53 protein-coding genes (1 of these 53 running past the window's edge) are annotated in these 57,671 nt (G+C 52.8%); 21 read left to right on the top strand and 32 right to left on the bottom strand.

The window, feature by feature from the left end:
• The 16 genes from IEW65_RS16440 to IEW65_RS16365 form a co-directional block, all read right to left on the bottom strand.
• On the bottom strand, positions 1–430 hold the beginning of the coding sequence (locus tag IEW65_RS16440; RefSeq protein WP_188640538.1) for an NAD-dependent malic enzyme. The gene continues 1,250 nt to the left of window position 1, outside the view; only the first 430 of its 1,680 coding nucleotides appear in the window; the start codon lies at positions 428–430; the stop codon falls past the left edge of the window.
• A 178-nt stretch (positions 431–608) separates the two neighbouring features.
• Positions 609–1,820, bottom strand: coding sequence for a YeeE/YedE family protein (locus tag IEW65_RS16435; protein WP_188640537.1), 1,212 nt, complete (start codon positions 1,818–1,820; stop codon positions 609–611).
• 193 nt (positions 1,821–2,013) lie between these two features.
• Positions 2,014–3,036, bottom strand: coding sequence for a tryptophan--tRNA ligase (locus IEW65_RS16430; RefSeq protein WP_188640536.1), 1,023 nt, complete (start codon positions 3,034–3,036; stop codon positions 2,014–2,016).
• Positions 3,037–3,085: 49 nt separating this feature from the next.
• Positions 3,086–3,583 (bottom strand): pilus assembly PilX family protein, encoded by a 498-nt coding sequence (locus IEW65_RS16425; RefSeq protein ID WP_188640535.1) that lies wholly within the window; start codon positions 3,581–3,583, stop codon positions 3,086–3,088.
• 71 nt (positions 3,584–3,654) lie between these two features.
• Positions 3,655–4,119 (bottom strand): PilW family protein, encoded by a 465-nt coding sequence (locus IEW65_RS16420; protein WP_229755602.1) that lies wholly within the window; start codon positions 4,117–4,119, stop codon positions 3,655–3,657.
• A gap of 20 nt (positions 4,120–4,139) precedes the next feature.
• Positions 4,140–4,547, bottom strand: coding sequence for a type IV pilus modification protein PilV (gene pilV / locus IEW65_RS16415; RefSeq protein WP_188640534.1), 408 nt, complete (start codon positions 4,545–4,547; stop codon positions 4,140–4,142).
• Positions 4,547–4,948: a type IV pilin protein gene (locus tag IEW65_RS16410; RefSeq protein WP_268234739.1), complete on the bottom strand. Its 402-nt coding sequence runs from the start codon at positions 4,946–4,948 to the stop codon at positions 4,547–4,549. The genes pilV and IEW65_RS16410 overlap by 1 nt, the downstream gene beginning before the upstream one ends.
• A gap of 138 nt (positions 4,949–5,086) precedes the next feature.
• Positions 5,087–6,067 carry a 4-hydroxy-3-methylbut-2-enyl diphosphate reductase gene (ispH, locus tag IEW65_RS16405; RefSeq protein ID WP_188640533.1) on the bottom strand — a complete coding sequence of 327 codons (981 nt, stop codon included), beginning with the start codon at positions 6,065–6,067 and terminating at the stop codon, positions 5,087–5,089.
• A gap of 36 nt (positions 6,068–6,103) precedes the next feature.
• A complete protein-coding gene (fkpB, locus tag IEW65_RS16400; protein WP_188640532.1) occupies positions 6,104–6,547 on the bottom strand; it encodes an FKBP-type peptidyl-prolyl cis-trans isomerase in 444 nt (147 codons plus the stop codon).
• Positions 6,548–6,568: 21 nt separating this feature from the next.
• A complete protein-coding gene (gene lspA / locus IEW65_RS16395) occupies positions 6,569–7,114 on the bottom strand; it encodes a signal peptidase II (protein ID WP_188640531.1) in 546 nt (181 codons plus the stop codon).
• Positions 7,107–9,938 carry an isoleucine--tRNA ligase gene (gene ileS, locus IEW65_RS16390; RefSeq protein ID WP_188640530.1) on the bottom strand — a complete coding sequence of 944 codons (2,832 nt, stop codon included), beginning with the start codon at positions 9,936–9,938 and terminating at the stop codon, positions 7,107–7,109. The genes lspA and ileS overlap by 8 nt, the downstream gene beginning before the upstream one ends.
• 7 nt (positions 9,939–9,945) lie before the next feature.
• On the bottom strand, positions 9,946–10,983 hold the full coding sequence (gene ribF, locus IEW65_RS16385; protein ID WP_188640529.1) for a bifunctional riboflavin kinase/FAD synthetase: 1,038 nt from the start codon (positions 10,981–10,983) through the stop codon (positions 9,946–9,948).
• Between the two features lie 138 nt (positions 10,984–11,121).
• The gene (gene murJ, locus IEW65_RS16380; protein WP_188640528.1) at positions 11,122–12,699 is read right to left on the bottom strand and encodes a murein biosynthesis integral membrane protein MurJ; all 1,578 of its coding nucleotides are present in this window, start codon (positions 12,697–12,699) and stop codon (positions 11,122–11,124) included.
• Between the two features lie 104 nt (positions 12,700–12,803).
• Positions 12,804–13,070, bottom strand: coding sequence for a 30S ribosomal protein S20 (rpsT, locus tag IEW65_RS16375; RefSeq protein ID WP_009097974.1), 267 nt, complete (start codon positions 13,068–13,070; stop codon positions 12,804–12,806).
• Between the two features lie 283 nt (positions 13,071–13,353).
• Positions 13,354–14,730 (bottom strand): flagellin N-terminal helical domain-containing protein, encoded by a 1,377-nt coding sequence (locus IEW65_RS16370; protein WP_188640527.1) that lies wholly within the window; start codon positions 14,728–14,730, stop codon positions 13,354–13,356.
• Positions 14,731–14,922: 192 nt separating this feature from the next.
• On the bottom strand, positions 14,923–15,606 hold the full coding sequence (locus tag IEW65_RS16365; RefSeq protein ID WP_188640526.1) for a P-loop NTPase family protein: 684 nt from the start codon (positions 15,604–15,606) through the stop codon (positions 14,923–14,925).
• A 232-nt stretch (positions 15,607–15,838) separates the two neighbouring features.
• On the opposite strand from IEW65_RS16365, the gene rfbB reads away from it, so the two are divergent.
• The 8 genes from rfbB to IEW65_RS16325 are packed head-to-tail and all read left to right on the top strand — an operon-like array spanning position 15,839 to position 24,228.
• On the top strand, positions 15,839–16,846 hold the full coding sequence (rfbB, locus tag IEW65_RS16360; protein WP_188640554.1) for a dTDP-glucose 4,6-dehydratase: 1,008 nt from the start codon (positions 15,839–15,841) through the stop codon (positions 16,844–16,846).
• A gap of 56 nt (positions 16,847–16,902) precedes the next feature.
• Complete coding sequence (gene rfbA / locus IEW65_RS16355) at positions 16,903–17,772, top strand: glucose-1-phosphate thymidylyltransferase RfbA (protein ID WP_188640525.1); 870 nt, start codon at positions 16,903–16,905, stop codon at positions 17,770–17,772.
• A gap of 3 nt (positions 17,773–17,775) precedes the next feature.
• On the top strand, positions 17,776–18,204 hold the full coding sequence (locus tag IEW65_RS16350; RefSeq protein ID WP_188640524.1) for a sugar 3,4-ketoisomerase: 429 nt from the start codon (positions 17,776–17,778) through the stop codon (positions 18,202–18,204).
• Positions 18,179–18,643 carry an acyltransferase gene (locus tag IEW65_RS16345; RefSeq protein ID WP_188640523.1) on the top strand — a complete coding sequence of 155 codons (465 nt, stop codon included), beginning with the start codon at positions 18,179–18,181 and terminating at the stop codon, positions 18,641–18,643. Before IEW65_RS16350 ends, IEW65_RS16345 begins: the two co-directional genes overlap by 26 nt.
• Positions 18,640–19,770: a DegT/DnrJ/EryC1/StrS family aminotransferase gene (locus tag IEW65_RS16340; protein ID WP_188640522.1), complete on the top strand. Its 1,131-nt coding sequence runs from the start codon at positions 18,640–18,642 to the stop codon at positions 19,768–19,770. The genes IEW65_RS16345 and IEW65_RS16340 overlap by 4 nt, the downstream gene beginning before the upstream one ends.
• Before the next feature lie 29 nt (positions 19,771–19,799).
• The gene (locus IEW65_RS16335) at positions 19,800–22,850 is read left to right on the top strand and encodes a PEP/pyruvate-binding domain-containing protein (RefSeq protein ID WP_188640521.1); all 3,051 of its coding nucleotides are present in this window, start codon (positions 19,800–19,802) and stop codon (positions 22,848–22,850) included.
• Positions 22,847–23,461, top strand: a complete 615-nt coding sequence (locus IEW65_RS16330; RefSeq protein ID WP_188640520.1) for a gamma-glutamyl-gamma-aminobutyrate hydrolase family protein — start codon at positions 22,847–22,849, stop codon at positions 23,459–23,461. Before IEW65_RS16335 ends, IEW65_RS16330 begins: the two co-directional genes overlap by 4 nt.
• Positions 23,458–24,228 carry a phosphocholine cytidylyltransferase family protein gene (locus IEW65_RS16325; RefSeq protein ID WP_188640519.1) on the top strand — a complete coding sequence of 257 codons (771 nt, stop codon included), beginning with the start codon at positions 23,458–23,460 and terminating at the stop codon, positions 24,226–24,228. The genes IEW65_RS16330 and IEW65_RS16325 overlap by 4 nt, the downstream gene beginning before the upstream one ends.
• Before the next feature lie 39 nt (positions 24,229–24,267).
• Here the strand turns inward: IEW65_RS16325 and IEW65_RS16320 are convergent, their stop codons facing one another.
• From IEW65_RS16320 to fliD (IEW65_RS16300), 5 genes are all read right to left on the bottom strand, one after another.
• Positions 24,268–25,665, bottom strand: coding sequence for a formyl transferase (locus tag IEW65_RS16320; protein WP_188640518.1), 1,398 nt, complete (start codon positions 25,663–25,665; stop codon positions 24,268–24,270).
• Positions 25,666–25,871: 206 nt separating this feature from the next.
• Complete coding sequence (locus tag IEW65_RS16315) at positions 25,872–31,130, bottom strand: O-linked N-acetylglucosamine transferase family protein (RefSeq protein WP_188640517.1); 5,259 nt, start codon at positions 31,128–31,130, stop codon at positions 25,872–25,874.
• A gap of 123 nt (positions 31,131–31,253) precedes the next feature.
• Positions 31,254–32,078: a flagellin N-terminal helical domain-containing protein gene (locus IEW65_RS16310; RefSeq protein WP_188640516.1), complete on the bottom strand. Its 825-nt coding sequence runs from the start codon at positions 32,076–32,078 to the stop codon at positions 31,254–31,256.
• 135 nt (positions 32,079–32,213) lie between these two features.
• Complete coding sequence (fliD, locus tag IEW65_RS16305) at positions 32,214–33,596, bottom strand: flagellar filament capping protein FliD (RefSeq protein WP_188640515.1); 1,383 nt, start codon at positions 33,594–33,596, stop codon at positions 32,214–32,216.
• A gap of 144 nt (positions 33,597–33,740) precedes the next feature.
• Positions 33,741–35,096, bottom strand: a complete 1,356-nt coding sequence (fliD, locus tag IEW65_RS16300) for a flagellar filament capping protein FliD (protein ID WP_188640514.1) — start codon at positions 35,094–35,096, stop codon at positions 33,741–33,743.
• A 420-nt stretch (positions 35,097–35,516) separates the two neighbouring features.
• On the opposite strand from fliD (IEW65_RS16300), the gene IEW65_RS16295 reads away from it, so the two are divergent.
• Together IEW65_RS16295 and IEW65_RS16290 are read left to right on the top strand one after the other, a co-directional pair.
• A complete protein-coding gene (locus IEW65_RS16295) occupies positions 35,517–35,837 on the top strand; it encodes a hypothetical protein (RefSeq protein ID WP_188640513.1) in 321 nt (106 codons plus the stop codon).
• A gap of 364 nt (positions 35,838–36,201) precedes the next feature.
• Positions 36,202–37,224 (top strand): serine hydrolase domain-containing protein, encoded by a 1,023-nt coding sequence (locus IEW65_RS16290; protein ID WP_188640512.1) that lies wholly within the window; start codon positions 36,202–36,204, stop codon positions 37,222–37,224.
• Positions 37,225–37,236: 12 nt separating this feature from the next.
• On the opposite strand, the gene IEW65_RS16285 is transcribed toward IEW65_RS16290, so the two are convergent.
• From IEW65_RS16285 to IEW65_RS16240, 10 genes are all read right to left on the bottom strand, one after another.
• Entirely contained in the window at positions 37,237–37,809 is a 573-nt protein-coding gene (locus IEW65_RS16285) for a YqhA family protein (RefSeq protein WP_188640511.1), read from the bottom strand.
• Between the two features lie 54 nt (positions 37,810–37,863).
• Complete coding sequence (locus IEW65_RS16280) at positions 37,864–38,457, bottom strand: exopolysaccharide biosynthesis protein (protein ID WP_188640510.1); 594 nt, start codon at positions 38,455–38,457, stop codon at positions 37,864–37,866.
• On the bottom strand, positions 38,454–38,954 hold the full coding sequence (locus IEW65_RS16275; protein ID WP_188640509.1) for a tellurite resistance TerB family protein: 501 nt from the start codon (positions 38,952–38,954) through the stop codon (positions 38,454–38,456). Before IEW65_RS16275 ends, IEW65_RS16280 begins: the two co-directional genes overlap by 4 nt.
• Before the next feature lie 83 nt (positions 38,955–39,037).
• A complete protein-coding gene (locus IEW65_RS16270; RefSeq protein WP_188640508.1) occupies positions 39,038–40,051 on the bottom strand; it encodes a nucleoid-associated protein in 1,014 nt (337 codons plus the stop codon).
• Between the two features lie 48 nt (positions 40,052–40,099).
• Positions 40,100–40,861 (bottom strand): ABC transporter permease, encoded by a 762-nt coding sequence (locus IEW65_RS16265; protein WP_188640507.1) that lies wholly within the window; start codon positions 40,859–40,861, stop codon positions 40,100–40,102.
• Positions 40,858–41,793: an ABC transporter ATP-binding protein gene (locus tag IEW65_RS16260; RefSeq protein WP_188640506.1), complete on the bottom strand. Its 936-nt coding sequence runs from the start codon at positions 41,791–41,793 to the stop codon at positions 40,858–40,860. The genes IEW65_RS16265 and IEW65_RS16260 overlap by 4 nt, the downstream gene beginning before the upstream one ends.
• Positions 41,794–41,939: 146 nt before the next feature.
• Positions 41,940–42,218, bottom strand: coding sequence for a peptidylprolyl isomerase (locus IEW65_RS16255; protein ID WP_016915098.1), 279 nt, complete (start codon positions 42,216–42,218; stop codon positions 41,940–41,942).
• Positions 42,219–42,274: 56 nt separating this feature from the next.
• On the bottom strand, positions 42,275–43,390 hold the full coding sequence (locus tag IEW65_RS16250) for a serine hydrolase (protein WP_188640505.1): 1,116 nt from the start codon (positions 43,388–43,390) through the stop codon (positions 42,275–42,277).
• A 29-nt stretch (positions 43,391–43,419) separates the two neighbouring features.
• Positions 43,420–44,526, bottom strand: coding sequence for a heparan-alpha-glucosaminide N-acetyltransferase domain-containing protein (locus IEW65_RS16245; RefSeq protein ID WP_188640504.1), 1,107 nt, complete (start codon positions 44,524–44,526; stop codon positions 43,420–43,422).
• 199 nt (positions 44,527–44,725) lie between these two features.
• Positions 44,726–45,022, bottom strand: a complete 297-nt coding sequence (locus IEW65_RS16240; protein WP_188640503.1) for a hypothetical protein — start codon at positions 45,020–45,022, stop codon at positions 44,726–44,728.
• Positions 45,023–45,453: 431 nt separating this feature from the next.
• Between IEW65_RS16240 and IEW65_RS16235 the strand changes: the two genes are divergently transcribed.
• The 8 genes from IEW65_RS16235 (at position 45,454) to IEW65_RS16200 (ending at position 54,267) form a co-directional block, all read left to right on the top strand.
• Positions 45,454–46,395, top strand: a complete 942-nt coding sequence (locus IEW65_RS16235) for a DHH family phosphoesterase (RefSeq protein ID WP_188640502.1) — start codon at positions 45,454–45,456, stop codon at positions 46,393–46,395.
• A gap of 284 nt (positions 46,396–46,679) precedes the next feature.
• The gene (locus IEW65_RS16230; RefSeq protein WP_188640501.1) at positions 46,680–47,810 is read left to right on the top strand and encodes an ABC transporter ATP-binding protein; all 1,131 of its coding nucleotides are present in this window, start codon (positions 46,680–46,682) and stop codon (positions 47,808–47,810) included.
• 44 nt (positions 47,811–47,854) lie between these two features.
• Positions 47,855–49,135: an ABC transporter substrate-binding protein gene (locus tag IEW65_RS16225; protein ID WP_188640500.1), complete on the top strand. Its 1,281-nt coding sequence runs from the start codon at positions 47,855–47,857 to the stop codon at positions 49,133–49,135.
• A gap of 68 nt (positions 49,136–49,203) precedes the next feature.
• Positions 49,204–50,088: a carbohydrate ABC transporter permease gene (locus IEW65_RS16220; RefSeq protein WP_188640499.1), complete on the top strand. Its 885-nt coding sequence runs from the start codon at positions 49,204–49,206 to the stop codon at positions 50,086–50,088.
• Positions 50,085–50,930, top strand: a complete 846-nt coding sequence (locus IEW65_RS16215) for a carbohydrate ABC transporter permease (RefSeq protein WP_188640498.1) — start codon at positions 50,085–50,087, stop codon at positions 50,928–50,930. Before IEW65_RS16220 ends, IEW65_RS16215 begins: the two co-directional genes overlap by 4 nt.
• 62 nt (positions 50,931–50,992) lie before the next feature.
• The gene (gene recQ / locus IEW65_RS16210) at positions 50,993–53,113 is read left to right on the top strand and encodes a DNA helicase RecQ (RefSeq protein WP_188640497.1); all 2,121 of its coding nucleotides are present in this window, start codon (positions 50,993–50,995) and stop codon (positions 53,111–53,113) included.
• A gap of 75 nt (positions 53,114–53,188) precedes the next feature.
• Complete coding sequence (locus IEW65_RS16205; protein ID WP_054641243.1) at positions 53,189–53,590, top strand: MbcA/ParS/Xre antitoxin family protein; 402 nt, start codon at positions 53,189–53,191, stop codon at positions 53,588–53,590.
• A complete protein-coding gene (locus IEW65_RS16200; protein ID WP_188640496.1) occupies positions 53,587–54,267 on the top strand; it encodes an RES family NAD+ phosphorylase in 681 nt (226 codons plus the stop codon). Before IEW65_RS16205 ends, IEW65_RS16200 begins: the two co-directional genes overlap by 4 nt.
• Before the next feature lie 13 nt (positions 54,268–54,280).
• Here IEW65_RS16200 and mtnA read toward each other — a convergent pair whose 3' ends face one another.
• A complete protein-coding gene (gene mtnA / locus IEW65_RS16195) occupies positions 54,281–55,300 on the bottom strand; it encodes an S-methyl-5-thioribose-1-phosphate isomerase (RefSeq protein WP_188640495.1) in 1,020 nt (339 codons plus the stop codon).
• A gap of 104 nt (positions 55,301–55,404) precedes the next feature.
• Here mtnA and mtnB point away from each other — a divergent pair, with 104 nt between their 5' ends.
• Genes mtnB through IEW65_RS16180 form a run of 3 tightly spaced genes read left to right on the top strand, consistent with a single transcriptional unit; the run spans position 55,405 to position 57,264 of the window.
• Entirely contained in the window at positions 55,405–55,995 is a 591-nt protein-coding gene (mtnB, locus tag IEW65_RS16190; RefSeq protein ID WP_188640494.1) for a methylthioribulose 1-phosphate dehydratase, read from the top strand.
• Positions 55,992–56,678: an acireductone synthase gene (mtnC, locus tag IEW65_RS16185; protein WP_188640493.1), complete on the top strand. Its 687-nt coding sequence runs from the start codon at positions 55,992–55,994 to the stop codon at positions 56,676–56,678. Before mtnB ends, mtnC begins: the two co-directional genes overlap by 4 nt.
• 37 nt (positions 56,679–56,715) lie before the next feature.
• Positions 56,716–57,264 carry a 1,2-dihydroxy-3-keto-5-methylthiopentene dioxygenase gene (locus IEW65_RS16180; protein ID WP_188640492.1) on the top strand — a complete coding sequence of 183 codons (549 nt, stop codon included), beginning with the start codon at positions 56,716–56,718 and terminating at the stop codon, positions 57,262–57,264.
• Positions 57,265–57,671 lie beyond the last annotated feature (407 nt).

Below are 57,671 nucleotides of genomic sequence, written 5' to 3'. Positions count from 1 at the left end.
TATCTTTGGTGGCGCTACGCAGGATGTCGTCCATATGCTCGCGGTCCGGGTAGCTAATGAACAGCCCCCGGTGATTGCGGTAAATATTGGAAAACTCCTGGCACGCCTGGCCGACCGTGGGCGTGTAGATAATCGGCAGCATCTCTTCCAAATGCTCTGACACAAGCCGGAAATAGAGCGTTTCGTTATCGTCTTGAATGGCGCGCAGATGAATATGGCGCTCTAAGTCGCTATGGCACTGCTGGTACTGGCGATAAACCCGTTCCAACTGGTCGTCAATCGTTTCTACCTTTTGCGGCAATAGCCCTATCAGGTTAAACGCTAGCCGCTCCTCCTGAGTAAACGCGCTGCCTTTGTTCAATAGCGGCATTTCAAGTAAAGAAGGACCGGCGTAAGGAATATATAAGGGGCGTTTACTCGTCGTAGACATAGGCACTCTCTTTTTATGTCAATTGCTGTTGCAATGCAGCAACGCTGGGCGTTGGCGGCGTTTGAGCGTAATGTAACATGCTAGTACGACAAAGGTGGAAGAGACATAAATAATGAGCATAAAAAAAGCGTCTCGGCATTCGCCAAGACGCTTTTAAGAAGCGGTTTAGGTCAGCTTTTTAGCAGCTTTTCGCGACTGGTTTGCGCCCTTCTTCACCCTCAAAGAAGAACGGACGCAGCTTAACGCCCACCATATTGCCGCCAAAGGCAGCGACCATCCACACCCAGCCGTGCAGGCTGCCTGATGCAATACCGCTAAAGTAAGCGCCAATATTGCAGCCAAAGGCTAAGCGCGCGCCGTAACCGAGCATGATGCCGCCAATCACCGCCGCTAATACCGATTTCAGCGGGATACGGAAATTAGGTGCAAAACGCCCCGCCAAGCTCGACGCAGCTAACGCACCCAGCATAATGCCAACGTTCATCACCGTGGTGATGTCACTCCACACGCTAGCTTCTAAAGCGGCCGCATTGCCGGGGGCTTGCCAGTAGCCCCACTGGCTTACATCGCCCCCCACCAGCTCAAAGCTTTTAGCACCCCACAGCGCAAACGCCGAGGTAATCCCCCACGGGCGGCCTGCCAATGCCAGGGTGGCAAAGTTCAGCAGCGCCAGCGCTACCGCACCGGCTACCAGCGGCCACGGGCCCGATAACCAGCGTTCCGTGCCCGGCTTATCCACCATTGGGGCCTGCTCTAGGTGGCCATGGCGGCGCTTTTCCATAATCACTGTAAAGGCGGCAATCACCGCAAATAGCACCAAACTAATGCCGATCCCCCCACCCACACCGGCCACATTGACCAGCGATACCGGTTGAAAAGCAGGTAAGCTTTGCCACCACGTAAAATGAGCAGAACCAATCACCGAACCCACAATAAAGAACACCAGCGTAATCAGCATGCGTGCATTGCCGCCGCCCGCGGTAAACAGCGTGCCCGACGCACAGCCGCCGCCTAGCTGCATACCAATACCAAAGATAAAGGCACCAAACAGCACTGAGATACCGATAGGAGACACAAACCCTGTGACCGGTGTACCAAACAAGGTGCCAGCCCCTAAGGCCGGAAAAAACAGCACCACCGCAATCGCCAGCATCACCATTTGCGCCCGCAGCCCACGCCCACGGCGCTCGGTAATAAAGACCCGCCACGCCGCCGTAAAGCCAAATGCCGCATGGTAAAGCACCATGCCCAGCAGCCCACCCACAATCATCAGCAAGCCGATGTTGGCGCTGAACAGCACGCCAATGATGAGCGCGCCCAGCACAATGGCCGCCGTCGCTATAAGGGGCACACGATAGTTGATCGGTGCCGCTGTTGAGGTTGTCGCCATAACTCACCTTTAAGAAACACCAAAAGCGCCTGATAACAGAAGGCGCTTGGCTAAGTTAGACACACGCTCTAGGAAAGAAGCGTTTGGACAAGAGTGCTTATACCGCCACCCTTATACAGTAATTATAAGCCTAACGTTGGTCGTAGAACGCTGGAAATTCTTTATTCAGCGGTTCTTATGCTTTTAACGAATATTACACAAAGCGCCCAAGACCAACAGCGGAGCGAAGACGGTCCATCGTCACGGCCGCCTCTTCACGTGCGCGCTCGGCCCCCTTCTGAAGCACCGCTTCAATGTGAGCGGGGTCTTCCATCAGTGCGTTGTAGCGCTCACGGGGAGCACTCAGATGGGCATTGAGATATTCAAATACGCGATCCTTTGCTTCCCCCCAGCCAATCCCTTCCGCGTATTGCTGACGCATATTTGCCGTTTCAGAGTCACTCGCGAAGGCTGAGAAAATCTGGAACAGCGTACAGGTGTCTGGGTCTTTGGGCTCACCAGGTTCCAACGAGTTAGTTTTGATTTTACGCACCAGCTTCTGCAGCTTTTTATCACTCACAAACAGCGGGATCGTATTGTTGTAGCTCTTGGACATCTTGCGGCCATCCAAGCCTTTCAACACTTCGACCTTTTCGTTGACCACGGCTTCTGGCTGAGTGAAATATTGGCCTTTGAACAAGTGGTTAAAGCGGCCGGCAATGTCGCGCGCCATTTCGATATGTTGAATCTGATCGCGGCCCACCGGTACTTTATTGGCGTTGAACATCAATATATCGGCAGCCATCAGCACCGGGTAACCAAACAGCCCCATGGTGATGCCTTTATCTGGGTCTTGATCACCTGCTTCTTCGTTCTCAGCCACGGCGGCTTTGTAGGCGTGGGCGCGGTTCATCAGCCCTTTAGCGCATACGCAGGAGAGCATCCACATGAGCTCTGGGATCTCGATAATATCCGACTGACGGTAGAAAATGGCGTTGTCGGTATCCAGGCCAAGCGCCAGCCACGTTGCAGCGATCTCCAAACGGGAAGCTTGAACACGCTTAGGGTCTTGGCACTTGATCAGCGCATGATAGTCGGCAAGGAAATAGAACGATTGAACGTTCGGGTCTTGGCTTGCCTCAATAGCGGGCTTAATAGCACCGACATAGTTACCCAGGTGCGGCGTTCCGGTGGTGGTAATCCCGGTCAGCACACGGGTTTTGGCTGTCTGACTCATGATCTGGATCCAACTGAATAAAGGTCAAAAACGATACGCTATTGTACGCTTATTGCCAAACCACTGCTGTTTTAGTTGCTAATTCAGTTTCTGGCTCAGCGCCTAACCCAGTATCTACCTCAGCCACGTCTTCTAGCCTTACAAACAGTGGCCAGCTTTGTGCGATTACCGTCGCATCATTCACAAGTATCGCGCCCAGCGCCATCACCCACGGTTCGCTTTGGTACATAACGGGAAGATAAAAACAGGCATTTTGAGGGCAATGGTGAGCAACTCGCGTTGCCTTGGGATGGTTAGCGTAGTCATTAAAGCTAACCGATTGAGAGGTATCAATCGTGGGTACTCCCTCCCAATTGAGCACGTCGAATTCCGCTAACCCAGCAGAGGCGGCCATTTCCGCGCGCATTTGTGCCTGAGTGGCGGCACGAAAATTACCTGCTAACCGCTCATCCACCAGTGCCGTTTGCATGCCCATCATCGCCATCACTAAAGCGCTGGCTAGCAGCACCATTACAATGACTAATGCCGCGCCCTGCTGCTTTCTCAAGGGCTGTTTTCTCAATGTCTGCTTTCTCAATACCTGCCTTCTCAACGCTTCGCCCTCCGTGGCTAATCATGCTATGGGGAAAACAGCGCTGCCCGATGGGTTACATAAAAGCCAAGATCACGCCCACCGGGGCCTAATGGCAGGGTAACGAGGCTTTCTGCTCCGTCAGATGTGCCACTCCCAATCGGCTCATCGCGCACGCAGGCTGGCGAGTCAGGAATCGAGAAATTGACTAACGGCTGGGCGCGCGACATATCCTGGAGAGTGCATCGGCATGCCTCTTCCACGCTGTCGCAACGCAGGTGATAAAACGCCTCTCCCGCCTCATCATAAGGGCCATGCTGGCGAAGCGTCTGTGTAATCGTAGACACTGCAAAAATCAGTGCTTCCTGCTGTCGGCTTAATGCATCTACATGGCGGGTGGTTTGCAGCGTGCCCAGAAACAGCTGGCCTGCGCCGATCACGATAAGCAGTCCCATCGCCATGGCGACCATCACTTCGGTTAAGGTAAAGCCGTACTGCCTCTCCATTGGCATTGAACGTCCCTCTCACAGCGTTAAAGCGGCAATAAAAACGGATAGTCGATTGAGATACCACTCTCTTCATGGGGTGTATCAAGATGTACCGATACCGAAAACTGACACCCTGAACGAGTCATCACACTCTTTGCAGCATTGCCACTGGGTATGAGCGGACGCTCTGCGCCTGAAAACCAAGCATCACGCCATTCACTCTCAATCGCGCCAAGCGGGATATCCTGACAGCGTTCAACCTGCTGTACCGCTGCCCAAATACGCTCTTGCGCATCCAAGGCAGCGACGCTGACAAGGGATTGCTGGTAACCGCTATGAGCGCTTTGCATCGCTTTCAATTGCATGGCCGCCACGCTAATGACGCCTAACGATAGAATCACGAGCGCCACGAGTGCCTCAACCAGTGAAAAGCCTTGCTGACGGCCTCTCATTACCAGCACGCCACCGGCATGCGCTCACCGCGGGCGTTGAATTGAATACCGCTGTCACATCCATCGGTTTGGGTCGTGGTTGCTGTCAGAATAAAGCCACCGTCATTACTATCCCCCGCCGCTGCAGTGATCGCGTAATTGCCATCAGGCGACGTCGTGGTAATAGCACAGCCGGTATAGTTGTATTGGCGGGAGTAGCAGCGCTCCATTTCGGAAGCGGCTTGTAGCAAGCCCGCGTGCGCATCGGTACGCAGCGAGCGTTCTACATAGCGGGTATAACTGGGGTAGGCGATGCCAGCGACAATGCCAATAATGGCAACGGCAATCAGCATTTCAATCAGCGTAAAGCCTTGCTGGCGAGTCTCCTGCGCGCCAGCAAGGTGTAATGAGTGGTCAGGCACCGAGTCTGCTCCTGTATCGGTTAAACCATACTTCGAGTATGTCGGAAACCGATACGCATTGCATCACTCACTTACATCTATTCACTCACGCTATTTCACTGGTGCCCGTTTCAGCATATCCATGACCGCAATGATGCTTTACTCACTAACAATCACGCGCTCGCGCAGCTCTCTTGGCATCGAGAACGTAATATTTTCTTCACGCCCCTGCAGCTCGATAGGTGCTTCTGCCCCGAGTGCTTGCAGCTGATCAATGACGCCTTTTACCAGCACTTCGGGGGCACTCGCGCCCGCCGTCACGCCGATGCGGCTAACGCCTGTTAACCAGGAGGACTCAATTTGCTCCGCGTTATCAATTAAATACGCAGGTGTGCCCATCCGTTCCGAGAGCTCACGTAGGCGGTTGGAGTTCGAGCTGTTGGGGCTACCGACGACCAGCACTAAGTCGCTATCTGCTGCCAGTTCTCGCACCGCATCCTGGCGGTTTTGGGTAGCGTAGCAAATATCGTCTTTGCGCGGCCCTTGAATCTCAGGGAATTTATCCCGCAGCGCGTCGATTACCTTAGCGGTGTCATCCATGGAAAGCGTGGTCTGGGTCACGAATGCAAGCGCCGAAGGGTCGTTCACCACCAAGTTGGCCACGTCCTGCTCATCTTCCACCAGATAAATCTTGCCGCCATGGGAGGTATCGTAGCGCCCCATGGTGCCTTCTACTTCCGGGTGGCCTTCGTGGCCAATCAGAATGCACTCTTGTCCACGCTTTGCGTAGCGAAGCACTTCCATGTGCACTTTGGTGACCAGTGGGCAGGTGGCATCAAACACTTTCAGGCCACGCTGCTCGGCATCTTGCTGCACCGCACGAGAAACGCCGTGGGCAGAGAAGATGACGATCACATCGTCGGGCACTTCGTGAAGCTCTTCCACGAAGACAGCACCGCGCTCACGCAGGGTTTCCACCACAAAGCGGTTGTGCACCACTTCATGACGAACGTAAATGGGCGGGCCGAAGACATCCAACGCGCGGTTGACGATATCGATCGCGCGGTCAACACCCGCACAAAACCCGCGCGGGTTGGCTAGCTTGATCTGTACGGGCTGAGATGACTCTGATGACTGCATAAAAGCGCCTTGATGCAACCTGCATCGCTCAGGAAATTAGTGTGTGGTAACCGGCGTGACGTTGAGCACTTCAACCTCAAACGTCAATGTACGCCCTGCCAGCGGATGGTTGAAGTCCACTTCCACGCGGTCACCGTCAATGGTTTTGACCATGCCTGGCAATTCCGTTCCAGCTTTGTCGGCAAACGACATGACCATGCCGATTTCAGGCGCTTCATCGCCAAAGTCTGCCCGCTTTAAGGTCTGAATATTCTGCGGGTTGTGCTGGCCAAATGCGTGCTCGGGGGTAACCTGAAATGACCCGCTTTGGCCTGCCGCCATGCCTTTGATGGGGTGCTCGAAACCCGGCGGCAGGTTGCCATCGCCATACTGAAACGTGGCTGGGGCTTTCTCTTTAGTGGAATCAACCACCGTGCCATCTTCCAGCTTCAGCGTGAAGTGCAGGGTAATTTCCATACCGTCGTCAATTAGGTAATCCATGGTGCCTCACTCATTGGCATGTTAAGAAGAGGGTGACTGCGCGGCTTTTTTACGCCGCCGCTCGCCCATAATCGATTCCCAAATTAAGCCCACGGCCCCCAGGGTAATGCCGATATCCGCCACGTTAAAGGCGGGGTAGTACCAGCCTGCCGCATGGAAGGAGAGAAAATCCACCACGTAACCATGAATTAAGCGGTCATATAGGTTACCCAGTGCGCCACCGATAATGAGCGGCAGGGCAATGGCGAGCAGTTTTTCATCTGCACGAATACGGGACAGCCACACGGTGAGGCCAATGCTGGCACCAATAGCAATCGCCGCAAAGAACCAACGTTGCCAGCCGGGGTGATCTGCTAAAAAGCTAAACGCCGCCCCGGTATTGTGCAGTAGCGTGAGGTTGAAGAACGGCAACACTTCAACCGGCTGTGCATAACTTAAATAGTGGCTGGCCACGTATTTTGTCGCGAGATCTAACACAATGACGGCGACGGCTAGCCATAGCCAGCGCAGTGGCCGCCGCATGGGCGGCCACTGAGAGGCATTCGTTGCTGGGGAAGGATTAGGCATAGTAACGAATCTCACCGCTGCCTTCGGGTAAATTGCTTACACAGCGGCAACACAGGTCAGGGTGCTCGGCAACGCTGCCCACATCCGCCCGATGGTGCCAGCAGCGCTCGCACTTGGCATGTTCACTGGCCCTTACCGCTACTTTCAAACCTTCAAGCTCGGTGCTTTCAGCATTGGCGGCGTCGGCCAGCGGAGCCAAGTGTACTTCGCTGGTGAGTATCACAAAGCGCAGCTCGTCGCCTAGTTTCGCCAGCGTCGCGTGCAGCTCATCATTGACGAACAGCGTCACTTCCGCTGCCAGGCTGCCCTTGATCACTTTGGCGTTACGGGCGTCTTCCAGGCATTTGTTCACCGAGTGCTTCACTTCCAGCACCTGTTCCCAGAACGCGCGGCCCATATCGGCACCTTCATCCAGCGTGGAAAGACCAGTGTAGTAGGTCTCCAGCAGCACGCTATCGCCACGCTCGCCGGGGATATGTTCAAAGATCTCCTCGGCGGTGAAGGAGAGAATCGGCGCGACCCAGCGGCTCAGTGCTTCCACCACGTGATAAAGCGCGGTTTGCGCGCTGCGGCGGGCCAGCGAGTCGGTTTGAGTGGTGTACTGACGATCCTTGATCACGTCCAAGTAGAAGCCGCCCAGCTCCCGCGCGCAGAAACCGTGTACTTGCTGGTACACATCCAGGAAGCGGTACTCCTCGTAGGCGGTTTCGATGCGGTCTTGGAGCTGTGCGGCACGATCCACCACCCACTGATCCAGCGCCAGCATATCTCCAAACGCCACTTGGTCCCGCTTGGGATCAAAGCCGTTCAGGTTGGAAAGCAGGAAGCGCGCGGTGTTGCGGATACGGCGGTACACATCGGCAGTGCGTTTGAGGATTTCATCCGAGACGGCCATTTCGCCGGAGTAGTCGGTAGACGCTACCCACAGGCGCAGGATATCGGCGCCCAGCTTATCCATCACGCTTTGCGGTGCGACCACGTTACCGATGGACTTAGACATCTTGCGGCCCTGGGCATCCACCGTGAAGCCGTGGGTCAACAGCTGACGATACGGGGCATGGCCATCAATCGCCGCGCCGGTGAGCAGTGAAGAGTGGAACCAACCACGGTGCTGATCAGAACCTTCCAGGTACAAGTCGGCGCGCGGGCCACTTTCATGGCCGTGGGGGTGCGAGCCGCGCAGCACGTGGCGGTGGGTAGTGCCCGAGTCGAACCACACGTCCAGCGTATCGGTGACTTTTTCGTAGTCTGCGGCCTCTGCGCCAAGCAGCTCGGAGGGTTCGAGCTTGAACCACGCCTCAATGCCCTCTTGCTCCACGCGCTTGGCGGCTTCTTCCATCAGCGACACGGTGTTCGGGTGCAGCTCACCGGTTTGCTTATGCAGGAAGAACGGAATCGGCACGCCCCAGTTACGCTGGCGAGAGATACACCAATCCGGGCGGTTGGCGATCATGCTGTGCAGGCGCGCTTGCCCCCAAGCAGGAGTAAACTCGGTCGCTTCGATACCGGCCAGCGCACGCTCGCGCAGGGTTTTGCCATCTTTACCCTGAATATCCATACCCACAAACCACTGGGCCGTGGCGCGGTAGATCACCGGCGTTTTGTGACGCCAGCAGTGCATGTAGCTGTGCTTAATAGGCGTATGCGCCATCAGCGCGTTTACGTCACGCAGCTTCTCGATGATGTTCGGGTTGGCTTTCCAAATCATCTGGCCGCCGAAGAACGGCAGGTCATCGGCATAAACGCCGTTGCCCTGCACGGGGTTCAGCATGTCGTCAAAGCTCATGCCGTGCTCACGGCAGGTAACAAAGTCATCCATACCGTAAGAAGGGGCAGAGTGAACGATACCGGTACTGCCGACTTCAGACTCCACGTAATCCGCCAGATAAACCGGCGAGAGGCGGTCGTAGAACGGGTGGCGGAAATTGATCAGGTCCAGGTTTTTGCCCTGAGTCGTCGCTACCACCTCGCCTTGTAAACCAAAACGTTCCAGGCAGCTCTCGACCAGCTCTTCGGCCAGCAGCAGCAGGCGCTCGCCGGTATCCACCAGCGCATAGGTAAAGTCGGGGTGAGCGTTTAACGCCTGGTTGGCAGGAATGGTCCACGGCGTGGTGGTCCAGATCACCACGGCGGCGGGCTTTGACAGTTCGCTTAAGCCAAACGCTGCCGCCAGCTTGTCGGCGTCTTCTACGGGGAAAGCAACGTCGATGGCGTCAGATTTTTTATCAGCGTACTCCACTTCCGCCTCGGCCAGCGCCGAGCCACAGTCGAAACACCAGTTGACCGGCTTCAGGCCTTTGAAGACGTAGCCTGCTTCGACCATATCCGCCAGAGCGCGGATCTCGCCCGCTTCGTTGGCGTAATCCATGGAGCGATACGGGTGATCCCAATCACCGATGATGCCCAGGCGCACAAAATCCACCAACTGGGTTTCGATCTGGGCACCGGCGTACTCACGGCACAGCTCGCGGGCTTTATCGGCCGGAAGGTGCTTGCCGTGGGTGGTCTCTACCTTGTGCTCAATGGGTAGGCCGTGGCAGTCCCAACCCGGCACGTAGGGCGCATCAAAGCCCGCCAGGTTTTTGGACTTAACGATAATATCTTTGAGAATTTTATTAACGGCGTGACCGATATGGATACTGCCGTTGGCGTAGGGAGGGCCATCGTGCAGTACAAACAGCGGCGCACCCGCACGGGCTTCGCGCAGGCGCTGGTACAGGTTCATGTCCTGCCACTGGGAAACGCGCCCTGGCTCCTGCTTCGGCAGCATGCCGCGCATAGGAAAGTCGGTTTCTGGCAGGTTTAGCGTTTGCTTATAGTCCATAGTCCGGTCAGCCGTCGTTAGCATCGGCAGCGTCATCCGCCGAAGTGAAATCAGAAGAAGCGGTCTCACGCCCAAGCGGGGCCGAGGCCAGCGGAAGAGAAGGTGTTACGCCAGTGTCAACGTCCGCAAAATAGCGGCGCGCCCTGGCCTGGTCATGGTTAATTTGTGCTTTCAGCGCATCTAGATCCGCAAATTTTGCTTCCCCACGCAGCCTTGCGCAGGGGTAAACCGTCAGCCGCTGACCATACAGGTCGCCAGAAAAATCCAGCAGGTGCACTTCCAGCGTGGGGCGCTTGGCCCCCACCGTGGGCCGAAAGCCAACATTCGCCACGGCGGGGTAGCGTTCGCCATTCGCCAGTTCGGCCATCACTGCAAACACCCCCCGTAGCGTCAGCGGCTGTGGCAATAGCGGCAGGTTCGCGGTCGGCACACTAATAGTGCGCCCCAACTGCTGGTCGCGTACCACGCGGCCATGCAGCGAATAAGGCCTGCCCAGCAGGCGGGCGGCCACGTCAAAGTTACCGCTGGCCAGCAGCGTACGCACTCGGGTGCTCGATACCCGCTCGTCATCGACTTTAAAGGTGCGGGTGTGTTCCACGCCAAAGCCGTAAGTGCGCCCTACTGTTTCTAGCAAGCTGAAGTCGCCACGGCGATCACAGCCGAAGCGGAAGTCGTCGCCCACCACTAAATGCTTAACGCCCAGCCCATCAATCAGCACCTGATCGATAAACTCGCGCCCGGTGAGGCTGCGCAAGGCATCGTTAAACGGCAGGCAAAGCACCTGCTCGGCACCGTGGTCGCGTAATAGACGCACTTTTTCCCGCAGGCGCGTTAAGCGCGGCGGCGCTTGGTCACCGGCAAAAAACTCGCGGGGCTGAGGCTCAAACACCACCACGGTCAGCGGGACGCTCAGGCGCGCAGCGTGCTCGCGGCACTGCTGTAGAATCGCCTGATGGCCGCGATGCACGCCATCGAAATTACCGATGGTTGCCACGCAGCCACGATGGGACGCTGTCAGATTGTGCAGACCTCGAATGACGTGCATGGCACCTCTTTTTTAAAAGCTTGTTTTAAAAGCGTTTTCCGTTTTAAGGCCGCTAGCCGTTTTCAAAGCGTTTGATTATAACGAACGCGCCGGTCTGGTGCAGGAGAAGATCATCGGCGCTCATCCGCCAGCGCCTTTCTAGCCGTTCATTTTAAAGTGGCGAAACCGCAGCCCAAGCGCCGTTAACCATACAAAGTAGAGCCCTCCGCCCAGCACTACCAGTCCAGCCACCCAGCGAATACGCTGCCATAGCCCAAATTCGAGCCATACTTGCCAATCAGGTGAGACGATCATTAGCGCCACACTCATGAGCACGCTGCCGCCTATTAACTGCACGGCATAGCGCCCCCATCCCGGCTGAAACACCAGCACCTGCTGGCGGTAAAGCAGATACCCCAGCAACCCAGCGTTTAAGAACGCAGAGAGCGCAGTGGCCAACGCCAGGCCCGCGTGGGCGAGTGGCCAAATCAGCATTAGGTTCAGCACCATGTTAGCGACCATGGCGATAATGCCGACTTTCACCGGTGTTTTGGTGTCTTGGCGGGCAAAAAAGCCCGGCGCTAGCACCTTGATCAGCATAAAGGCCACCAGCCCGAAGGCATAGGCGCGCAGGCTCATGGCTGCCATTTGAATGTCGTTATCGGTCATCGCCCCGTAGTGGAACAGGGTAATTAAAAACGGTTCAGCCAGTACCGCCAGCGCTAGGGCTGCGGGCACGCCTAACAGCAACACCACACGAATCGCCCAGTCCAGCATGGCGGAAAAGTGCTCGGTGGACTGCTCAACATGACGCTTGGAGAGCGCAGGCAGAATAATGGTGCCAATCGCCACTCCAAACACGCCAAGCGGCAGCTCTACCAAACGGTCAGAGTAGTAAAGCCATGAGACGCTGCCCGCTGCCAACAGCGATGCCAGCACCGTATCCAACAGCAGGTTGATCTGCGACACCGAGACCCCAAACAGCGCTGGCACCATCAGCTTTAAAATACGCTTCACGCCATCGTGGGCGAAGTTAGGCCATGGCGTCGGCAGCAGCCCCAAGCGCATCAAAAACGGCACTTGAAAAGCGAGCTGGGCCGCCCCCGCAATCAGCACGCCCCAGGCCAGCGCCATGGCAGGCTCTTCCATCAGTGGCATTAAGAATAGCGCCGCGCCGATCAGCGACAGGTTCAGCAGCACCGGGGTAAAGGCAGGCACCGCAAAGCGGTTCCATGTATTCAGCACGCTGCCCGAAAAGGCCGTTAACGAGATCAGCAGCAGGTAGGGAAAGGTGAGCCGCAGCATATCCGCCGTCATGGCCAGCTTTTCGGGGTCGCGGCCAAAACCAGGGGCAAACACCCACACCAGCCAGGGCGCTCCCAGCATTGCCAGAGCGGTGATCAGTGCTAGCAGCGCCGTTAGGCTACCCGCCACCGCATTCAGCAGCTCACGGATCTCCTGCCTGGTGCGCTGGGTGGAGTACTCCGAGAGCACTGGCACAAACGCTTGGTTAAACGCCCCTTCAGCAAACAGGCGACGTAGAAAATTGGGGATTTTAAACGCCACAAAAAAAGCATCCGAGCCGTTACCTGCCCCTAACAACGTGGCCACCACGACATCCCGCACCAACCCCATCACGCGGGAAAGCATTGTCATGGCGCTCACGACTAACCCCGAGCGCATCAGCCCTCGGCGCGGCGGTGGCATATTGGCATGCTGTGGCGTATCGGCGCTCATCACTTATTCCATGCAGGCTAACAAGAGGCGAATACATCGCCGTGGGCGACATTTAGGCACAAAAAAACCGGCCGCAGCCGGTTTTTTTTATGGCGCCTGCCGACTTACGCCGCCAGAGCCTTAATGCGCTTGTTCAAGCGGCTTTTCAGACGTGCAGCTTTCTTCTTAGAAAGAACGTCTTTATCAGCGATGCGGTCGACGACCGGCTGCATGACCTTGAACTCTTCCATTGCCTTGCCATGGTCACCAGTGTTGATCGCTTTGATCACACGCTTGATGTAGGTGCGGACCATGCTGCGCTGGCTGGCTTTCAGGACGCGACGAGTCTCGGCCTGGCGGGCGCGCTTGCGTGCTTGCTTGCTGTTCGCCACAGGTATCTCCTTGGAGAATAAGGGCTGCCTATAAACGGCAACGAATTTACTATGTGTTTGTCGGCTGGCATTTGCCAAATCACGACACTTTCGTAATATCTTTCCACAACAACCGATTGATTTGAAAGCGTTAGTTACGCTGACAAATAGTGTAACGAGCAGTAAAAACGCTGCCCGTTCACGGGTCTTGTCTGAGAGGATGGCGTAGTCTATCACGCGTAGAGCGGGCTTGCTAGCCGTTGTCAATGCTTTCCGTGTGCTCACTTCCAGAGTAATGGCGTGATTATTCTATCAAAGACAGCAGCGCCTGCGGTGTAGCATTCGCCTGAGCCAGCATACTCGTACCGGCTTGTTGCAGAATCTGCGAGCGTACGAGGGACGCACTTTCCAGAGCGTAATCAGTATCTAAGATACGTGACTGAGCCGCAGATAAATTTACTGACTGCTCTGATAAATTATTGATGGCGCTCTCAAAGCGATTTACCAGTGCACCATACTGGCTCCGATAGCCATCTACCTGATTCATCGCTTCTTGGAGCTTGGCCATTGCTTCACGGGCTTTTTCGATTGGATCTAGCTCCACATCTTCCAATCCGAGAGATGTAGAGTCTGAAGGAGTGGGATCAATGGTAATGCTATCCACTGCTTCACCGTATTGAGCTGATACTGCGATTTTCACTGGTGCGCTGTCAGGCAGTGGTGGCGGCGGAACAGGAGTTTCCCAGCTCATTTCTGTAAAGCGGAAGGCACCAGAACCCGTTACAAAAATCAGCAGCGGCTCCGTCACCTCATCAATAGAGATACTCTCCTCTAATGCCCCTGCAGCATTAGAATCTCCAGAGTATGTAATCTCCATTCCGCGAAACGTTGTTGTGCTATCAGTGCCAGGATCTGAAGTGCCTGAATTTAGCTGACCTGTACTGTATATGGCACCTTCCTCAAAGCCAGAGTCTGCTGAGAAAAAAGTGCTATCCACATTAGCTTGATCGATATTGCCCCATACACTTGGCACGCTGGAGTCAAAACTCGCAGGAATTGCACTTCCTGCGACATGCGTGCCATCACGCGTAAAAATCTGAATATCATCATTTGCGCCGTTATCATTTATCGATAATCGAAAGCCAGTAACGCCTTCTGGAATATAACGAAAAGCACGTACGCCAGACATTTCCAACTTATCGATTGCAATCGGCAGATCCACAATACTGGGTGTACTCCCAATAGTGGCAGGAGGCGTTTTCAAAGGAGCAAGCGGCGTCTGCCCAAAGGCCTCTGTACCCAGTGCAATTCGATCAACCTCAGCACGCAAAAGTTTATATTCTGTATTGATAGACGCCCTATCTTCATCTGTTAGCGTACCATTTGATGCCTGTACAGCCAGCTCTCTGGCACGCTGCAGAATATCGTTGATACTGTCCAAACCACCCTCGGCAGTTTGAACTAACGAAATACCATCGTTAATGCCACGTGCAACCGTCGAGTTTGCACGCAAATTAGACTCCATTCGGTTAGCAATCGCCTGACCTGCCGCATCATCTTTAGCGCTGTTGACTCGCAGGCCAGAGGACAGGCGCTGCATTGCAGTATTCATTGTGGACTGTGTGCGCTTCAGATTATTTTGGCCACTGAGTGCATTAACATTGGTATTAATAACAGACATCAACAACATTCCCTTATACGTTGGCTATATTTGCTATCGGCAGGAACACAGAAAACTTAACCAGCATAGAGACGGATGCGCACTTAGGCACAATTTGAAGCAGCCTTGCTGTCATTGACCATCAACTGCAGGCGAAGGAACGCGCTAGAGCCCTCGATCGAAACACCCTGCCCTAGCGCGTTTTAGAAGGTCTTACCCTATAAACGCAAACTGCTCATACGCCTTACGCAACCACACCTTCATACGCTGACGTTCAGCAATGTTCATCAAACGGCGGTCGTTGGCCACCGCCCAAAAACTGCTGTTATTGAAGTCGATTTTTTGCGTAAGCTTGGCATGCAAGCGAGGGAGCTCTATGAGAGTAGCCCCTTGCACACGGGCCTGCTGATACGCCTCTGACTGCGCAAAGCGCTCAAAGCTTTCGCCACGCCCAAGGTTCTGAACGACCACGACATCCACCGGCTGCGACGCGTAACGGGTTAATACCTGAGACAGTAGCGTGACGGAATCTGCGCCATCGTCCATCACGTGCCACCACACGACCTGCATACCCAACTCATCGAGCAGGCCAAACACATCGGTTTCCTCAATCCAGCGATTGATGGGCTGAGCGGACTGCGCGGCCAAGTCGATAATTAAATCGCGATCAGGATGCTCTTCCACAGCCGAGAGCATGCCGTCTAGGCTATCGTCATCGCCTACCACCACCGGAGAGGCGTATTCCTGATAAAAGCGTGAAAACGTGCCGTGGGAGGCATCGCAATCAAACCCCAAAAACGGCCGCTCGTGGTCAATGTAATACTGCGCCAATACTCGCGCCGTCATCGACTTGCCTACACCACCCTTCTCACCGCCAATAAAGTGAACCTTACCCATCCTTGTCTCTCCGCCATCGGGCCCGATGCCCTGTTGGAATTTAGCAGGAAAAAGCGTAAAGCGGTGTTAAAGCTAGCGCTTCAAGGCCAGCAAATCTGCTAAAGAAAGCACATAGACGCACACAACTGCGCTTTTCATGCAATTAACAGAAAAGACTTATGGCAAACTCTCATCATTAGGACGGCTTTCATGCCTTTGCAACAACGCTAAAGTAATAGGGCACTTCAACCACATGACCACATTGGTTGTAACAGGCGGCGCGGGATTCATCGGTAGTGCGGTGATACGCTACTTGATGAAACACACCGACTCGCGCGTGATCAACATCGATAAGCTAACCTACGCTGCCAATTTAGACGCTCTGGACGCTGTGCGTGAGAACGAGCGCCACTATCTAGCACAAGCAGATATCTGTGACCCAGTCGCCCTCCAAACGCTGTTTGCAAAGTATCAACCGAACGCGGTGATGCATCTTGCCGCTGAGAGCCATGTGGATCGCTCCATCAGCGGGCCTGCTGATTTTATTGCCACCAATATTGTGGGCACTTACACGCTCTTAGAGGCTAGCCGTCATTACTGGCAGACATTACCGGACAGCCAACGCAAAGCTTTTCGTTTTCATCACGTCTCCACCGACGAGGTGTATGGGGATTTGTTGCCTGAAGCTCCAGCATTCATTGAAACCACGCCTTATGCTCCCAGCTCTCCATATTCAGCCAGCAAGGCAAGTTCTGACCATCTAGTACGGGCTTGGCACCGTACCTATAACCTACCTGTCGTGGTTACCAACTGTTCCAATAACTACGGCCCCTGGCAGCATCAGGAAAAACTCATTCCCCTCATGATCAGCCAGGCGTTGGCTGGAAAGCCATTACCTGTCTATGGAAACGGCCAGCAGCAAAGAGACTGGCTGTACGTGGAAGATCATGCACGTGCGCTTCACTGCGTGCTTACTTCTGGCCGTGTGGGTGAAACCTACAACATTGGCGGAAGTAATGAACATGCGAATATTGATGTCGTCAATGAGATCTGTGTGATGCTGGACGAGTTAGCACCCCGAACCACGGGCTCCTACGCAGAACAGATCGCTTTCGTAACCGACCGCCCAGGGCATGATCTGCGCTATGCGATTGACCACCAGAAAATCACTCATGAGCTTGGATGGCGTCCACGAGAAAGCTTTAGCAGCGGGTTACGTAAAACTGTGGAATGGGCATTATGTAGACATGAGCAGCCATAACGAGATATGAGTAAAAGTATCCATCGTCGTATGATCATTCAAAACAAAGGATAACCATGAAAGGCATCATTCTGGCAGGTGGGAACGGCTCACGGTTATATCCTATTACCATGGGCGTCTCCAAACAGCTTTTACCCATTTACGATAAGCCGATGATTTACTATCCGCTTTCAGTGCTCATGCTAGCGGGTATACAAGACGTCTTAATCATTACCACGCCGGACGATCAAGCAAGTTTTCAGCGGTTGCTAGGAGACGGTAGCCGTTTTGGTATTCGTCTTTGCTATGCGATACAGCCTAAACCAGAAGGGTTAGCCCAGGCATTTTTGATTGGAGAACGATTTATTGGCAACGATGGTGTGTGCCTAGCCTTGGGCGATAATATTTTTTACGGCCAGGGCTTTACGCAAATGCTCCTTCAAGCGTCTGCTATGAGCAATGGTGCCACTGTATTTGGATACCAGGTAAAAGACCCAGAACGCTTTGGGGTCGTTGAATTTAATTCTCTTAAGCGTGCAGTCAGTTTAGAAGAAAAACCTATCAAGCCTCGCTCCAATTATGCAGTAACAGGGCTATATTTTTATGACAATAGTGTTATTGATATTGCTAAAGGGGTGAAGCCCTCTGAGCGTGGCGAACTGGAAATCACTAGCATTAACCAAGAATACCTTGAACATGGCAATTTACGAGTTGAAGTACTTGGCCGTGGGTTTGCTTGGCTAGACACTGGCACTCATGAGAGTTTACTTGAGGCTGCTCAGTTTGTAGAGACCATTGAAAAACGCCAAGGCTATAAAATTGCATGTCTAGAAGAAATTTCTTTCAAACAGGGCTGGCTAAGCGCACGTGATATAGAGAGGCAAGGCAATCATCTGATCAAAAGTAGCTATGGACAGTACCTACTCGCTTTAATAGAAGGCAGATAAGCTATGAGTCTAATACAGTGGATTGACTTTCAAAGTTTAGGAGACCATAGAGGGCAACTGGTTGCACTTGAGATAGGCCATGAACAAGCAGTGCCGTTTGACATCAAGCGTGTTTACTACATATATCATACAGCACCTGACGTCAGCCGAGGATTTCATGCACATAAAAAACTAAAGCAAGTGGCGATTTGTATTTCTGGAAGCTGTCGCATGGTATTAGACGATGGTAAAACTCGAGAGTCAGTGCAAATGAACGCTCCTACAAAGGGACTTTTAATTGACAGTCTGATGTGGCGAGAAATGCACGACTTTAGTGATGACTGTGTACTTATTATCCTGGCCAGTGAGCACTACGATGAAAAAGACTATATCCGCGACTATAAAGAATTCACAAGGATAAGCCAAAATGCCAATCATACACCCACTAGCTGACGTAGCCAGCATAGACATTGGTCCAGGTACTCGTATTTGGCAATTCAGCGTAGTACTTGAAGGTGCAAAAATCGGCCCCGAATGTAATATTTGTGCTCACACCTTCATAGAAGACGATGTTGTTATTGGTGCCAGAGTCACAATAAAATCTGGCGTATATTTATGGAACGGCACACGTATCGAAGATCAAGTTTTTATTGGTCCTAATGCCACATTTACCAACGATCCATTCCCACGTTCAAAAGCCCATCTTGAGACTTTCAAAGGAGTTACGATTAAACAAGGAGCTAGCATTGGGGCTAATGCAACCCTGCTTCCCGGCATCACTATAGGTGCTCACTCTATGATTGGAGCAGGTGCAGTAGTCACACAAGATGTACCTGAAAATGCGGTAGTCGTCGGCAATCCAGCTAAAATAATAAGGCACCTCAAACAATGATTCCATTCCTTGATCTCAAAAGCATAAACGAACACTATCGCAATGAACTTATCACGGCCTGCACTGATGTCATTGACTCTGGATGGTATATTAATGGCCAACAGTTAAGCGCATTTGAGAAAGAGTTTTCTGAATATTGCGGAAGCAAATATTGCATAGGTGTAGCAAACGGTCTAGATGCCTTAACGCTAACTCTCCGAGCTTGGAAAGAGTTGGGAAAAGTTAAAGAAGGTGATGAAGTAATCGTTCCGGCAAACACATATATTGCAACTGTACTAGCAATTACAGAAAACAACCTCACCCCTATACTGGTTGAACCAGACAAAGCCACTTACAATCTATGCCCGAAAAAAACTGAGCAAGCTATTACCACTAAGACACGAGTTATATTACCTGTTCACTTGTACGGCAAGCTGGCTGACATGCCAGCTATTATAGATATTGCTGAGCGCCATCAGCTATTAGTATTGGAAGATGCTGCCCAAGCACACGGAGCAGGCTTAAATGGCCGTAAAGCAGGAAACTGGGGGGATGCTGCAGGCTTTAGCTTCTACCCTGGAAAAAACCTAGGAGCCTTAGGCGATGCCGGCGCTATCACTACTGATGATGAAGATCTAATAAAAATTTTGCGTGCTCTTGGAAACTACGGTTCACATATAAAATACCACAATGTATATCAAGGGGTAAACAGCAGGCTAGATGAAATTCAGGCGGCCATGCTACGAGTAAAATTACGCTATTTAGACGATGAAATCGTGGCCAGGCGAAAAATCGCACATGCATATCTTACGGGCATCAAGAATCCCCTGATACATTTACCAGAAATCAATAGTGAATCAGCTCTTAGCGACAAATCACATGTCTGGCATCTTTTTGTTATTCGAAACACTCAACGTGAAGCACTACAGAGCCATCTACTTGAAAATGACATCCAAACTTTAATACATTACCCCATACCCATTCACGAGCAACAGGCCTACAGACATTGGAGCAAACCTTCATTCCCGATCACTGAAAGTATTCATAAAGAAGTTATTAGCCTTCCAATAAGCCCTGTTACAAAATCTAATGACATAGAAGAGATTATAAAAACTTGCGACTTGTTCAACAAGGAAGCAAATGCCTAACTGCAACATTGAAAAATTGAGTCTTCCTTATGCCTAAACTTATCATTTTAGGGGCAGGAGCTCCTCATCATGGAAAGCTTCCCGCGGCTCTAAATGAAGCCCGCTCAGGAACATCAATACTACAGTGGCAGCTGGATGCCTGTAGTGTAGATATCAAAGATACTTTATTTGTAGCTGGATATAAATCCAACTCTATCAAAACACGACACCCAGATTTACCAATAGTTGTCAATGAGCATTGGGAAAGTACTGGCAGTGCTACATCGCTATTTACTGCGCCATTTGGTTATGATGAACCATTACTAGTCTGCTATAGCGATGTTCTCTTTCGCTCCTCCATTCCCAAGGCGCTCACAAGCTGTGAGGCAGATATTGCTGTTGCATGGGACAGTGCCTGGAAACACCGCTATGTAGGGCGTAATGCCAATGATCTATTGCACCGCGAGCTTGTCATGGCTAACAAGGGATATTTAACTCGCCTTGGAGAGAATCTACCCGTCGACTGGGCGAATGGTGAATTCATTGGGCTTGTTCGCTTTTCACCAGCAGCACTAAAATTCATATCAACATTTAAAGAATATCCACCTGAAAGCCTGCGCAAAAGTCATTTATCCGAATACATTGAGTACCTCCGCGCTAATGGCCTAAGTATTGCCGGCGTTGACGTAGCCGGGGACTGGGCCGAGTACAATGCACCTCAAGATATCGCTCGGTTTATCTTAGGCACTAAAGCCGAAACCCTCAGCCGTTTAAGGGGCATGATGAGCCATGCCGTTATTCAGGATCAGGAAGCTTTCTCTGTACAAGAGTGGCAAGCTAACCCCAACCTGGTGATACACAATATAGTCGATCACTTTGGCGACCAGCCATTAGTTGTACGCTCAAGCGCGCACAGCGAAGATTCCTTTGACGCTTCTAATGCAGGCGGCTATGACAGCGTCCTCAATGTCTTGCCTGGCCCAGCACTTAAAGATGCGATCCAGCAGGTCATTCTCTCCTACGGTAAGTCTGATAACAGCGACCAAGTGTTAGTTCAGCCGATGGTGAGCAATGTTCAAGTCAGTGGCGTGGCCTTCACTCGTACACTCGTGCATGGGGCACCATGGTATGTCATAAACTATGAAACTAATGGCAATACCGAAGCAATTACTAGTGGTGCCAGTACCGATCACCGGACACTACTGCTACGTCGACAAACTGCAGACACAATCACATTACCAGAGCCTAGGTTAGCAGGCCTAATTAAAGGACTGCTCGAGATCGAAACCTTACTCGAGTACGATGCGCTCGATATCGAATTTGCGATTGATGCTGCAGATACAGTGCACATTCTTCAGGTTCGTCCCATTGCAGTAGATCGAACAGCCAGCAACCTTGATGATAAAACCTGCGACCATTTTTTACAGCAAGCTAAGATGCGATGGAAAACTCTTTCAGCTCTCCCTCCCCATCTACCTGGAAAGGCCGCTCCGATCTATGGCGTAATGCCCGACTGGAACCCAGCCGAGATCATAGGCACTACACCTAGCGCGTTGGCTAAAAGCCTGTATCGTTACCTTATACTGGATGAGACCTGGGCCACTCAGCGAGCTGAATACGGCTATCGCGATGTCCGCCCGGCTCCACTGCTTACGGAGTTTGCCGGACACCCCTACATCGATGTGCGAGCCAGTTTTGCATCATTTATACCCGCGAATGTACCGGAAGCACTGGCAGGCCGCTTGCTTGACTTCACCACCAACTGGCTTCGCCACCACCCAGAGCTTCATGATAAAATAGAGTTTGATGTTGTACCCACTTGCTTAGGCCCTAATTTCAATCGCTGGGAGCAACGGCTGCTTCATGAAGGAGGGTTCAAACCGGAGGAGGTAGGCATCTTAAAGCGTGAGCTTAGTTCCATTACAAGCAATGCCTTTTATCGCTGTCAACGAGATCTGGATTTTATAGAGCAGTTGGAGCAGCGCTTCGAAACTCTTAAGGCAAACACAGCTTTAGCACCACTGGAACGTGCTAGGCTGCTGTTAGGTGACTGCCGTCGCTTAGGAACGCTCCCATTCGCACATTTAGCACGAAGCAGCTTCATAGCAGTAACGCTTCTAAAAGAAGCCGAAGCTACTGGAGCTATCAGTCGTGCTGCCCGAGAAAGCTTTCTTTCAACTATACGTACTGTGAGCCACCAATTCACTGATGACGCTCATGCGACGGCCGTTGGTGAGTTATCGTGGGAAACCTTTATTGATCGCTATGGGCACTTGCGCCCTGGCACCTATGATATTACTTCTCCACGCTACGATGCAGATCCAGAGCGTTATTTACGCCCGCTGGTTGAACAGTCTCAATCAATTCATCATACACCGCAACACCGCGATGCCTGGCAACTAGAGCGAAAGAAGTTCTTTCGTGAAATCAAGTGTATTGGGTTACCTAGCGATCCAGAGGTGGTAGAGCGGTTCTTGCGCCAATCGATTGAAGGTCGAGAATACGCCAAGTTTGCTTTCTCACGTAACCTTTCGGCCGCCCTAGAGGCCTTCGCCCACGCAGGAGATGAAATGGGGCTTAAACGTGAGCAACTAGCTAATCTGCCGCTAGATGCTTTACTAAATCTGGATATGGCCTCATTGAGCCTAGAGGACTCAGTTGAGCATCTATGTAAACAAGCCGATCAAGCACTCCGAAACCGGCGCGTCGCTGCAGCCTGTGAAATGCCCCCTCTTCTCAAGAGTATAGCAGAGCTCGATACTTTTATATTAGGTGCTGATCAGCCAAACTTTATCGGATCAAATAGCGTAACGGCAAGCTGTCTTGATTTAAGCCAGGAATGCACGAGGAATTCTACTAATGTCGCAGACTATATCGTATTAATCCCCCAAGCAGACCCTGGCTATGATTGGTTGTTTGGCCAAAATATTGCAGGCTTAATCACTCTTTACGGTGGGGCTAATTCACATATGGCGATTCGTGCGGCAGAGTTTAGCATACCAGCGGCCATTGGTATCGGTGAAAAGCGTTATCGAGAGTTGTTAAAGGCGCGGGTAATCGAGCTGTCACCCGTTAATGGTTTGCTTAGGGTTGTTCAATGAAACGCGTTGCAATTTCACAACGCAGAGATGCAGATCCGAATTACAGAGAAGTTCGTGACTGTTTAGACATACGCTTTGCAAAGCTGCTTTGGGAGTGGGGCTTTTTGCCACTCCCGCTAGCTAGTGGCGTCTCTAACCCTAGCACTTATCTTCATGCCATGAGCCCAGATGCCATCGTGTTCACAGGAGGTAATGATATTGGTAGCGCTCCTGAGCGGGATGCTTTGGAAACTGCAGCACTTGATTACGCGGCCTACTACCAGTTGCCAGTGTTCGGCATTTGCCGAGGCCTGCAAATGCTTAATCACTACCAGGGAGGGCATTTACGTTCTATATCTGGACACGTTGCCATAGAACATACGATTAGCGGGCCACTTACCCAACACTCGCCAAGAACAGTGAATAGCTACCATAAATACGCTGTTTACCCCGATACACTAGGCAACAACCTACGTGCACTCGCTTGGGTAGAGGATGGCAGCATTGAAGCACTCTGCCATACCACCTTACCGTGGCTTGCTATCATGTGGCACCCAGAACGAGACTCTCAAATTAACGCAGCTGACAAAGCGTTTATTACCATGCTTTTAACAGAAGGACGTCTACCGTGATAGCTATTATCCTTGCTGCTGGTCAGGGCACTCGACTACGCCCACTAACAAATAATAAGCCTAAATGCTTGGTGGAGCTTTCAAAAAAACCGCTATTAGAGCACCAGCTCACCACACTAAAGGAGCTTGGCATACATGACATTCACGTCGTAGCAGGCTATTGTGCCGAACAGCTCAATCGAGCAGATATAACCACCCACTTCAATCCAAACTATGCAAACACAAATATGGTTAGCACGTTATTTTCAGCTGAATCTGTAATGAGCGGTGAAGACGACCTAATCATTAGCTATGGCGATATCGTTTATGAGCCCAAAGTACTGCAGACACTACTGCTATGTGATGCACCGATCTGTTTAGCCGTAGATATAGAGTGGAGACGCTACTGGGCTACCCGCATGGATAATCCATTAGCTGATGCTGAAACACTCAAGATAGTGGATGACAACAGAATTATAGAATTAGGCAAACAGCCACACTCTTATAATGACATTGACGGACAATATATCGGTCTGATCAAAGTCAGAGCCGATTATGTAACACAACTAGCAAAAGCCTGGCGTAATATGGATCAAAATGCCCATTACGATGGCAAGGACTTCCTGAATATGTACATGACAAGCTTTCTTCAGCACTTAATTGACAGTGGGTGGGAAGTCCAGGCAGCCTTAATCGAAAATGGTTGGGCAGAAGTAGACTGTAAAGAAGATCTGCAAGTGGCCACGCAGTTTTGGCAACCACGTGGCTCAACGAGAAACGCAGAATGATAAAAGGGCTTACTTCAAAAACCCTCACTCGGAATTAAATTATCCATAAAATGGTGATTTGCTGCGCACCATAAGAATAGAAATCGTTTTAAGAAGCGGGTGGATAACATAATAGGTTTCACCCTCCTTCTGGTCTTGCACTTGGCCACCAGGCAATTGCTTATGAGTATAATAGTGAGTCAGCACTCGAATCATAACATCAGAGCGGATTATACCATCATAATAGTAATCAATCTCCATATCAGTGGGAGGTAAAGGATAAAGCTCACGAAAAAAAATTTCTCCAGCATCAATACTTGGTGACAGTAAAATAGCAGAAACACCAGCGTTGCCAGATATCATGAAACTGTAATATGTGGTAGTACTGCCTCTAAACTCTGGTAACCACCCAGCATGCATATGAAGAAAAGGGCCGGCAGCGGTTAAAACATCCCTATGCACAATTTCTCCGCCAAAGCCGGAAAACACTACAAGCTCATGACTAAATCTATTTAAAGACTCAATGACGGATTGATTGTTAACACTTCCCGTATCAAGAACCTCGATGTTTTCAGAAAGCATCTGGCAAGTATCTTCTAACGGAACCCGCAAGTCAGGGATAAAAACATCACCAAAGGCATCAGATGCAGGTGGTACGAGCCTTTTTTCAGATTGACCCCACTTTTTCTGAGATGACGATGTCATCAATATAATCTTCCCCATCCGAAACCCATATGCCAATAAGGATTGAGCATAAGCACGCGAACGCATTGTATCTGCAAGTAATAAAGTCACATTGCCAAGCAATTTACCAGAACAATTACTTTCTTGGGCACGGGGTAGATCTAAACTACATTGATGAACATTTTCGTTAATCTTACTGCACAGATAAAATACCAATTCTCGTTCAATGTTAGCCACATACGCGACCCGCCGTCTTTGCTCAACAGTCAATTTTTTTTCAACTGAATATAAAGTATCCAGACATTTTATGAGTGCATTAAGAGCTGGCAACTTTTCAAACTCACGATACGCAGCCACCAACACTTCAGAAAACCTGACATATAAAGAAAGATCTCTATACGTTCCAACTGGTTCGATTTTATTTTTATTAATTTTATAACCTAAATGTAATCGCTTAGAAACTTCAAAACGTTGTATCATCCAGTTGAGCCAATTATAAAAACTATCTGCTTGGTGCTTCTTATTTCGAAACAACTGGTAATTGAGACTTTCAAGGAGAGCAGATGTATCCACATTATTATCAGTGGGGTATGGCGTTTGGGTAGAAGCTGGTGAAGGCAACGAGACATAACTGAGATCAACATCACGTATTAGTACATCCCTGGCCGCTTCCCAGGCCACAAGAAACTGCCTTCCATGATAAGGGGCATATGTATAGCTATGGCGACTCTCCAAATTATCACCATCATCATAAGGATAACGTAAGGAATTCAATTAACCCTCCTTCATGAAAAATAAAAAATTATACAAAGTTCTCGATGCAAAATTTCTTTTTTAAAACTGTAAAAAAACCCTAGTAACTAAGCACATAGGCCCTCAGGCCCACAAAAATACCAAAAAAAAAGGCACCTAAATCCTAAGAATTTCATTGAAGTACAAGCGTCAGAGGAAATTGGCTCTGACGCTTTATAATCACGCGATCATGAACTAAATATAGAACTCTTTAAGTCATCAATTATTTTCCTACTTGAAGATTCAAAAAGCTCACTCTTAAAACTATCTGACAAGAACAGTTTTCTTTTTTCATTCCCTAAGCCATCCCCACTTACAATCGAATCAACAAAACTTGTGATATCTTTAGTTGTTGCTCCATGGTGAGATGCATTATATGCACTTATGCCAAATGGAGTCATGAAGCGCTTCAACTCCACATCTTTATCGACAACAAACAAAACAGGCTTATCTAGCACCAGATATTCTGCAAGAAAAGATACTGAATCATGAATTAAAGCATCTGAAGCTTGGAAAAGTTCGCTGTACTCCCCTTGCTCTAACTGCGTATGTTTCGAGCACTCCCAATATGAGTAATAATTATCAGTGATATCCCTCCCCCAATTTTCTGCTCTATATAATTTTTCTTTCAACAACGGATGTGGCTTAAAAGCCCATTGCACCTGGTCTTTGTAGCGCTCGGAAAGCTCTAACATAAAATCAGACATCTTTACAAAATTAGAGAACGGAAGACTCTCATCTGTATCGCTGATGGTATGATGTGGTGCCCAAATAATTTTCTTTTTTGTAGCCTCCTGTTTTTTCCAAACACAGCCATCATTATTAGTAGCAAGCAGGTCTTCTACCAATGGATAACCAGTCACCACAACATTACTTCCCTTATTGTCGGCATGCAGGCGACTAATACTCAAGCTTTCATTATGAGGCGCATAAATCCTCCAGACTGCATTATGAAAAGCTTGATTGTAATCAGATTTATAATCATTTTCATATTTAGCAACCTGATATGTATATGGCACATAACATGAAAGAAATCTAGTAAATCCTCTATCATAATACTCAGGATGGGTAAGGCCATGCGGATTTGTAAAAAATAACAAATCCGGCTTTAAGCTATCCAAGCTTCTCCACTGTCTTTTATTTTTCATCCAAGAGGAAAAAACTTCATACCCTTTATTTTTAAAATAACTGTATGTCTCTTTCATTTCAGAAAAAGTGAGAGTATCGTTTTTCTTGTTAAGATCAGGGCATACCAAAACAATAGGTTCAAACACTGGGTCACGCAACATTCCCTGGAAGACAGCATCGACCTTCCAAACACTTCTATGAATTGCAAGAAAAACAACGCGAATTTTTTTCTTATTTTTTAATTTCAAAATCTCTCGTTTATGCATCAGACTTATTGGATTTAATTCACGCTCACTTACGGCTTCTTGGTCATTCTCTTTTTTCAGATCTTGGCACGGAACTTTATCACTAGCATTAGAGCGATCTTTGAGTATATCGTATGCTTGTGCAATACAGCTCTCCCACTCTTCTTCTACTTTTTCATTACTATACATATTATTTATGTGCTCACTTTGCCCCCTTGCATAATCTTTATTTTTTCCTTCTATAAACTCCCCCGATGCAACAAAATCACACCCGAAATAGACAAGCTCTTTATTTAATTTCTCATAATAGGGCGTATAGTCTGATATACACAGTGAATTAGACCCCATCATATCAATGGCTCGCCCTGTCAAAGTATCGGAATAGCTAGGTGTCAGGTTTATGTTGTATTTTGACTTATGTAAAAATTCAACTGCATTTTTATAGTTGGTCTTTGGCCAAAAAACACAATACTCTTTACCTTCGAAGGCCCACGCACTTTTATCTCCGCCGATGACATGGACAGGGATATTATGCTTTTTAAAAGCATTCACGATTTTTTTTAGTTCTTTTTCGCGATACAAGTTTCTAAAAAATTTGTCTGTCAAATCGTAGTAAAGCAGAACCAAATCACTCACTGCAAGCTCATGGACCTCAGGAGAGTAGAAGGCATTCTCCTGTCTGCCCTCAACCATTTTTAAGATCTTTCTTTTTTCATCACTAGATAGGCGCGTATCTTTATCTATCTTACTTTTAAGTATCGCTAAATTAGCCGGTATATTATCGTATAGCTTTCCTAGAAATACAGCTCGATTCTCTTTCTCTTCAAACGGAATTACATCTTTCTCGGCTACCTTAGGTGGCACTTTTATTTTATACACTTTTTTAGAAACTGAAACGGCTTCATACTCATCTAATAATTGCATGGACGTTGAACCCATAATAATTTCTTCCGGGGCTCCCTTGCACCGTGACAGCATAAAATCTGCATACGCATGGTCATCAACAATAGAAAATGGCACGATACCAAAAAGATCGAAGAGGTTCCTGTTTTCATTGATATAAGGAGCACTTTTAACGCTCAAATTATAAAAAGAGTGACCTGTAAAAACCAAGTCAGAACTAGTCGCCCTACATATCTCTCTTACTATCTCCTCTTCCCCAGCTAAAGAAGAATATTCTAAAGACAAGCTTTTAGCTGAGTTTCTTACATTTTCGTCAAATAGAGATATCCCATAAATCAAAGGATACCGTATATGAACAAATTTCTTGCCAACTAGCTCCTCTTTTAAAAGTGAAACACTTTTTTTGTCACTCAACATAACTTCTGAGTGACAACCATCTATTTGGCTTGACATTTTTTCTTCACAGGCAAACAGATGCCAGCAATAAGACAGTTTATATTTTAACCCTTTTGGCAAAAGTGCTTCTTTCTCAGCACTTTGAAATATGAAAAACGTTTCCGTTTGATCATTATCCCTATATGGAAAGGAGTTTTCAGATCGATAACATCTAAAACCATTCTCTTTTATCCAATTTTCTATTTCAAATTTATTTGCTTGTTTTTTATGTGTTGCTTTATTAGAGACTTTCACTATCACTAAAATAATGTTTTCTAAATAACGATGCCCATTGTTTAAAATTGTCATCGCATCATTTAGATCATCCAGAACTAGAACATCTATTCCGGGAAGACCTTCTATTGAATCTAGCGCAATTGTGCTAATAGGAAGTGTAGAGAGTACACGGAGGGGGTCATTCTGTTCCATCGTTTGCCGTTCAGCTAATGGCTCTAATGAACCTGTTAGCTCTGGGTCGAGAGTAGCGTACAAGGTTCCATCAGCTCCATCGCCCAGCGTAGCATGTGGATAATGGTGCCATTCTCCAAACTGTTTTAGTTCATCAGCCTGCTTAGTTAATAAACTTCCTGGATCAAAAGTAATGACACTAAAATTGCCTGTCTGCATCCACTCGGTGAATTTTGGATGGCGGGCAAACAATGCGCCATTATCAATTACAGTAATGGGACTTTCCATGTTCCACTCAAACTCAGCTTCCTGCGGTTCTGGCTCGGCTTCTACCTCCACTAACTCAATTACCTGATCTTCATCAGCAAACCAAGCATCTCCCTCTTTATCAAAAGTAAGTGCTTCTGGCGCTTTGCCCTCGCAGTGGCGTTGCCAAATACCGCGCATGGCCTTGGTAAAATGCTTAGCAAATCGTTTGCCATCGCAAATTGGCGATTCTGTTAAGATAGTGCGCAGCGCGGCACGAATAACAGCTAGGTTAGGTAAGTCAGACGCTAGCTCTTTTGCACGCTTGCGGAAATCATCCCAGTTATCCGTTACTAACTCGGGCAAACCGGCATTAGCAAGGTGAGTAGCACTATGGCGACCTGCGAATGTCGGCCCCACACATGTGACTACAGGTACACCCATTGCAAGAGCTTCGCAGGTCGTCAGGCCACCAGAGTATGGCCACGTATCCAGCGCGATATCGATGCGTTGATACGTCGTAAGAAACTGCTCATGCCTAGCAGGTCCCTCCAATATTAGACGACTCTCGTCTATTCCTTGCTCGCTAAAGCGCTTAGCAATCTTTAGCTTGAAATCATCTCCCTCGAACTGAATACCCCTTAACAGTAACTGACTACCTGGTACTTCATTAAGAAGCTGAGCCCACTGTGTAATAAGGGGTGGAGATAGCTTTGCCGGGTTATTCAAGCAGCCAAAGGTAATAAATTGATTACCAAGCGCGGGCAAACTGCTCACCGATGGCATATATTTCGGTAGCTGGTAACAGACATAATCATCCGGCAAACGAATCAGTTTTTCACTGTATAGATGGTCGCTGCCCTGGGGGGTTTCAAAATGATCACTCAAGAAATAGTCAACGGCATCCAGACCGGTTGTATTAATCTGCATGCCTACCCATTTTACAATGAGAGGAGTAGGTTTACTTGAGATGGCTTGGTACCTTGAACCATCCCCACCACCATTCATGTCTAGAAGGATATCGATACCATCAGACTTGATGACGTCACTCAAATACTGATTAGTAACGTTTTCGACAACCCTCCATTTACTGGCTAGAGCGTTCACTTTTTCAGTGATAGAGTCTCGAACTTGATTAGTACTGTAAACAAACAGCTCAAACTCATCGAAAGAGAGATTTTCCAGTACAGGTAATACCATTTGGCCAACGGGGTGAACTCTGAAACCACCTGAGAGCAGCCCTAACCGTATTTTTTTGTTAGGCCGTGCCGATGTGAATGCATCACTTATGCTTTTGAGCTGATACTTTTTTGCCCACTGCAGATGGATCTCTTTTAATTGCTCGGCCGTATTTTCCGGATTATAGTGTTGCGCAATGATTAGATTCGAAAATACCTGACTATTATCTTGCAGGCTCAGCTCTGCTTGAAAATAATGTTCAGCCTCTTTGTATTCTCCTTCGCGCATGGCCAAGCTGCCTAGATGATTATTAACACTCACTTTGCTAGGCACCAACTTTTTAACTTCAAACAATGCTTCTTTGGCCTCGCCAGGTCGCCGTAGATTATCCAAAATACGGCTGCGCCAAAGCAATGTATCCACATTACTTCGATCCAATTGTATTGCCTTGTCGTTAGCCTCCAGTGCTAAGTCATTTTTTCCTTGTACATGATAGGCCTGACTCAGCCATGAAAAAATGGCAGCATTCGTGTCTTGCTGCTTCACTAAACTCAAAAGGGTAGGAATCGCTTCGGATGCTTGTCCACCGAGGACTTGGTATTGTGCACGTTTCAGCTGATATGCACTCGGGACTTGATTCATAATCTTGTCGATTTGCTGCATACAACTAATGGCATCAGCGAATTGCTTCAAACGTGCGTACGTATCAGCCTTAGCAACCCATCCTAGAGCGCTAGAGGGGAACTGCTGGGTTATTGTCTCCGCAATGCTTAATGCTTGTGTCAACTGATTGGCTTTATAAGCTTTATCAAAAGCCGTATTCATACTTGCTAATTTTTGGTTAATAGGGGCTGCTTGTCTATTTTTATTGCTTTGATTTTTTTTTGCTTGCTTGCGTGCCATGACTACCTCGGTAGCGCTCTATGCTTATGGTGAATTTTCACCATAATATCTGAAATGCAGTCACAAAAAAGGCTGGCCAATGGCCAGCCTTCGCTGCTATTTCTTGCTTTAACTGCGTAGCGATTAGCCCAGCAGAGAAAGAACAGACTGAGGAGTCTGGTTGGCCTGGGCCAGCATGGAAGTACCAGCCTGCTGCAGAATCTGCGCACGAGTCAAGTTAGATACTTCAACCGCGTAATCAGCGTCCTGAATACGTGAACGCGCTTCAGATAAATTAGTCACATCCGTCGTTAAGTTCTCAAGTACAGACTCAAAACGGTTGATGGTAGCACCAAGAGTAGCACGGTTGTCATCGATTGACTGGAGAGCATCATCTACAGAGTCAATAGCAGCTTGTGCATTAGAGAAGCTAGAAACGTCTAGAGCATCGACACTAAGGCCAGTAGCAGTAGCATCAACTAAATCAACAGTAAGGTTATCAACATCTGCAGTCGTATTTGCGCCAACTTGAATATTCAGAGTAGTGCCTGAATCATTCAAAAGATTTGTACCGTTAAAGCTAGTTGCTTCGGCAACACGGGTTATTTCTTCAACACGCTGATCAATTTCAAGCTGAATAGAATCGCGGTCTTCGGCAGTGTTGGTATCGTTAGCCGCTTGGGTGGCCAATTCACGGATACGTTGCAGGTTGTCGCTGATTTGGTTCAGACCACCTTCCATGGTTTGCGCCAGAGAAATACCGTCGTTGGTGTTACGCTGAGCTTGCTGCATGCCCGTGATCTGGGCGCTCATACGGTTGGCGATGGCTTGGCCAGCTGCGTCGTCGGCAGCGCTGTTGATACGCAGGCCAGAGGACAGACGCTCTTGCGCCTTAGACAGCATGGCTTGAGAGTTAGACAGGTTGTTCTGGCCGATCAGGGCGGTGATGTTCGTATTGATCACAGACATGGAAGTGCTCCTTGAAGATTAACTGGCCATGAGGCCTGCTTTGCGGCGGTTAACCGCCGTTATTTTAATTAACGGCAGGCTGGCCAGAATCTTTAAAAAAATATGCCTTTTTTTTGTAAAACAATGTAACAAGACTTAGTTATTATTCCGCATCGCATTCAGCATACTGAACTGCTGAGCTAGGTAGGAGCCTGTCGAGTTCATCTGCGCAATCATGCCATCCAATTGAGCAAACTGGGTACGATAGCGGGAAATGTTGCGCTCGATGCTCAGCTCCATTCTGGCTTTACGTTCCGTGAGATTGTCAATGCGCTGCTCTGCGCTGTTCACAGAGGTTTGAATCAGGCCATCGTCGCCGGTGATGGACTTGAGTGTCGCGCTCAACCTGCCAGCAAACCCCTCTTCTGATGACTCACCTGCAAAAAAAGAGGTGAGGGCGTCAGGGTTATTGGAGATTGCCTCGTCTAATTTTGTGTCATCTACCTGAAGACGACCACGCTCATCAACTGTGATACCGAACTGGGCCAAACGTGTAAAGTCGCCACTGCCTTGCGGGTTTGTCACGTCACGGCTTAGCCGCGTTTCAATCGTACGTACGGTGCGGTCGCCTAGAAGCTCGCCCGACGTCTCTCCTTCACCATTGAACGCCGTCATGCGGCCCACAGTAGACTTCATTTCATTGTAGGTGCTGACAAACTCCTTAATCGTTTCCTTTAAAGAGTCTTCATCGCGCTCAATCACAAGGCTAACGGGCGTTTGTGAAGCAGATGTCAGGTCCAGAGTCACGCCTTGAATAGCGCCTTCTACCCGATTGCCACTGCTGGTAATCGCGATACCATTCACTTCCAGAGCGGCATCTTGGCCGGCACGGCGCGTGGCGGTATCCATAGCCAAGCCATCGAGGCCTGAAAAACCAGTAATCGATGCTTCTTTACCTGTTTCTTTTGAGCTCAATGCCAACCGAAACCCAGTGCCATCGTTCACGATGGATGCCGTAACACCCGCTTCTGCATCGGCATTAATCTGGTCTCGCACGCTGGCCAGGGTACTGCCCGCCGCAATATTAATGGTCTTATTGCTTAAGGCCGGTGCATTAGGGTCGAAGGTGCCATTGGTGTAGGTGGCGCCAAAATCTAGCGTTAGCGTGGTATCGGTGGCAGCCAACACTTGATCCATCGTTACGCTGTTAGAAGCTACGCTGCCAGCACGCGCCAACTGTGTCACGTTGATGTCGTAACGCCCAGCGTTGGCCGACTCCGCTGCTGTGGCACTTACCCCTTCTCCAGTTACCGTGCTTTTCTGCTGTTTAAACGTAGAAGCATCGTTCAATGCAGTAATCGATTCTTGCAGACGGCCCATTGCGGACTGCAGACGGCCGTATGCCGAAATTTTGGTTTGTTGGGTATTCTGCTGCTGCGTTAGCGGCGTGAGTTTCTGCCGCTCAGACGCTTGCAGCTGAGTCAGCAGGCCATTCAAATCCAAACCTGAACCAACGCCAAGAGAGGTAATCGTCGCCATGTGGCTCAGCTCCTTTTAATTTTTAAAAAATAGACTGAGTAGGTTATCGGCAGAGTGGGAGAAAACTTTAGCCTAGCCACAGTGGTTAAGCTACAAAAAAGGCCTAGAGAAAACTCTAGGCCTTGATGGGGAAAGTGGACAGCGCTAGTTTTGCCCTATTTGCCCTAACGTCGCAAGCTGCTGAGTCAGGTAAGCGCTGGTCTGGTTCATTTGACCCACCATGCTGTCCATCGCTGCAAATTGTGTTCGATAGCGCTCAATCGTTTGATCGATTCGGCTCTCGGTAGTGGCAAAGCGATCGTTTAAGGATGCCACGCGATTCTCAGAGCTACTCACGGCGTTTTCCAATCGCCCGCTTGGCCCTACAAGCTGCTCAATCGCGGTTGAAATCTGCCCTGCCATGCCACCCTCGCTAGATGCTCCTGCAAAGAAATCCGCCAGTTGATCAGGTTGGTTCGCGATAATGCCGTTCAGTTGGTCATCATCAACCTCTAGGGTGCCGTCCAGCTGCAGCGAGATACCAATATCTGAAAGCATGCTGAAGCCATCACCACTCACGCTACTGCTCAGTGCTTGGCGCAGCGTAGTTTCGACTGCGCGTGTGGCGCTGTCCCCATTAAGCTCTCCTGCACGGTCACTTTCCGGGTTGTAGGCGGTCAGGCTTCCAATCGTATTTTTCAGCGTATTGTAGTCATCTACAAAGGAGGTGATCTGCTCACGAATCGCATCGCTATCTTGGGCAACTGCCACGGTGCTGCTGGCATTGGCTTCGGAAAGCGTGAGCGTTACGCCTTGAATAGCGCCTTCAACTCGGTTGCTAGCACTCACGATATCAATGCCATTGACATTAAACGCGGCATCTTGGCCAGCTTGCACCACTTGGGTATCGCTAGTGGTCACACCAGCGTCCAGAATTTGAGAGAAGTTGGTACTTTGAATACTAGCGGCGGCACCGGTATCGGTAGCGTTAACAGACAGGCGGTAGCCTTCACCATCATTAATGATAGAGGCGCTTAAACGTCCATCGCTTTGTGAGTTAATGGCATCGCGCATATCTTCCAGGGTGCTTCCATCTTCTATCGTAATGGGGTCGATGGTGCCCTCGGCCAGAGAAAAGGTCAGCGACTCCTGGCCAGATACCAGTGCCGTGTCCGGCGCATCCAGGCGCTCCGTCACTAAGCTACCGGCGGTGGCCAACTGAGCCACCTGGATTTCATATTGGCCTGGCTGGGCATCATTACTGCTCACCGCGCTCACTGCGCTGCCTTCCACGCTAGTACCCAGGCTTTCAAACGCCTCGTTTTCATTCAGTGCTTTGGCAGAAGCCTGAAAAGCCGACAAGGCGCTTTGCAGTTGCCCGTAGGCTGAAATTTGCGCCTGTTCTGTTTCAATTTGCTGCTGAATGGGCTCAAGCTTGGCACGCTCGGCCTGCTGGAGCTGCGTCAACAAGCCATTGAGATCTAAGCCAGAGCCGATACCTAACGATGTGATGGAAGCCATAAAAAGTGCCTTTTCTTAATGCGTTTTACTACGCGTTTTAATCACTATCAATCGCTCCTAATGAAGAGGCGAAACATCTCCTAGCGCAGTACGACAATCAACATGCTATCTAATTCAAAACGAACATTTACCTTATAATCTTTCGGCAATATGTATATTAACTTAATCAGTATGACTATATTTTTAGTTTTTATATGTAAAAACAAGTAACAAAAAGAAACATGCAGATGATTTCTTCGCTATTTCATCGCTAAACCATACTCTTCAAAAGCTGCAAAATTTTGACAACCAGAGCTGTATTTTCAACTTCCCCTAGCCTTCACCCCCCCACCTAAATATAGACCTTGGTCTAACGCCCACTCCTGCTTTATAATGCACTGCAGCACACCCATTTTGCTGTGACTGTAGGAGCGTTCCCTCATGCCCGCCGAAGCGTCATCCCCTGCCTCTACTGCTTCTTTCCACGTACAGCGTAGTCTGCGCCATTGCCTGTCTAGCGTGGCAGAACTGTTGTATGAGAGCGGCCATGTACTGGAAACCATCACCCTGGCGCAGCGTGGTTTATCGCGTCAAGAGCTTGCATCGTTGGATCGTCAGCACTCACGCTGGGCACTTTGCCAGCAAATATTAGAAGAGAGTGATGCGGCTAGGTTTAACGAGTATGGCCGCTTTGTGCTGACCACGATGGGCCGCGAACTGATGTTTGATATGTTTGGCCAAGGGGCCGCCGATTGCGCTTAGCCCCTACGTTAGCCCCTGTGTGAGGCATCTGTAGAAAAAACGCCTGCTGGGGGAGCAGGCGTTTTGAAGCGCTAATACCGCATCACGCAATGCGTGTTGTTCATGGTGAAACTTAACGCAGACCTAACAGCGAAAGAATAAACAGAACAACAACGATCAGACCTACGATGTAGATAATGTTACGCATAACGGCACTCCTTGCTTTAGCGTTTCATGGAAATCAAAGGGTTGCTTCCCTTCAATAATCTCTCCTAGCGTAGCAGGCTTTTTCTCAGTTTGCGTAATGACGATGACGTCTGCCTCAGGGGAACCTTCATTTCTCACGCCTATCAGAACCTTACCGATCTCCCTTCCTGGTGCCGTAATGAAAACGACTGCCCTCGTGATGACCTGTGTGATTAGCGGTGTGATGAGTTCCTTTGTGGCTGCCGCTACGTCAGCGTCAGAGCCCTCTCCGGATGCGCTGCAAGCCCTCAATCAACAGGCTCAAGCGCTGGATCGCGTTCATAGCGTCGTGGTGGCTTATGAGGGCAATATCATCCATGAGCATCACCAAGGCGGCCCTGGGGTGGCCACACCTGCCAACGTTAAGTCGTTATCAAAAACGGTGTTGGCTGCAATTACCGGTGCCGCTATTGAGGCAGGCATTGTGGAATCCGTCGATCAACCTCTGGTAGCACTGCTAGATAGCGTACCGAGCGGTGCCGACCCGCAGGTGAACGACATCACGGTGGCGCACTTGCTGGCGCAACAGGCGGGGTTAGAGCGCACATCGGGCAGCAACTACGGCGCGTGGGTGGCCAGCGCCCACTGGGTGAATGATGCGCTTACTCGCCCATTTGTTGACCGTCCGGGTGGGCGAATGCTCTATTCCACCGGTACCAGCCATTTGCTTTCGGCAGCGCTGACTCAGGCCAGCGGTGAAAGCACCCTTGCGCTTGCCCAACGCCTGTTAGGCGAACCGCTAGATATTGCGATCCCCCCATGGCCGCAGGACCCCCAAGGCATCTATTTTGGCGGAAACGATATGCAGCTTTCCCCTCGCGCGCTGATTGCGATTGGGGAGCTGTACCGTAATGACGGCATGGCGGATGGCCAGCGCGTACTGCCTGAAGGCTGGGTGGAGGCGTCATGGACGCCTAGAGGCCAATCACCCTGGACAGGCGACGGCTACGGCTTTGGATGGTTTATAACGACGCTCGCGGGTGAGCAAGCCGTTTATGGAAGAGGGTACGGCGGGCAAGCGCTATATGTGATTCCCGAGCGCGAGATGACGCTGGTGATCACCTCAGACCCAACCCCGCCATCGCCCGGTGGGCAATTTCAGCAACAGCTTAACGCGCTAGTGGCCGATTTATTGGCAGAGGAGTCACGGCGCACGCCATAACTCCGGTTAAGCCTATTCCCCTTTATGCGCCAAACTCATCAAGTAGAGCGCGGCAGCCAGCGCAAGCACCGAGAGCGCTAAGTAAATCGCCTCGAGCGGTGTGCTGAAGCGGATATCCACGACGGCGCGGAAGAATTCGATAATCACGGCCAGGATGACGACACGGGCGATTTTGTCTTTCAACTGATCGAGTGAAGCAACGTTGAAAGGGTGATCGGGATAACGCACCTCTGCCTGGTCAATACGAGAGACAAATAATCGATATACCCCTAACCCAAAAATCAGCAGCACGATGGCAATCAGGTAGATATCTACCGCGATAATGATATCGGGCACCAGGGTATCGTGAATATTGTGAGTATCATCCACCAAATAGTAGTGCAACACATCGCCCACCACTTTGAAGATATCCAGCGTGCCGACGATAAACAGCATCAGCGAGCCTAATAAGCTCGGCACCACCGCCAGCATCACCAAAAAGCGCGAGTTCCACAGCGCGGTTTCAACCCGCCGCTCCCAAGTCGACTGCTCGTGGGGCGGCTTAGGCGCGGGGGGCGAAGAATGGGGTGAAGGCGAATGGCTCATGGTAGGCGCTTGGCTCCTTTACTCAATGCAAGTGCGAAAGTGCCTAGTAAAGCATTAGATCAGGTTGATCACTACTACTGTGAAAGTCACACCGGTTAGCAAGAACCCCAGCGCTAGCATCAAGCCGTCTCTGGCCACCAACCCCAATCCAAACAGCGTGAGTGCAAGCCCGGCACCGTTAGCGCTGAACGGAATAAATTCCATCGGCGGCATGGCTAGGGCCACGAGCAAGCAGGCAATGGCCGTGACCCGAACACCGATATAACCGGTCATCCACGCCAAGCGCACGCCCAGCAAGCCATCGACCCATTTGGCGGGCTTTTTCATGTAGTGCAGCGCTTTATCAAACTTCTGTCGTGATAAAGAGCGGTTAAGCAGCCATTTAGGCAGCCAGAACGTTTCCCGTCCCACCAACAGCTGCGAAGAGGTCAGCAGTACCAGAACGGCCATCAGCGTTGGCATGCCTGGGATATCGCCAATAATCGGCGCCAGCGTTATCAAGCCTGCCAAGAGCAACAGCGGCCCAAACGAGCGTCTCCCTACCGCGTGTACCACATCATCCACACTGACCTGTTCTTTCTCCCGCTCCATCTGCTCCATGGTGTGGATCAGCTCGGTTAAGTTCGTCGCATCCTGCGTATGACTCATGGGCTTTTTGGCGCTCCTTTGCCGTGGTTATTGCGATTGAAAGAGGGCTCTTCCGGTGACTGGTTAAGCTTGCTGCGAATAAAGTCACTGTGGCTAACATGCAAAAGGTCCGCCAGCCGACGAATCCGATGCTCTTCAAGAGGGTCAAGCGTGCCATCGGCCCAGGCCAGCTGCCACATTAAGTCCACAAGCTCCAAGCGCTGCTCGTAGCCGTAGTGCTGCTTGATCAGGCTGACGAACTGGTAGTGATCCACCGCGTCGTCGACTTCCGCCTCTGCCAACGCCATTAACTCGCTGACATCCTGCTCATTGAGCCGGTAGCGCGTCATCAGCATCTGCTTTAGCGCAGCGCGCTCCGCCTCACTGTTATCGTAGTCGGCACGCATCACTTCACAGAGTAGCGCCGCCGACGCTAGCTCTAGGGTTAACGTTTGGTTATCACGCTGTTCAGGCGCGGAAAGCGCCTGTTGGAAGAAAGAGTGAATGGCATCCAGCACGGCGATCTCCTCGTATCAGTGGCCTCCCTAGGACTACACAACGCCCTGGGAGTGCCGTCCAGCACTCCGCGAAGCTTGGCCGTCTACTCTTTGCGCTTGGCGAGCTGCTCTTTAAGCTGTTTAGGCACTTGTTTGATGATCAGCCGGTCCTGAGTTTCGTCATACTCAATACTGGAACCCAGCAGGTGTGAATCAAAGCTGATTGAGACGCCGCCAGAGCGCCCAGTGAAGCGGCGGAACTGACTAATGGTACGTTTGTCCGGTGGGATTTCCGGCGAGAGGCCGTAGTCGGCGTTGCGAATATGGTCGTAAAACGCCTTGGGCTGCTTTTCATCCACGAGCCCGGAGAGCTCTTCCAGCGTCATCGGCTCGCCACGGCGCAGCTGTTCGTTGGCGTAATCGACCAAGGTATCGGTCTTTTCACGGCTGGCGTCGTCGTCCAGGTCCTCTTTTTCGACGTAGTCGCTAAACGCTTTCAGCAGCGTACGGGTTTCGGCGGGGGCATCGATGCCCTCCTCCATGCCCAGCAGCGCCGCTACGCCATCGGCCAGCTTTTTACCGCCCCGATCTTTCAGAAACGAGACGTACTGGGTACTCTCCCCACCGCTCTGCCACTGGGTCAGATTGATACGAGCCGCCAGGGTGAGCTGGCTGGTGTTTAGCTGGGCGGCAGGCACCGCGTGGTGCGCGTCGTTAAAGCCGATACCTTCCCGCTGATGAATAAGGCCCATCAGCAGCGTTTCAGTGTCGCCCTGTTGTAGATGAGCGATGACCAAGTAACCGCCCACCGAGAGCTGACCCTGCAGCGTTTGCGCTAAGCGCTCGGCAATGGCGTTCGCCAGTTGGGCAAAGGTTTGCTCTTCTGCCCGGTACGCCATAAGCCACGCTACCAGCGGCCCGGCCTGTTCGCCTTGCTCAGCAAAGCGCCCCCAGCCTTTCGCTTTGGTGTTGTAGGTATCGTTTAGCGCATTCACCAGGCTTGCCATCACCGCGTCATCGCCGGCAGCTTCCGCTTCCGCAGGCGGGGCAGTGACACTTAAGCGTTCGCCATCGAGAGAGGGCTCAAGGCGGTAAACAGTACTTTGCAGTAGCGGCATAAACAGGCATCACCTTTGAAATGAAACGTCTAGTAAGTCACTTTAACATCAGGGCTTTAAGCGGTAGCCGGTGCGGAAAATCCAGGCGATGGTGGCGAGGCTTGCCGCCAGGAAAAACAAAATCATCGCCACGCTGGCCCCCAAGCTGACATCGCTAATGCCGTAGAAGCTCCAGCGAAAACCGCTGACGAGGTACACCACCGGATTCGCCAGGGTCACGCTCTGCCAAAACGGAGGCAGCATGTCGATGGAGTAAAAGCTGCCGCCCAAGAACGTGAGCGGGGTAATCACCAGCAGCGGCACAAGCTGCAGCTTGTCAAAGCCATCCGCCCAGATGCCAATGATAAAGCCCAGCAGGCTAAAGGTGACGGCGGTCAGCACCAGAAACGTCAGCATCCAGAACGGGTGCGCAATCTCCAGCGGCACAAAGAAGCTGGACGTGCCGAGGATGATCAGCCCCAGCAGTATCGATTTCGAGGCCGCCGCCCCTACGTAGCCCACGACGATTTCCAGATAAGAAATCGGCGCTGACAAAATCTCATAGATGCTGCCAGAGAACTTGGGAAAAAAGATGCCAAACGAGGCGTTCGAGACGCTCTGGGTCAGCAGCATCAGCATAATCAAACCAGGGACGATAAACGCACCGTAGCTCACCCCACCAATCTCGCTGATCCGCGAGCCAATCGCCGCGCCAAACACTACAAAATAGAGCGAAGTGGAGATTACTGGCGAGACAACGCTCTGCAGCAGCGTGCGGCGAGTGCGGGCCATCTCCGCCATATAAATCGCACGAACGGGATAGAGATTCATGAGCGCTCCTTCACCAGGTCAACAAAGATGTCTTCCAATGAGCTCTGCCGGGTGTGTAAATCTTTAAAGCTGATGCCCGCCTGCTCAAGCTGCGTTAACAGGGTAGAGATCCCTCGCCCCTCCTCTTCCTGGCGGCCATCGTAGGTGTACACCAGTTCGAAGCCGTCGGCGGTTAAGCTGAGTTCATCCTGCGCCAGCGAAGGCGGCAATTCTGCCAGCGGGCTGTGGAGCTGCAGGGTGAGCTGCTTGCTGCCCAGCTTTTTCATTAACGCGGCTTTCTCTTCCACCAGCACGATCTCGCCGCGATTAATGACGCCTATGCGGTCGGCCATCTCTTCGGCTTCTTCAATGTAGTGGGTGGTGAGAATGATCGTCACCCCATCGTCGCGTAGCCCGCGCACCACGTTCCACATATCCCGCCGTAACTCGACGTCCACCCCAGCAGTCGGCTCATCCAAAAACAGAATGCGTGGCTCGTGGGAGAGCGCCTTGGCAATCAGCACCCGGCGCTTCATACCACCGGAGAGGGTCATCAAGCGGTTGTGGCGTTTATCCCACAGCGAGAGTGACTTAAGCACTTTTTCGATATGAGCAGGGTTGGGGGACTTACCAAACAAGCCACGGCTGAAGCTCACCGTGTTCCAGACCGTTTCGAACGCTTCATTGGTGAGTTCTTGCGGCACAAGGCCAATCCGCTCGCGGGCTTGGCGGTAGTCGCGCACGCTATCGAAGCCGTCGACGGTAACATGGCCTTCACTGGGGTTAACCAGGCCACATACCACGCTAATCAGCGTGGTTTTACCCGCCCCGTTCGGGCCGAGCAGTGCAAAAATCTCGCCGCGCTGGATGGTTAAATCCACGCGAGTGAGCGCCTGAAAGCCACCTTCGTAGGTTTTATTCAGGCCATCGATGGTAATGATGGGGTCGTTCAAGGCGTGCTCCTTACATCGCGGGCCAGCGCAGAACCAGCGCAGCGCGATGCCAATGGCACCGCGACATCGCTGCCGCGGTGCATGACGGCCTTTAAAAGGTATCAGGCGATGGCTGAAAAGGCGGCGCGCTCAGCCAGCTTCCAGACCTAGGTGCGGCTGGTGATTTCGAGCAAGTGATAACCAAACTGAGTCTGTACCGGCCCGTGAACCTTGTTGAGTTCACCGCTGAAAACGACCTTGTCGAATTCTGGCACCATTTGGCCGGGGCCAAAGCTACCCAGGTCGCCGCCCTGGCGGCCAGAAGGGCAGCTGGAGTGCTGCTTGGCCACGTCCGCGAAATCACGGCCGTTCTCGATCTCTTGTTTCAGTGCGTTGCACTGCTCTTCACTGCTTACCAAAATATGACGGGCGCTGGCACGTGCCATAACGAACTCCTTAATAAAAAAACCCAATACGGTAGGCCAGTTTATCACGCTCGCTGCTAGTCGTGACCCAAGGCACCGCTATAACGCAGCGCTTCGCCCACACTCGCCAGGGCACGTTCATGGGCCTGCGCCGAGAGCGGCCCACGGGTGCACGCCACGATGACCCTGGGGCCATTGGCAGCGTCACCCGCTTGAGTGGCATGCGACGCAATACCGGCATCGCAGCTTCGTCGATGCTGCGTGCCCGTTTTGTGCGCAAAGGTGAATTCGCTGCCCATGCCTTGTTTCAAGCGCCGCTCGCCAGATTTAGTTCTCTGCATGATCGCCAGCAGCGTTTGGCGCTGTTCGGCATTCATATCCTCCATACCACCGTGATGCAGGCTAGCCAGCAGGTCGCCATAGGCGCGCAGCGTGCCCACGTTTTCACCGGTGGCTTCGTAGGCATCGAAGGCGTGGTCGTAGTCGGGCTGCTCGAAGCTTTCTTCGCTCACACCCAGCGTGCGAGCAAGGGCGGCCGAGCGTTGATTAACGCGGTGTTGGCGCAGGGCCATAAAGTCTAGCCCGTTTAGTTGGCGAGCCTCTGGATGCAATTGGCTATAAACGCCTTGGCGCACGCCCACCAGCTTGCTGATGGGACCAAGGTGCTCTGGCTGGCCGTTACTGACGGCCACCATGCGGCGGGCGCGGGCGTTCACGGCAGCCAAGCCAACACGGTCAATCAGCATATCCGTGGCGGTGTTATCACTGACGGTGATCATTTGCTCAAGCAAATAACGAATCGAGATCGGTGTACCGGGGTCGTGCCAGTTGACTGGCCCGGCGCCATCGACAAAGTCGCTGCGTGCCAGCGTAAGACGATCATCCAGAGAGAGCGTGCCAGCTTGGCGTTCAGCCAGTACCTGAGCCGCTACGGGCACTTTAATGAGCGAGGCCAAATACCAGGGGTCGTCTGCCTGCCAGGAGTACGCCTCACCTGTTGCGAGGTTCTGGACATAGACGCCAAGTGCACCGCCAAACACCTCTTCAATGGCGCTTATTCGCGCATCTAAATCGCCTTGCCAAGGGCTCTGCTTATCTACCTCGTAGTACCAGTTCGTACTTGCTACCGCCGCGCTGGCTGGCAATAAAGCGCACAGTAGCGCTGCGGCTAGCCAGTATTGAAGATGTCGCAACCTTACCTCCTACCGCGGCGAGTGGCGGATTATTTGTAACGGGCGATCCAGCGCGTTAGCCAAATCCATAGCGCGGCGCCAAGAATCAACAGCCCACCCACGCCAAGGGCCTGTGGGTAGGTGTACATGCCTTCGCCTTCCAGCAGAAAACGCAGCACCAGAAAAATCATCACAATGTGAAAAATAAACGCTTTGAGCGCATCGCTGCCCACCATCGTTAAAGGCAGCAGGGCCTTAGACGCAGCGGCCCCACCAGCGAGTGCAACGGCTAAAATCACCAGTGCACCACCCACGCTGAACAGCGTAAATTTCAGCCCAGGCGGGTGTTTGCCATCGTTATTAGCCACCGCCAGCATTGCAGCAGAAACATCACCTTCGGCAAAGGCCAAGCCATAGAACCCGGCGACCATCAAGGCCCCTACGCCCACCAGCGCCAGCACCAGCCTGCGCCGTAGTGCTGTATCAAAATAGCAGCGCAGCAAGGCTTCACCGATCAGCAAGCCCACTAATATCAACGGCGCGCGGCTAAGCTGGCCCCAGGTATAATGGTCTTCATGGTCCACCAGCAGTGCTTTTAAGGTGTCGTTACCGCCAAAGCTCAGCCCCTGCAGCCAAGCGGAAAGCGCGGTTAAACCAATAATAAGCGCACACCGACCCCAGAGAGGCGTTCGCGCCCATAGCGGCAGTACCAATGGCACCCACAGCAGGGCAATAGCGTAAAATCCGAGGATTTCTACCCAAATCGCAAAGCGCTGATAAAGCAGCGCATCCAGAATATCGCCAGGAGCGTAATACGGCAGCATCTCGATAACGGTCAGCGCCTTGTACCAAAACCACACCTCCAGCGCCCGCACCCATAATTTTAGCCGTCGTTTTGGCCACTCCTCTGTTTGGGTAGACGCTAAAAACGCCACGGCTAGCGCAATCCCGAAGACCAGTATGAACAGGGAAGAAGAGAACTTAGTGAAAAAATGGACGGGCACCATGCCCCAATCGGGCACGTTGCGTATTCCGATAAGACCACTAACCGTATGGCTGAGAATCATCAGCCCAATCGCTATGCCTCGAGCGAGATCAATCGCCTCAATGCGCCCTTCAGCGCGGGGCAACTGGGGTACTTCTTTCCAGATGAACACGATAGCAACGTCCTTGTCATAGGCGAAATCACGTTTCTTTTACCCTGGTTTCGTATAATAACCATAGCCCATTTACGGTTCGTGCTTTTTTGTCCCTTTAAACGCGCCCATCAGACACAACAATGCCCCGCAACTGGCGGGGCATTGTGTGGCTCATCCTTAAGCCGAGAGAGAAGTTAGTCCTTTAGCGAGTGACAGGTTACCAACCGGACTCATCCTCCTTATCGGTTTCCCACTGCTCTTGCTCTTCTTCCTCTTCTTCATAGGTAAATTCTTGCTCTTCCTCTTCGTACTCAGTAGTCACACCTTCAGTGGTGGAACCTTGCTCCTGCTCAGTGTCGTAAGAGTTAAAAGTACCCTGCTCGTCTTGCATCGTCTCTTCTTGCGGCGTGGCTGGCTGCTCCTCATGCTCTTCCATCGCAAACGCGAGCGGGCTTGCTACCAGACCAAATGATACACCCAGGATACCTAATTTCTTGAGAGCTTCCTTTTTCATAATCTTGCCTCCTTATGGCAACTCTTTCGTTCAATTTAGCGTTAAACATCCAACAACGTTATGTCTTCACGATAGATTCACGATCGATAAGAGCGGCGTGTCGTCCTAACCCTTCGCTCTTACCTAGAGGTTGCAGCGCTCGTACCAACACAGGCCAAAAAGATAAAAAATTATTTAAATTCATAAATTTATAAAAATGAAGACCATGCCAACCCTGTCATATCGCTATCTTTTATTAGCATTTAATTGTTTACCTGTGACACATGAGCCCCAAATATTCACGCCCCGCTATCACACTTTTCATTTTATCTAATTAATATTAACAATGAACGAAGCGTTGGCAGTGTGGGTTGCAAGACCTGAAAGGCTTATTTTAACCCATGATAACTGCTGGTATCTTTTGGTTACCGTTCACTGTATCGAGAAAATAAATGTCTACTCAGCAAGCATCCACGTTTCGTTTAGTGACCCGCAGCGATTTTGATGGTTTGGTATGCGGTGCCCTGCTCAAGCACTTAGGCCTTATTGATGAGATTACCTTTGTGCATCCTAAAGATATGCAGGATGGCAAAATTGCTATTGATGCCAACGACATCACCACCAACCTTCCTTACGTGCCCGGCTGCCACCTAGCATTCGACCACCACCTAAGCGAAACCGTGCGCAATGTTGAGCGAGCCGACAACCACATCATTAATGCAGACGCGCCTTCCGCTGCCCGCGTAGTGTGGGAGTACTACGGCGGCCATGAGGCCTTCCCCGCACGCTGGGACGATATGATGGAAGCCGTCGATAAGGGCGATTCAGCCCAGTTCAACAAAGACGAAATTCTCAACCCGCAGGGCTGGGTACTGCTGAACTTCATCATGGACGCCCGTACGGGCCTGGGGCGCTTCCGCGACTTCCGCATCTCCAACTATCAGCTGATGATGAAGCTGATCGATTACTGCCGCGAGCACACCATCGATGAAATTCTCGCCCTCGACGATGTGCACGAGCGCACCACCCTTTACCGTGAACACGAGCAGTTAGCGAAAGAGCAGATTAAGCGTTGCGCAACGGTGCACGACAACGTGGTGGTGCTGGATCTGCGCAACGAAGAGACCATCTACGCCACCAACCGCTTCGTGATCTACGCCATGTACCCCGACTGCAATATCTCGATTCACGTGATGTGGGGGCTAAAGCAGCAGAACACCGTGCTGGCGATTGGTAAATCGATCCTCAACCGCTCCAGCAACACCAACGTGGGCGAGCTGTGCCTAAGCTACGGCGGCGGCGGTCACCTAAATGCGGGCACCTGCCAAGTGGATAATGACCAGGCGGAGAGCGCGTTGGCGGAGATTGTTAAGAAGATTAATGCGGATGGGTGAGTGGTAGCCGCTCCACTTTCGTACTGCTAGCAACGCTAGCTCCCGCGCCAAACTTCGCCCCTCACCTTATTTATCACGCAAGGGGCGAAGCTCCCACTGGGCTTTCTCAATAGCCCATCACGCTCGGCAGCCCAGTGGCCAGTCCTTAGACTGCTACTGATAGCAAAATCGGTCACCTCTCTATAAACGTTCGCGACACAAACTCGCCACATAAGCGTCATTCAACCGCAACACCTCCATCACATGATTGACCTATTAAGCCCACGGCCAATCTTGGAGGTGCTATGCCACAACAACCGCAAATACGCCTTCAAAGCGTTTCTAAGCACTGGGGTGCGACCACCGCAGTGAACGACATTTCCTTCGATATCCAGCCGGGGCAGTTTGTCATTTTGCTGGGGCCGTCGGGCTGTGGAAAATCCACCACGCTACGCATGATTGCAGGGTTGGAAGAAGCCAGCGGCGGGAAGATCCATATAGGTCAGCAGGATGTGACGCACCTGCCACCGGGCGACCGCGGGCTGAGCATGGTGTTTCAGTCTTATGCGCTATTTCCGCATTTAAGCGTGGCCGACAACATCGTGTTTGGCCTGCGCAGCCGGAAGGTAGCCAAGAGTGAACAACGCGAACGGCTCGCTAAGGTCGCCGAACTGGTCGATCTCACCGATTACCTGCACCGCAAACCAGCCCAACTTTCCGGTGGTCAGCGCCAGCGGGTCGCGCTGGCGCGAGCGATTATCTCAGAGCATCCCATCTGTTTGATGGATGAACCGCTGTCCAATCTGGATGCGCGGCTTCGCAGCGATATGCGCAGGGAAATTAAAGCCCTGCAATCACGACTCAACATGACGGTGGTTTACGTCACTCACGACCAAGTAGAGGCCATGAGCATGGGAGACCGTGTGATCTTGATGCAACAGGGACATATCGTGCAGGACGGCACACCCGACGAGCTTTATAACCAGCCCGCCAGCGCTTTTGCCGCCAGCTTTATTGGCAGCCCAGCCATGAACCTTTTGCCTCTTGTGCTAGGTGAACAGGGGGCCGTTATTGAGGGCGAACCCACGACCCCAGTGGCCCCCATGGAGGCGGCCGGGGGGCAGTTGGGCGTGCGCCCTGAAGATATCGAACTGCGCCCAGCATCCGAGGCAGGCATTCCGGCCCAGGTACTCAGCGATGAGTACTTAGGTGCCGACACTATTGCCCATATCGCCGTCGGCAATCACACCGTGCGCGTTCGTCTAAGCGGTAAGCAAGCGCTCTCTGGTAAGCCCTGCAAACTCTACTGGACGCCAGATAGCGCCCATTTGTTTGATCAACAGGGTCTGCGTCAGCAAGCGTTAGCGCCTCTTGCCTTACCCGCTTCGCATCGAAGCGTACCGCGCCCGCCCGCAGTGGGCTCTTTCCAACACTGACCGCTCTCATCCTGACAACATCACAAACACTTGTGGAGTCTCTCATGCGTTCTCAGTTCTCTTGTGCAATGACAGCCATCGCCGCAGCACTGTTAGGTGCCGGCCACGCCAGCGCTAACAGTGTCGACTTGACGATGTACTACCCTGTTTCCGTGGGCGGCGCACTGACCGAGGTCGTTGACAACTTGGTGGAAGAGTTCGAAAGCGAACACCCAGACATCAACGTAGAAGCCATCTACGCGGGCAACTACGACGACACCCGAGTACGCGCCATGTCCGCCATGGAAGCGGGCGATACGCCTCAGCTATCGGTGCTGTTCTCCATCGACCTGTATGAGCTGATTGAGCAGAACGCCATTGTAGCCTTTGACGACCTCATCGAAACCGAGGAAGAGCAAGCTTGGCTGGAGAGCTTCTACCCCGGCCTGATGGAGAACGGTCAGCTGGATGGCAAAACTTACGGCATCCCCTTCCAGCGCTCCACCATCGTGCTGTTCTGGAACAAAGACGCCTTTGAAGCCGCGGGCCTAGACCCCGAAACGCCCCCTGAAAACTGGGAAGAGATGGCTGAAATGGCCGCCACCGTGCGGGAAGCCTCCAACGGTGAGCAGTGGGGCGTGATGGTGCCTTCCACCGGCTACCCTTACTGGATGTTTCAGGCCTTCGCTTTTCAGAACGGCCATCGCTTGATGAGCGACGATGGTACGGAAGTTTATTTTGACGAACCGGCCGCTGTTGAAGCGTTGGAGTACTGGGTGTCGCTGGCCACCGAGCACAATGCCATGCCCGATGGCACCATCGAGTGGGGTACGCTGCGCCAAAACTTTATCGAGCAGTCTACGGCGATGATGTGGCACACCACGGGTAACCTGACCGCCGTGCGCAACGAGGCCAATTTTGATTTTGGCGTCGCCATGCTGCCCATGAAGACCCAGCGCGGCAGCCCCACCGGTGGCGGCAATTTTTATATCTTTGAAGATGCCAGTGAAGAAGAGCAGCGCGCGGCGATGACCTTCATCCGCTGGATGACCGCCCCCGAGCGTGCCGCCGCGTGGTCGATTGAAACCGGCTATATGGGCGTTAGCCCCGCCGCTTATGACACCGATGCACTGCAGCGCTACGTGGCAGAGTTTGCTCCCGCCGCCGTGGCCCGGGACCAGCTAGAACATGGCACTGCTGAGCTCTCTACCTACCAGGGTGGCCGCGTGCGCCGTGCCTTAGATAACGCCGTGCAGGCCGCGCTGACGGGCCAAATGAGCCCTGCCGAAGCGCTGAGCCAGGCCCAGCGTGAGGCCGATGCGGCGCTGCGCCGCTATGCCCGGTAAGCGCCGATAGGCGGACGTTTCCATGCTCGCCGGGGTTCGCCCCGGCTTTTTCTCATCACGGCGGCCCCATGAACCTGAACGCCCATCGAACGATGCAGCTTTACGGTGCCCTGCTGCTCCTACCGGCGGCGCTGCTGCTCAGCACCTTTGCCTACCTGCCCACGATCACCACCGTGATCAACAGTCTTTTTTTGCCCGGCTTTCGCGGCGAACCCGCCGCCTTTGTCGGGCTCGACAATTATCGCGTGCTGCTGGACGACCCCACGTTCTGGAAGGTAGCCCGCAACAACCTGCTTTACGCACTGGGTACGATTCCCACGTCCATTGCGCTGGCCCTCGGCATGGCGCTATTTGTTAACGGCAAGCTGCCAGGGCGTGGGCTGGTACGCATGGCTTACTTCACACCCACCATTCTGCCCATGATCGCCGCCGCCAATATCTGGATGTTTTTCTATGCCCCGCAGATAGGGCTATTCAACAAGCTGCTTGGCGCGTTAGGTGTTTCTGGCGTGAACTGGCTGGGCGACCCCAGCGTGGCGCTTGGGTCGGTCATCGTGATGTCGGTGTGGAAAGAGGCGGGGTTTTTCATGATCTTCTACCTTGCCGCGCTACAGGCCATCCCCCCGGAGCTTAAGGAAGCTGCTGACCTGGAGGGCACGCGCCGCTGGAGCTTCTTTTGGCGAGTGACGTTTCCCCTGCTGATGCCCACCACGCTGTTCGTGCTGATCAACGCGCTGATCAATGCAGTGCGGGTGGTCGACCACCTGTTCATTCTCACCAAGGGCGGGCCCAATAACGCCACCAACCTGCTGCTGTACTACGTCTATGAGAATGCCTTTTCGTTCTTTGACCGCACCATGGCGGCCACCATCACCGTGGTGATTCTGCTGGTGTTGGCCGTGGTGGCCACGCTGAAGTTCACGATTCTAGATCGCAGGACGCACTACCAATGAATACGCCCGCTACCTACGCGCCCCGCTCACGTTTCTACTACTCACTTCCAGCGCTGGAAACAGTAGCGGCATGGATGCTCGCAGTTATTTGGATTTTTCCACTGCTGTACGCCTTTTGGGCCGCCTTCCACCCCAGCGAATTTATGGTAAATTTCGAGCTGTTCGCCCCGCTCACGCTGGATAACTTCAAGAACGCCTGGGCTCAAGCGCCCTTTGCGCGCTACTACCTCAACACCTTTGCCCTCGTCACGGGCGTTGTCGTTGCACAGTTTGTGGTGTGTACGCTGGCGGCGTTTGCCTTTGCCCGCTTTCCCATTCCCGGTAAGAACCTGCTGTTCATGCTGGTGCTGATTCAGCTGTTCGTGTTTCCCGAAGTGCTGATCGTCGAGAACTACCGTATCGCCAGTGACCTGGGGCTGATCAATACCATCACCGGCATTGGCCTGCCCTACGTGGCCAGCGCCTTCGGCATTTTCCTGCTGCGCCAAACCTTCAAGACCATCCCCCGAGAGCTGGAAGACGCCGCCCGGATTGAAGGCTGCAACTGGCTGGAAATTTTGTGGAAGGTCTACGTGCCGCTGGCCAAGCCCACCTATCTGGCCTACGGGCTGGTGTCGATCAGCCACCACTGGAACAATTTTCTGTGGCCGCTGGTGGTCACCAACTCGGTGGAGAGCCGCCCTCTCACCGTCGGGCTGGGTGTTTTTTCAGCGCCAGAAACAGGCGTTAACTGGGCCACCGTCAGCGCCGCAACGCTGCTGAGTATTGCGCCGTTGCTGGTGGCTTTCCTGCTGTTCCAGCGCCAGTTCGTGCAGTCGTTTTTACGCGCGGGGATTCGCTAGCCCAACGGCAGCGGGTTTTCGTGCGACAATTCTCCTTCACGCACACGACAAGGAGAGCAGCGATGCACGGCGACTCGGCAGCCCTCAAGGTACTGCAGGAGGTCTTTGGCTACGACCACTTTCGTGGCCCGCAGCAGGCCATCATTGAGCATGTGATGGCCGGAGACGATGCGCTGGTGCTGATGCCCACTGGCGGCGGTAAATCGCTTTGCTATCAGATCCCTGCGCTGCTACGTGAAGGCACCGCGATTGTGGTCTCGCCGCTCATCGCGTTGATGCAAGATCAGGTAGCCGCGCTGATTCAGAACGGGGTGCGCGCCGCCTACCTTAACTCCAGCCTCGAGATGCATGAGGCGATGGATGTGGAGAACCGCCTGCGCGCGGGCGAGCTGGATCTTCTCTACGTCGCGCCCGAGCGGCTGGCCACAGCGCGGATGCAGATGCTGCTGGAGCAGACGCGCATTGCGCTGTTCGCCATCGATGAAGCCCACTGCGTTTCCCAATGGGGGCACGATTTCCGCCCCGAGTATCGCCAGCTCTCCCACCTGCATCAGCGCTTTCCTGACGTGCCGCGCATCGCGCTCACCGCCACCGCCGATGTGCCTACGCGGCACGACATCATGGAGCACCTGCAGCTTCAGGATGCAGCGCTCTACAACAACGGCTTCGACCGACCCAACATTCGCTACCATATTGCTGAAAATCAGGGCAATGCCAAGGAGCAACTGCTGAGTTTCATACGCGAGCATCACGACGGCGAAGCGGGCATCGTTTACTGCCTCTCTAGGCGCAAGGTGGAGGAGACCGCCGCTTGGCTAGCGCGACAGGGGCTCACCGCGCTGCCCTACCACGCTGGGCTGCCCGCCGAGCAGCGCCAGCAGCACCAAACCCGCTTTCTAAGAGAAGATGGCGTGGTGATCGTCGCCACCATCGCTTTTGGCATGGGTATCGACAAGCCCGACGTGCGCTTCGTGGCGCACCTCAACCTGCCCAAAAGCATCGAAGCCTACTACCAGGAGACGGGCCGCGCCGGACGCGACGGGCTGCCCGCCGATGCCTGGATGGCCTACGGGCTTCAGGACGTGATCACCCTGCGCCAGATGCAGCAGGACTCCGGTGCCGCCGACCAGCAAAAGCGCATCGAGCAGCAAAAGCTCGACGCCATGCTTGGGCTCTGCGAGATCATTAGCTGTCGCCGTCAGGCGCTGCTCCACTACTTTGGCGATTCATTAGACGAACCCTGCGGCAACTGCGATAACTGCCTCACCCCGCCTGACACCTGGGAGGCCACCGTGGCTGCGCAGAAGGCGCTGTCGTGCGTCTACCGCACCGAACAGCGCTTCGGCGTGACGTATCTGGTGGATGTGCTGCTCGGCAAGCGCAACGAGCGTATCAGCCGCTTTGGCCACGACAGCCTGAGCACGTTCGGCATCGGCCAGGAGCTTACCGCCAGCGAGTGGAAAGCGCTGTTTCGCCAGCTGATCGCCAGCGGCTATTTGAGCGTGGATATGGAGGGCCATGGCGGCATCAAGCTCACCGCCAACGCTAGGCCCATACTGCGCGGCGAGCAGAGCCTCACCCTGCGCAAACCCAGCAAGCCAGCGCGGCGCAGCAGTAAGGGCGCATCCGCTGCCAAGGGCCACGGCGTACTGTGGGAAGCGCTGCGCCAGCATCGCAAGGCGCTTGCCGACGCCCAGGGCGTACCCGCCTACGTGATTTTCAACGACGCCACCCTGGCCGAGCTGGTAGAGCAAAAACCGCAGACGCTGCAGGCGCTGGGCGCCATCTCGGGCATCGGCGCACGCAAGCTAGAAGATTACGGCGAAGGCTTTTTGGCGGTGGTGCTAGCACACCCCGACGAGCCTGCCGCCAGCGTCCCGGTGGGCAGCAGCGCTCTAGAATCTGCCGCGCTACTGCGCCAAGGGCTAACGCCGGAACAAGTCGCCGAGCAGCGCGGGCTGGCCGCCAACACGGTCTACCGCCATTTGAGCGATGCCATTCAAGGCGGCGAACTGGCCCTGGAAGAGGTGGTCAAGCTTGACCCAGCAACCCTAGCTCAGATTCGCGCGGCTTTTGAGCAGTTTCCAGGCCAGGGGCTGAAAGTGGTGTTTGAAGCGCTAGAAGGCCGTATTGATTACCCGGTTCTACACTGCGTTCGGGCGTCTATGACTGCCAAGCGTTAACGCCCACCAAATAATCGTATTTTTTAAAAAATCGCTCATTTGGTGTACTCTCTATTCAAGAGAGGAGAAAGCGATATGGCCATTCAGCACAACACCGCTACCAAGCGCCGTGACATGGGAGCCGCTGCCATGCGCACGTATCCCAACATATCCCGCCGCTGGGGGCTGAAAGAGAGCGAAGCCGCCTTATTACTCGGCGTGCCCGACTCCACTTACCGGCGCTGGAAGCAAACTCCCGAGCAAGCCCGCCTGGATGCCAACCATCTTGAGCGCATGTCGTTGATTCTGGGCATCTACAAGGCGCTGCATATCCTGCTCCCCAATCAGGAGGCCGCCGATAGCTGGCTAAAACGAGCCAACAGCAACCCACTGTTTGCCGGTCACACGCCCATGGAACGCCTGTTAAGTGGTCACGTTTCCGACCTCTATGTCGTTCGGCAGCACTTGGATGCCGCACGTGGAGGGGGCCATGTATGAACTTCCCGCTCAGCAACGTCACATGGCGGCCAAGCTACCGCGTTATCCCTTCGCGCTTCCCTCCGATTGATCTGTTCGAAGGCGTCAATAGCCACACTGACGACTGGGACCTGCTTAACGAACTGGAAGGCGAGACCTCTGCTAGGCTTCGTGAAGAAGCGGGCGCGATCCATCTGGTGCGCGACGGCGACCGCCGTTATGGGCCTGGATGGTCTCCCGTCATGGCGGCGTTTTGCCACTTCTCTGCCTCCGGTTCACGGTTCAGCGATGGCACCTTTGGTGCCTACTACTGCGCACTTACCGAAGCCACCGCCATTGCGGAAACCCTGTACCACGCAGAGCGCTTCATGGGAGAGTCCAACGAGCCGCCCATGATGCTGCAGCAGCGCGTCTATCTCTCCGATGTGATGGGCCAACTGATTGACTTGCGGGGCCACCGCGACGCAGCGCCCCTGCTCGCCCCAGATAGCTGGTCTGCCGGGCAAGCTCTGGGTAGAAACGCCTGGGATCAACAGGCAGATGGCATCGTGTACCCCAGCGTTCGCGACCCCGGCGGCCAGTGCGCGGCCGTGCTAAGGCCCCCGGTACTCTCCGCCACTCGGCAAGGCCGTCATCTCGGGTACGATTGGGACGGTCAGCGAATTCGCCATGTGTACGAGCTGACGCTGCTGGAATGAGCCTGCCGGAACGTTAACGCCATCCTCGCAGATGCTCGCCCTGGGCAATGGCGGCGGCGTCGAACACGCCGGTATCCAGAATCCAGGCGGTGACCAGTGAGGCCGGGGTCACATCAAACGCCGGGTTCCACACCGGTGCATCGCTGGGCGCCCATACCACCTCGCCAAACGCGCCGGCGGCACCGCGCACCTCCGCGCCATCGCGCTGCTCGATGGGAATCGCCGCGCCGGTCGCGCAGGCGGGGTCGACCGTGGTGTAGGGGGCCACCACGTAGAACGGTACCTGATGGTAGTGTGCCGCCACCGCCAGCATGTAAGTGCCCACTTTGTTGGCAAAGTCGCCGTTGGCGCAGATGCGATCCGCCCCCACCATCACCTTATCCACCTTGCCTGCCGCCATCAGGCTGGCCGCCATACTGTCGGTGATTAGCTGGTAGGGAATGCCTAAATCGGCCATTTCCCACGCGGTTAAACGCCCACCCTGGAGCAGCGGACGGGTTTCATCGACATAGACATGCAAATCTACGCCGCGCTGTTTGGCGATGGCCAGCGCGCCAATCGCGGTGCCCACACCGGCCGTGGCCAGCGCGCCGGTGTTGCAGTGGGTTAACACCCGGTCGCCAGATGCCAGCAAGTCAGCGCCCCGCTCGGCCATGCGTTGGCACAGCGCGCGGTCCTCTTCAAACAGCGCTTTGGCACGTTCGGCCAGGGCGTCAGCGCCCTGGGCAAAGCAGGCTTCCATGGCGTCCAGGCAGTACATCAGGTTCACCGCCGTGGGGCGCGTCGCCCGTAAGCGATCGCTGACGGCTTGCCACTCGGATTCGGGATGGCGAGCGGCGTACTGGGCCAGGACAAAGGCGGCGCTCAAACCAATCAGCGGCGCGCCACGAATGGCGAGGTGTTTAACCGCGTGTTGCCACGCGTCGGGAGAGTCGCAGCGCACCCACTCTTCGGCCTGGGGTAGCCGGGTTTGGTCCAAATACTCAAGCGAGTCGGCATACACCCGTAAACTGCGTGACTGTAAATTGACCATGAGGGGCTCCTTGATAATGGGGCAAGCAGAACGGCGGCACGGCTTATCAGGCGCGAAGCTTATCATATAGAATGGCCGCCACTAGACGAGGCGATGCTGACCCGATGAACACCTTACACACCGAACTGCTGGACGCCATTTCCTGGGCGGCGCAGCAAGGCTGGACGCCCGCCACCGGCGGCAACTTTTCTGCGCGTACCGAGGCGGGCTATTTAGTCACCGCCTCCGGGCGGGATAAAACCCGTATCCAAGCGGATGACCTGCTGCTGTGCGACCTGGAAGGCCGCGTACTGGAAGGCAACGGCAAACCCAGCGCTGAAAGCGACTTACACGCCGCGCTGTACCGCTTAGACCCAAGCATCCACTGCGTGCTGCACACTCATACTGTGGCCAGCACCGTTCTGTCGCGCCGCTTTCCCGAAGGCATTGAGCTAAGCGGCTTTGAGATGCAAAAAGCGTTGGCGGGCAACGTGACCCATGACGCGACGATTCGCCTGCCGGTGGTGCCCAACTCCCAGGATATGGAGGAGTTAGCCGAGCACGTTCGCCAGGGCTGGCCGATGCCCTGGGGCTTTTTGGTCGCGGGCCACGGTATTTACGCCGTGGGCGACAGCATTGCCAGCTGCCGCCGCCACCTGGAAGCAATCGAATTCTTACTTGCCTGTGTACTGGAAGAGAGCCGGTGGACCCCATGAGTAACCCAACCGTTCGCGCCATCGTGACCGATATCGAAGGTACCACCACCGATATCAATTTCGTTCACAAAGTGCTGTTCCCCTATGCCTACGCCAAGCTGCCTGACTTTCTGCGCGAAAACGCAGAAGCACCCGCGGTTTCCGAGCAGATCGACGCCGTGCGCGATGTCATACAGGATGCCGATGCCACGCTGGAAGCGGTCATTGCTACGCTGCTGCACTGGATCGACACCGACCAGAAAGTGACGCCACTCAAAGCCCTGCAGGGCATGGTGTGGGCCGACGGCTACCAGCGCGGCGACTTCACCGGCCATTTATACGCAGACGTCGCGCCGGCGCTACGCCAGTGGCAGGCATCAGGCGTGGCGCTGTATGTGTACTCGTCAGGCTCGGTGCAGGCGCAGAAACTGCTGTTCGGCTACAGCGATGAAGGCGATTTAACACCGCTGTTCAGCGGCTACTTCGATACGCACATTGGCCATAAGCGCGAGGCCGTGGCCTATCAGCGCATTGTCGAGGCGCTCGATCTACCTGCAGAGTCGATACTGTTCCTGTCGGATGTGGTCGAAGAGCTGGATGCGGCCAAGCAGGCGGGTATGCAAACCTTACAGCTCGTGCGCGAAGGCACCCAGGCGGGCACTGCACACGCCTGTGTCGACAGCTTTGCTGACATTGCCCTTTAACAGCTACGTTCACCCCTTACCTCTTAGGAGCGTCTTTATGTCCCAACTGAAAGTCTTTGCCGATCAACATCCTAATGATGCGCTGCTGGACACCACGGACGGCGAACAAATTGCCGCTGAGCTGAACCGGGTAGGCGTTCTATTTGAGCGCTGGGCAGCGCCGGGCGAGATTGCCGACGATGCCACCCAGGAAGAGATCCTGGCGCTTTACCAGGAAGATATCGACCGGGTAAAAGCCAAAGGCGGCTACCAAACCGTGGATGTGCTGCACATGGTGCCCACCCACCCGGACAAGGAAGCGATGCGCCAGAAGTTCCTGAACGAGCACCGCCACTATGAAGACGAAGTGCGCTTCTTCGTCAAAGGCCAGGGGCTGTTCTGCCTGCACATCGACGACAAGGTCTATCAGGTGCTCTGCACACGCAACGACCTGATCAGCGTGCCCGCCAACACCCCGCACTGGTTCGACATGGGCCCCGAGCCGGAATTTACCGCGCTGCGCTTCTTCGACAACGTGGAAGGCTGGGTCCCCCATTGGACCGAAAGCGACATCGCCGGAAAGTTTGATCGTTTAGATCAGCTTTGAGCATTGAATGATGAAGGGGTGGTGAAGGGTGAAGAGTGAAGAGTGAAGAGTGAAGAGTGAAGAGTGAAGGGTAAATCGTAGCGCGGCGTAAGCGGAGCGCACCCGCGAAGCACTTCGCTAGAAGTGCCGAAAACGCCACCGAGAGATGATCCTTCACGCTGGCCCATCCAGGCGGCTACCGCCGCCCTCGCGGGTGCCTCATTTGCTCGTGCCGAGCAAGATTCGTTACGCCGCGCTACAAGATTTCGCCGAACTCAAGGCAGAGCATTCGTAGCGCGGCGTAAGCGAAGCGCACCCGCGAAGCACGCTGCCAGGCGTGCCGAAAACGCCACCGAGAGATGATCCTTCACGCTGGCCCCATCCAGGCGGCTGCCGCCGCCCTCGCGGGTGCCTCATTTGCTCGTGCC

Source organism: Vreelandella lutescens (assembly GCF_014640815.1).
GTDB classification, from domain to species: Bacteria; Pseudomonadota; Gammaproteobacteria; order Pseudomonadales; family Halomonadaceae; genus Vreelandella; species Vreelandella lutescens.
This window is presented reverse-complemented; position numbering and strand designations above follow the sequence as displayed.

What these genes read in the sequence shown, in the direction of transcription:
- fkpB (WP_188640532.1), bottom strand. Translation starts at nt 6,547, where the DNA reads ATGGATTACCTAATTGACGACGGTATGGAAATTACCCTGCACTTCACG.
- IEW65_RS16335 (WP_188640521.1), top strand. Translation starts at nt 19,800, where the DNA reads ATGCCTAAACTTATCATTTTAGGGGCAGGAGCTCCTCATCATGGAAAG.
- IEW65_RS16315 (WP_188640517.1), bottom strand. Translation starts at nt 31,130, where the DNA reads ATGGCACGCAAGCAAGCAAAAAAAAATCAAAGCAATAAAAATAGACAA.
- recQ (WP_188640497.1), top strand. Translation starts at nt 50,993, where the DNA reads ATGCACGGCGACTCGGCAGCCCTCAAGGTACTGCAGGAGGTCTTTGGC.
- IEW65_RS16230 (WP_188640501.1), top strand. Translation starts at nt 46,680, where the DNA reads ATGCCACAACAACCGCAAATACGCCTTCAAAGCGTTTCTAAGCACTGG.
- lspA (WP_188640531.1), bottom strand. Translation starts at nt 7,114, where the DNA reads ATGCCTAATCCTTCCCCAGCAACGAATGCCTCTCAGTGGCCGCCCATG.
- rfbB (WP_188640554.1), top strand. Translation starts at nt 15,839, where the DNA reads ATGACCACATTGGTTGTAACAGGCGGCGCGGGATTCATCGGTAGTGCG.
- IEW65_RS16340 (WP_188640522.1), top strand. Translation starts at nt 18,640, where the DNA reads ATGATTCCATTCCTTGATCTCAAAAGCATAAACGAACACTATCGCAAT.
- fliD (WP_188640515.1), bottom strand. Translation starts at nt 33,596, where the DNA reads ATGGCGACGATTACCTCTCTTGGCGTTGGTTCAGGTTTGGATTTGAAT.
- IEW65_RS16310 (WP_188640516.1), bottom strand. Translation starts at nt 32,078, where the DNA reads ATGTCTGTGATCAATACGAACATCACCGCCCTGATCGGCCAGAACAAC.
- IEW65_RS16235 (WP_188640502.1), top strand. Translation starts at nt 45,454, where the DNA reads ATGTCTACTCAGCAAGCATCCACGTTTCGTTTAGTGACCCGCAGCGAT.
- IEW65_RS16265 (WP_188640507.1), bottom strand. Translation starts at nt 40,861, where the DNA reads ATGAATCTCTATCCCGTTCGTGCGATTTATATGGCGGAGATGGCCCGC.
- IEW65_RS16270 (WP_188640508.1), bottom strand. Translation starts at nt 40,051, where the DNA reads ATGCCGCTACTGCAAAGTACTGTTTACCGCCTTGAGCCCTCTCTCGAT.
- IEW65_RS16205 (WP_054641243.1), top strand. Translation starts at nt 53,189, where the DNA reads ATGGCCATTCAGCACAACACCGCTACCAAGCGCCGTGACATGGGAGCC.
- IEW65_RS16330 (WP_188640520.1), top strand. Translation starts at nt 22,847, where the DNA reads ATGAAACGCGTTGCAATTTCACAACGCAGAGATGCAGATCCGAATTAC.
- fliD (WP_188640514.1), bottom strand. Translation starts at nt 35,096, where the DNA reads ATGGCTTCCATCACATCGTTAGGTATCGGCTCTGGCTTAGATCTCAAT.
- IEW65_RS16430 (WP_188640536.1), bottom strand. Translation starts at nt 3,036, where the DNA reads ATGAGTCAGACAGCCAAAACCCGTGTGCTGACCGGGATTACCACCACC.
- pilV (WP_188640534.1), bottom strand. Translation starts at nt 4,547, where the DNA reads ATGAGAGGCCGTCAGCAAGGCTTTTCACTGGTTGAGGCACTCGTGGCG.
- IEW65_RS16280 (WP_188640510.1), bottom strand. Translation starts at nt 38,457, where the DNA reads ATGAGTCATACGCAGGATGCGACGAACTTAACCGAGCTGATCCACACC.
- IEW65_RS16365 (WP_188640526.1), bottom strand. Translation starts at nt 15,606, where the DNA reads ATGGGTAAGGTTCACTTTATTGGCGGTGAGAAGGGTGGTGTAGGCAAG.
- IEW65_RS16240 (WP_188640503.1), bottom strand. Translation starts at nt 45,022, where the DNA reads ATGAAAAAGGAAGCTCTCAAGAAATTAGGTATCCTGGGTGTATCATTT.
- ileS (WP_188640530.1), bottom strand. Translation starts at nt 9,938, where the DNA reads ATGGACTATAAGCAAACGCTAAACCTGCCAGAAACCGACTTTCCTATG.
- IEW65_RS16370 (WP_188640527.1), bottom strand. Translation starts at nt 14,730, where the DNA reads ATGTCTGTTATTAATACCAATGTTAATGCACTCAGTGGCCAAAATAAT.
- IEW65_RS16420 (WP_229755602.1), bottom strand. Translation starts at nt 4,119, where the DNA reads ATGCCAATGGAGAGGCAGTACGGCTTTACCTTAACCGAAGTGATGGTC.
- IEW65_RS16200 (WP_188640496.1), top strand. Translation starts at nt 53,587, where the DNA reads ATGAACTTCCCGCTCAGCAACGTCACATGGCGGCCAAGCTACCGCGTT.
- IEW65_RS16345 (WP_188640523.1), top strand. Translation starts at nt 18,179, where the DNA reads ATGCCAATCATACACCCACTAGCTGACGTAGCCAGCATAGACATTGGT.
- IEW65_RS16180 (WP_188640492.1), top strand. Translation starts at nt 56,716, where the DNA reads ATGTCCCAACTGAAAGTCTTTGCCGATCAACATCCTAATGATGCGCTG.
- IEW65_RS16435 (WP_188640537.1), bottom strand. Translation starts at nt 1,820, where the DNA reads ATGGCGACAACCTCAACAGCGGCACCGATCAACTATCGTGTGCCCCTT.
- IEW65_RS16225 (WP_188640500.1), top strand. Translation starts at nt 47,855, where the DNA reads ATGCGTTCTCAGTTCTCTTGTGCAATGACAGCCATCGCCGCAGCACTG.
- murJ (WP_188640528.1), bottom strand. Translation starts at nt 12,699, where the DNA reads ATGAGCGCCGATACGCCACAGCATGCCAATATGCCACCGCCGCGCCGA.
- IEW65_RS16215 (WP_188640498.1), top strand. Translation starts at nt 50,085, where the DNA reads ATGAATACGCCCGCTACCTACGCGCCCCGCTCACGTTTCTACTACTCA.
- IEW65_RS16295 (WP_188640513.1), top strand. Translation starts at nt 35,517, where the DNA reads ATGCCCGCCGAAGCGTCATCCCCTGCCTCTACTGCTTCTTTCCACGTA.
- ribF (WP_188640529.1), bottom strand. Translation starts at nt 10,983, where the DNA reads ATGCACGTCATTCGAGGTCTGCACAATCTGACAGCGTCCCATCGTGGC.
- IEW65_RS16255 (WP_016915098.1), bottom strand. Translation starts at nt 42,218, where the DNA reads ATGGCACGTGCCAGCGCCCGTCATATTTTGGTAAGCAGTGAAGAGCAG.
- IEW65_RS16350 (WP_188640524.1), top strand. Translation starts at nt 17,776, where the DNA reads ATGAGTCTAATACAGTGGATTGACTTTCAAAGTTTAGGAGACCATAGA.
- rfbA (WP_188640525.1), top strand. Translation starts at nt 16,903, where the DNA reads ATGAAAGGCATCATTCTGGCAGGTGGGAACGGCTCACGGTTATATCCT.
- IEW65_RS16285 (WP_188640511.1), bottom strand. Translation starts at nt 37,809, where the DNA reads ATGAGCCATTCGCCTTCACCCCATTCTTCGCCCCCCGCGCCTAAGCCG.
- mtnA (WP_188640495.1), bottom strand. Translation starts at nt 55,300, where the DNA reads ATGGTCAATTTACAGTCACGCAGTTTACGGGTGTATGCCGACTCGCTT.
- ispH (WP_188640533.1), bottom strand. Translation starts at nt 6,067, where the DNA reads ATGCAGTCATCAGAGTCATCTCAGCCCGTACAGATCAAGCTAGCCAAC.
- IEW65_RS16290 (WP_188640512.1), top strand. Translation starts at nt 36,202, where the DNA reads ATGAAAACGACTGCCCTCGTGATGACCTGTGTGATTAGCGGTGTGATG.
- mtnB (WP_188640494.1), top strand. Translation starts at nt 55,405, where the DNA reads ATGAACACCTTACACACCGAACTGCTGGACGCCATTTCCTGGGCGGCG.
- mtnC (WP_188640493.1), top strand. Translation starts at nt 55,992, where the DNA reads ATGAGTAACCCAACCGTTCGCGCCATCGTGACCGATATCGAAGGTACC.
- IEW65_RS16220 (WP_188640499.1), top strand. Translation starts at nt 49,204, where the DNA reads ATGAACCTGAACGCCCATCGAACGATGCAGCTTTACGGTGCCCTGCTG.